At 72.0% G+C, this 56,829-nt stretch carries 49 protein-coding genes, 3 tRNA genes and 3 pseudogenes (2 of these 55 cut by a window edge); 30 read left to right on the plus strand and 25 right to left on the minus strand.

Going from position 1 to position 56,829, the window contains the following annotated elements:
• A protein-coding gene (locus tag QMK28_RS02225; RefSeq protein ID WP_326435231.1) for a fumarylacetoacetate hydrolase family protein crosses the window boundary here: on the plus strand, nucleotides 1-756 show its 3' portion. Its footprint begins 117 nt before the window's first position; 756 of the gene's 873 nt are visible here — the last part of the coding sequence; its start codon lies off the left edge, out of view; the stop codon is at nucleotides 754-756.
• A 365-nt stretch (nucleotides 757-1,121) separates the two neighbouring features.
• Here QMK28_RS02225 and QMK28_RS02230 read toward each other — a convergent pair whose 3' ends face one another.
• Entirely contained in the window at nucleotides 1,122-2,210 is a 1,089-nt protein-coding gene (locus QMK28_RS02230; RefSeq protein WP_326435232.1) for a Gfo/Idh/MocA family oxidoreductase, read from the minus strand.
• A 56-nt stretch (nucleotides 2,211-2,266) separates the two neighbouring features.
• Here QMK28_RS02230 and QMK28_RS02235 point away from each other — a divergent pair, with 56 nt between their 5' ends.
• The 14 genes from QMK28_RS02235 to QMK28_RS02300 all read left to right on the plus strand — a co-directional run bounded on the left by QMK28_RS02235 (nucleotide 2,267) and on the right by QMK28_RS02300 (nucleotide 17,348).
• Nucleotides 2,267-3,400: an ROK family transcriptional regulator gene (locus tag QMK28_RS02235; RefSeq protein ID WP_326435233.1), complete on the plus strand. Its 1,134-nt coding sequence runs from the start codon at nucleotides 2,267-2,269 to the stop codon at nucleotides 3,398-3,400.
• A 212-nt stretch (nucleotides 3,401-3,612) separates the two neighbouring features.
• A complete protein-coding gene (locus tag QMK28_RS02240; RefSeq protein ID WP_326435234.1) occupies nucleotides 3,613-4,533 on the plus strand; it encodes a hypothetical protein in 921 nt (306 codons plus the stop codon).
• Between the two features lie 103 nt (nucleotides 4,534-4,636).
• A complete protein-coding gene (locus tag QMK28_RS02245; RefSeq protein ID WP_326435235.1) occupies nucleotides 4,637-5,455 on the plus strand; it encodes a GntR family transcriptional regulator in 819 nt (272 codons plus the stop codon).
• 139 nt (nucleotides 5,456-5,594) lie between these two features.
• Complete coding sequence (locus QMK28_RS02250) at nucleotides 5,595-6,716, plus strand: TIGR03364 family FAD-dependent oxidoreductase (RefSeq protein WP_326435236.1); 1,122 nt, start codon at nucleotides 5,595-5,597, stop codon at nucleotides 6,714-6,716.
• A gap of 5 nt (nucleotides 6,717-6,721) precedes the next feature.
• A complete protein-coding gene (locus tag QMK28_RS02255; protein ID WP_326435237.1) occupies nucleotides 6,722-7,498 on the plus strand; it encodes a phosphonatase-like hydrolase in 777 nt (258 codons plus the stop codon).
• Nucleotides 7,495-8,802, plus strand: a complete 1,308-nt coding sequence (locus tag QMK28_RS02260) for an ABC transporter ATP-binding protein (protein WP_326435238.1) — start codon at nucleotides 7,495-7,497, stop codon at nucleotides 8,800-8,802. Before QMK28_RS02255 ends, QMK28_RS02260 begins: the two co-directional genes overlap by 4 nt.
• On the plus strand, nucleotides 8,795-9,784 hold the full coding sequence (locus QMK28_RS02265; RefSeq protein WP_326435239.1) for a 2-aminoethylphosphonate ABC transporter permease subunit: 990 nt from the start codon (nucleotides 8,795-8,797) through the stop codon (nucleotides 9,782-9,784). The genes QMK28_RS02260 and QMK28_RS02265 overlap by 8 nt, the downstream gene beginning before the upstream one ends.
• Nucleotides 9,771-10,568: an ABC transporter permease gene (locus QMK28_RS02270; protein WP_326435240.1), complete on the plus strand. Its 798-nt coding sequence runs from the start codon at nucleotides 9,771-9,773 to the stop codon at nucleotides 10,566-10,568. The genes QMK28_RS02265 and QMK28_RS02270 overlap by 14 nt, the downstream gene beginning before the upstream one ends.
• Nucleotides 10,569-10,617: 49 nt before the next feature.
• Nucleotides 10,618-11,676, plus strand: a complete 1,059-nt coding sequence (locus QMK28_RS02275; RefSeq protein WP_326435241.1) for a 2-aminoethylphosphonate ABC transporter substrate-binding protein — start codon at nucleotides 10,618-10,620, stop codon at nucleotides 11,674-11,676.
• Nucleotides 11,677-11,919: 243 nt separating this feature from the next.
• A complete protein-coding gene (locus QMK28_RS02280) occupies nucleotides 11,920-13,416 on the plus strand; it encodes an alkaline phosphatase family protein (RefSeq protein ID WP_326435242.1) in 1,497 nt (498 codons plus the stop codon).
• Nucleotides 13,417-13,513: 97 nt separating this feature from the next.
• Entirely contained in the window at nucleotides 13,514-14,293 is a 780-nt protein-coding gene (locus QMK28_RS02285) for an HAD-IIA family hydrolase (RefSeq protein WP_326435243.1), read from the plus strand.
• A gap of 203 nt (nucleotides 14,294-14,496) precedes the next feature.
• On the plus strand, nucleotides 14,497-15,168 hold the full coding sequence (locus QMK28_RS02290) for a hypothetical protein (RefSeq protein ID WP_326435244.1): 672 nt from the start codon (nucleotides 14,497-14,499) through the stop codon (nucleotides 15,166-15,168).
• 12 nt (nucleotides 15,169-15,180) lie between these two features.
• Nucleotides 15,181-15,897 (plus strand): class F sortase, encoded by a 717-nt coding sequence (locus tag QMK28_RS02295; RefSeq protein WP_326435245.1) that lies wholly within the window; start codon nucleotides 15,181-15,183, stop codon nucleotides 15,895-15,897.
• Between the two features lie 431 nt (nucleotides 15,898-16,328).
• Nucleotides 16,329-17,348: a glycoside hydrolase family 6 protein gene (locus QMK28_RS02300; RefSeq protein ID WP_326435246.1), complete on the plus strand. Its 1,020-nt coding sequence runs from the start codon at nucleotides 16,329-16,331 to the stop codon at nucleotides 17,346-17,348.
• 134 nt (nucleotides 17,349-17,482) lie between these two features.
• Here QMK28_RS02300 and QMK28_RS02305 read toward each other — a convergent pair whose 3' ends face one another.
• The 4 genes from QMK28_RS02305 to QMK28_RS02320 all read right to left on the minus strand — a co-directional run bounded on the left by QMK28_RS02305 (nucleotide 17,483) and on the right by QMK28_RS02320 (nucleotide 22,537).
• Nucleotides 17,483-19,417 (minus strand): galactose oxidase-like domain-containing protein, encoded by a 1,935-nt coding sequence (locus tag QMK28_RS02305; protein ID WP_326435247.1) that lies wholly within the window; start codon nucleotides 19,415-19,417, stop codon nucleotides 17,483-17,485.
• Entirely contained in the window at nucleotides 19,414-21,324 is a 1,911-nt protein-coding gene (locus QMK28_RS02310) for a glycosyltransferase family 2 protein (protein ID WP_326435248.1), read from the minus strand. Before QMK28_RS02310 ends, QMK28_RS02305 begins: the two co-directional genes overlap by 4 nt.
• A gap of 327 nt (nucleotides 21,325-21,651) precedes the next feature.
• Nucleotides 21,652-22,332 (minus strand): FadR/GntR family transcriptional regulator, encoded by a 681-nt coding sequence (locus tag QMK28_RS02315; protein ID WP_326435249.1) that lies wholly within the window; start codon nucleotides 22,330-22,332, stop codon nucleotides 21,652-21,654.
• Between the two features lie 131 nt (nucleotides 22,333-22,463).
• Nucleotides 22,464-22,537, minus strand: a tRNA-Lys gene (locus tag QMK28_RS02320).
• A 441-nt stretch (nucleotides 22,538-22,978) separates the two neighbouring features.
• Between QMK28_RS02320 and QMK28_RS02325 the strand changes: the two genes are divergently transcribed.
• The 6 genes from QMK28_RS02325 (at nucleotide 22,979) to QMK28_RS02350 (ending at nucleotide 30,171) form a co-directional block, all read left to right on the plus strand.
• A complete protein-coding gene (locus tag QMK28_RS02325) occupies nucleotides 22,979-24,394 on the plus strand; it encodes a peptidoglycan-binding protein (protein WP_326435250.1) in 1,416 nt (471 codons plus the stop codon).
• A gap of 11 nt (nucleotides 24,395-24,405) precedes the next feature.
• Complete coding sequence (locus QMK28_RS02330; RefSeq protein WP_326435251.1) at nucleotides 24,406-26,169, plus strand: SPFH domain-containing protein; 1,764 nt, start codon at nucleotides 24,406-24,408, stop codon at nucleotides 26,167-26,169.
• 54 nt (nucleotides 26,170-26,223) lie between these two features.
• Nucleotides 26,224-27,051, plus strand: a complete 828-nt coding sequence (locus tag QMK28_RS02335) for a nucleoside/nucleotide kinase family protein (RefSeq protein WP_326435252.1) — start codon at nucleotides 26,224-26,226, stop codon at nucleotides 27,049-27,051.
• Between the two features lie 71 nt (nucleotides 27,052-27,122).
• A complete protein-coding gene (locus tag QMK28_RS02340) occupies nucleotides 27,123-27,713 on the plus strand; it encodes a lytic polysaccharide monooxygenase auxiliary activity family 9 protein (protein ID WP_326435253.1) in 591 nt (196 codons plus the stop codon).
• A 259-nt stretch (nucleotides 27,714-27,972) separates the two neighbouring features.
• Nucleotides 27,973-29,583, plus strand: a complete 1,611-nt coding sequence (locus QMK28_RS02345) for a GMC family oxidoreductase (protein WP_326435254.1) — start codon at nucleotides 27,973-27,975, stop codon at nucleotides 29,581-29,583.
• Nucleotides 29,584-29,718: 135 nt separating this feature from the next.
• A complete protein-coding gene (locus tag QMK28_RS02350; protein WP_326435255.1) occupies nucleotides 29,719-30,171 on the plus strand; it encodes a nuclear transport factor 2 family protein in 453 nt (150 codons plus the stop codon).
• 88 nt (nucleotides 30,172-30,259) lie between these two features.
• On the opposite strand, the gene QMK28_RS02355 is transcribed toward QMK28_RS02350, so the two are convergent.
• Nucleotides 30,260-30,406 carry a hypothetical protein gene (locus QMK28_RS02355; protein ID WP_326435256.1) on the minus strand — a complete coding sequence of 49 codons (147 nt, stop codon included), beginning with the start codon at nucleotides 30,404-30,406 and terminating at the stop codon, nucleotides 30,260-30,262.
• Between the two features lie 804 nt (nucleotides 30,407-31,210).
• On the opposite strand from QMK28_RS02355, the gene QMK28_RS02360 reads away from it, so the two are divergent.
• Entirely contained in the window at nucleotides 31,211-31,351 is a 141-nt protein-coding gene (locus tag QMK28_RS02360; RefSeq protein ID WP_326435257.1) for a hypothetical protein, read from the plus strand.
• Nucleotides 31,351-31,857 (plus strand): annotated as a pseudogene (locus QMK28_RS02365) (AMP-binding enzyme); the annotation flags it as partial. The gene QMK28_RS02360 and the pseudogene QMK28_RS02365, both read left to right, overlap by 1 nt.
• A 22-nt stretch (nucleotides 31,858-31,879) precedes the next feature.
• Here the strand turns inward: QMK28_RS02365 and QMK28_RS02370 are convergent.
• Entirely contained in the window at nucleotides 31,880-32,080 is a 201-nt protein-coding gene (locus tag QMK28_RS02370; RefSeq protein ID WP_326435258.1) for a DUF397 domain-containing protein, read from the minus strand.
• A gap of 12 nt (nucleotides 32,081-32,092) precedes the next feature.
• The gene (locus QMK28_RS02375; protein ID WP_326435259.1) at nucleotides 32,093-32,947 is read right to left on the minus strand and encodes a helix-turn-helix domain-containing protein; all 855 of its coding nucleotides are present in this window, start codon (nucleotides 32,945-32,947) and stop codon (nucleotides 32,093-32,095) included.
• Nucleotides 32,948-33,179: 232 nt separating this feature from the next.
• On the opposite strand from QMK28_RS02375, the gene QMK28_RS02380 reads away from it, so the two are divergent.
• Complete coding sequence (locus QMK28_RS02380; RefSeq protein ID WP_326435260.1) at nucleotides 33,180-33,680, plus strand: ATP-binding protein; 501 nt, start codon at nucleotides 33,180-33,182, stop codon at nucleotides 33,678-33,680.
• Nucleotides 33,681-33,790: 110 nt separating this feature from the next.
• On the opposite strand, the gene QMK28_RS02385 is transcribed toward QMK28_RS02380, so the two are convergent.
• From QMK28_RS02385 to ehuB, 6 genes and pseudogenes are all read right to left on the minus strand, one after another.
• A tRNA-Lys gene (locus QMK28_RS02385) sits at nucleotides 33,791-33,864 on the minus strand.
• 107 nt (nucleotides 33,865-33,971) lie between these two features.
• A pseudogene (locus tag QMK28_RS02390) lies at nucleotides 33,972-34,163 on the minus strand (IclR family transcriptional regulator); the annotation flags it as partial.
• Nucleotides 34,164-34,290: 127 nt separating this feature from the next.
• A complete protein-coding gene (gene ehuA / locus QMK28_RS02395) occupies nucleotides 34,291-35,061 on the minus strand; it encodes an ectoine/hydroxyectoine ABC transporter ATP-binding protein EhuA (protein ID WP_443050507.1) in 771 nt (256 codons plus the stop codon).
• A 34-nt stretch (nucleotides 35,062-35,095) separates the two neighbouring features.
• Nucleotides 35,096-35,746 carry an ectoine/hydroxyectoine ABC transporter permease subunit EhuD gene (gene ehuD, locus QMK28_RS02400; RefSeq protein ID WP_326435262.1) on the minus strand — a complete coding sequence of 217 codons (651 nt, stop codon included), beginning with the start codon at nucleotides 35,744-35,746 and terminating at the stop codon, nucleotides 35,096-35,098.
• Nucleotides 35,746-36,492: an ectoine/hydroxyectoine ABC transporter permease subunit EhuC gene (gene ehuC, locus QMK28_RS02405; protein WP_326435263.1), complete on the minus strand. Its 747-nt coding sequence runs from the start codon at nucleotides 36,490-36,492 to the stop codon at nucleotides 35,746-35,748. Before ehuC ends, ehuD begins: the two co-directional genes overlap by 1 nt.
• Nucleotides 36,489-37,412, minus strand: coding sequence for an ectoine/hydroxyectoine ABC transporter substrate-binding protein EhuB (gene ehuB / locus QMK28_RS02410; RefSeq protein ID WP_443050499.1), 924 nt, complete (start codon nucleotides 37,410-37,412; stop codon nucleotides 36,489-36,491). The genes ehuC and ehuB overlap by 4 nt, the downstream gene beginning before the upstream one ends.
• Before the next feature lie 154 nt (nucleotides 37,413-37,566).
• On the opposite strand from ehuB, the gene QMK28_RS02415 reads away from it, so the two are divergent.
• Nucleotides 37,567-38,067, plus strand: a complete 501-nt coding sequence (locus tag QMK28_RS02415; RefSeq protein ID WP_326435265.1) for a DUF3830 family protein — start codon at nucleotides 37,567-37,569, stop codon at nucleotides 38,065-38,067.
• Here QMK28_RS02415 and QMK28_RS02420 read toward each other — a convergent pair.
• Both QMK28_RS02420 and QMK28_RS02425 read right to left on the minus strand, forming a co-directional pair.
• On the minus strand, nucleotides 38,048-39,514 hold the full coding sequence (locus tag QMK28_RS02420; protein WP_326435266.1) for an amidase: 1,467 nt from the start codon (nucleotides 39,512-39,514) through the stop codon (nucleotides 38,048-38,050). The genes QMK28_RS02415 and QMK28_RS02420 overlap by 20 nt on opposite strands.
• A 72-nt stretch (nucleotides 39,515-39,586) precedes the next feature.
• Entirely contained in the window at nucleotides 39,587-40,552 is a 966-nt protein-coding gene (locus QMK28_RS02425; RefSeq protein ID WP_326435287.1) for a D-2-hydroxyacid dehydrogenase, read from the minus strand.
• A 255-nt stretch (nucleotides 40,553-40,807) separates the two neighbouring features.
• On the opposite strand from QMK28_RS02425, the gene QMK28_RS02430 reads away from it, so the two are divergent.
• The 3 genes from QMK28_RS02430 to QMK28_RS02440 all read left to right on the plus strand — a co-directional run bounded on the left by QMK28_RS02430 (nucleotide 40,808) and on the right by QMK28_RS02440 (nucleotide 43,951).
• Complete coding sequence (locus tag QMK28_RS02430; RefSeq protein WP_326435267.1) at nucleotides 40,808-41,728, plus strand: maleate cis-trans isomerase family protein; 921 nt, start codon at nucleotides 40,808-40,810, stop codon at nucleotides 41,726-41,728.
• 135 nt (nucleotides 41,729-41,863) lie between these two features.
• Nucleotides 41,864-42,697, plus strand: a complete 834-nt coding sequence (locus tag QMK28_RS02435; RefSeq protein WP_443050500.1) for a maleate cis-trans isomerase family protein — start codon at nucleotides 41,864-41,866, stop codon at nucleotides 42,695-42,697.
• Nucleotides 42,698-42,820: 123 nt separating this feature from the next.
• A complete protein-coding gene (locus tag QMK28_RS02440) occupies nucleotides 42,821-43,951 on the plus strand; it encodes an LLM class flavin-dependent oxidoreductase (protein WP_443050508.1) in 1,131 nt (376 codons plus the stop codon).
• Between the two features lie 41 nt (nucleotides 43,952-43,992).
• Here QMK28_RS02440 and QMK28_RS02445 read toward each other — a convergent pair whose 3' ends face one another.
• A complete protein-coding gene (locus QMK28_RS02445) occupies nucleotides 43,993-45,924 on the minus strand; it encodes a putative bifunctional diguanylate cyclase/phosphodiesterase (RefSeq protein ID WP_326435270.1) in 1,932 nt (643 codons plus the stop codon).
• A gap of 368 nt (nucleotides 45,925-46,292) precedes the next feature.
• Here QMK28_RS02445 and QMK28_RS02450 point away from each other — a divergent pair, with 368 nt between their 5' ends.
• Nucleotides 46,293-47,471: a M6 family metalloprotease domain-containing protein gene (locus tag QMK28_RS02450; RefSeq protein ID WP_326435288.1), complete on the plus strand. Its 1,179-nt coding sequence runs from the start codon at nucleotides 46,293-46,295 to the stop codon at nucleotides 47,469-47,471.
• A 90-nt stretch (nucleotides 47,472-47,561) separates the two neighbouring features.
• Here the strand turns inward: QMK28_RS02450 and QMK28_RS02455 are convergent.
• From QMK28_RS02455 to QMK28_RS02485, 7 genes and pseudogenes are all read right to left on the minus strand, one after another.
• A tRNA-Lys gene (locus QMK28_RS02455) sits at nucleotides 47,562-47,635 on the minus strand.
• Nucleotides 47,636-47,730: 95 nt separating this feature from the next.
• Nucleotides 47,731-48,540: a bifunctional DNA primase/polymerase gene (locus QMK28_RS02460; protein ID WP_326435271.1), complete on the minus strand. Its 810-nt coding sequence runs from the start codon at nucleotides 48,538-48,540 to the stop codon at nucleotides 47,731-47,733.
• A 147-nt stretch (nucleotides 48,541-48,687) separates the two neighbouring features.
• Entirely contained in the window at nucleotides 48,688-49,056 is a 369-nt protein-coding gene (locus QMK28_RS02465; RefSeq protein WP_326435272.1) for a hypothetical protein, read from the minus strand.
• A gap of 281 nt (nucleotides 49,057-49,337) precedes the next feature.
• Nucleotides 49,338-50,621: an AAA domain-containing protein gene (locus QMK28_RS02470; RefSeq protein WP_326435289.1), complete on the minus strand. Its 1,284-nt coding sequence runs from the start codon at nucleotides 50,619-50,621 to the stop codon at nucleotides 49,338-49,340.
• 509 nt (nucleotides 50,622-51,130) lie between these two features.
• Nucleotides 51,131-52,831: pseudogene (locus QMK28_RS02475) on the minus strand (hypothetical protein); the annotation flags it as partial.
• Nucleotides 52,832-53,081: 250 nt separating this feature from the next.
• Nucleotides 53,082-54,485, minus strand: coding sequence for a hypothetical protein (locus QMK28_RS02480; RefSeq protein WP_443050501.1), 1,404 nt, complete (start codon nucleotides 54,483-54,485; stop codon nucleotides 53,082-53,084).
• A complete protein-coding gene (locus QMK28_RS02485; protein WP_326435274.1) occupies nucleotides 54,373-55,422 on the minus strand; it encodes a phosphatase PAP2 family protein in 1,050 nt (349 codons plus the stop codon). Before QMK28_RS02485 ends, QMK28_RS02480 begins: the two co-directional genes overlap by 113 nt.
• Nucleotides 55,423-55,697: 275 nt before the next feature.
• Between QMK28_RS02485 and QMK28_RS02490 the strand changes: the two genes are divergently transcribed.
• A complete protein-coding gene (locus QMK28_RS02490) occupies nucleotides 55,698-56,312 on the plus strand; it encodes a histidine phosphatase family protein (RefSeq protein ID WP_326435275.1) in 615 nt (204 codons plus the stop codon).
• A gap of 67 nt (nucleotides 56,313-56,379) precedes the next feature.
• Here the strand turns inward: QMK28_RS02490 and QMK28_RS02495 are convergent, their stop codons facing one another.
• On the minus strand, nucleotides 56,380-56,829 hold the 3' end of the coding sequence (locus QMK28_RS02495; RefSeq protein WP_326435276.1) for a hypothetical protein. 888 nt of this gene lie beyond the right edge of the window; the window shows 450 of its 1,338 coding nt (coding positions 889-1,338); its start codon lies off the right edge, out of view; its stop codon occupies nucleotides 56,380-56,382.

The raw sequence follows: 56,829 nt of genomic DNA on the forward strand, positions 1-56,829 counted from the left end.
GACGATGCCGCCATGGACCGGGTGCGGGCCGCCGTCGAGGGCGGAGACCTGCCGGTACTGGCGGCCGCCGACCCGGCCGGTGACGGCCTGCGGATCGGGCCGCCGTTGGCCCGTATCGGCAAGGTCGTGTGCATCGGGCTGAACTACCACGATCACGCGAGCGAGACCGGCGCCGCGATTCCGGCGGAGCCGATCATCTTCATGAAGGCGCCGGACACGGTCGTCGGGCCCGACGACACGGTGCTCGTGCCGCGCGGCAGTGTGAAGACCGACTGGGAGGTCGAGCTGGCCGTCGTCATCGGCGCCACGGCCCGCTACCTGGAGTCGGACGAGCAGGCTCTCGCCTCGGTCGCGGGCTACGCGGTCGCGCACGACGTCTCGGAGCGCGAGTTCCAGATCGAGCGCGGCGGCCAGTGGGACAAGGGCAAGAACTGCGAGACGTTCAACCCGCTCGGCCCATGGCTGGTCACCGCCGACGAGGTGCCCGATCCGCAGGCGCTCGGCCTGCGACTGTGGGTCAACGGCGTGGTGAAGCAGAACGGCAGCACCGCCGACCAGATCTTCCCGGTCGCCGAGGTGGTGCGCTACGTCAGCCAGTTCATGACGCTCTACCCGGGCGACGTCATCAACACCGGCACCCCGGCGGGGGTGGCCATGGGCCAACCCGAGCCGAAGCCGTATCTGCGCGCGGGCGATGTCGTGGAGCTGGAGATCGACGGCCTGGGCCGTCAGCGCCAGCAGCTCAAGGACGCCTGACAGGACGCCTGACAGGGCGCCTGACGGGGCGCCTGACGGGGCGGGGTGTGTGGGGGCGCGGGTCGCGCCCTGACAGCGGGGCCCGGATCGCCAAGCGGTCCAGGCTTTCGGCTGTTGGGGCGGCCAGGGTTTTCCGCCGTCTTGGTGCTTGGCTGTCAGGTGGCCGGCCCCCGCCGGACTGCCGGGCAGCGCCGGCCCCAGCCGGCCCGCCGCATCGGTGGCTCGCGGTCGGGCCGGGACGAACCGGGATCGACCGGCACCGCTCAGCCGGGACTGACCGGGACCGACCGGCACCGTTCAGCCGGGACGAGCCGGGACGAGCCGGGACGGACCGGCACCGCTGGCCCGCCCGGCCGTGCCTCCGCTCAGCCCAGGGAAACGCTGACCCCTTCGGCCGCCGAGCGTCGCGCCGCTTCCAGCACCCGTAGCGTCGCCGCCGCTTCGGTCGCGGTGACCGGCGGCGCGCCGCCGGTGCGCAAGGCCTCGGCGATGGCCGCGTAGTACGCGGGGTAGTCGCCCGGCAGGGTCGGCACCGGCTCGCCGCCGCCCGTCTGCGGGGACTCGCCCGCGCCCAGCCGGCCCCACGCGGAGCTGGGCTCGACGCCCCACTGCGAGCGGTCGTCGCTGGGCCGCAGCCCCTCGCGGAGCGCCGCTTCCTGCGGGTCCAGCCCGTACTTGACGTAGCCCGCGCGGCTGCCCAGCACCCGGAAGCGCGGGCCGAGCTGCGCGGTGGTCGCGCTGACCCACAGGTGGGAGCGGATGTCGCCCGCGTGGGTGAGCGCGATGAAGGTGTCGTCGTCGGCTTCGGCGCCGGGGCGGCGCACATCGGATTCCGCGTAGACCTGGAGGGCGGGCCCGAAGAGGGCGAGCGCCTGATCCACGACATGGCTGCCCAGGTCGTAGAGCAGCCCGCCGACGTCGGCCGGGTCGCCCGACTCGCGCCAGCCGCCCTTGGGCTGCGGACGCCACCGCTCGAAGCGCGACTCGAAGCGCTGGACGTCGCCGAGGGCGCCGTCCGCGATCAGCTTGCGCAGGGTGCGGAAGTCGTTGTCCCAGCGGCGGTTCTGGAAGGTGCTCAGCAGCAGGCCGCGATCGGCGGCGAGGGCCGAGAGCTCCTCGGCCTCGGCGGCGGTCGCGGCGAGCGGCTTGTCCACGACCACCGGCAGCCCGGCCTTGAGCGCGTCGGTCGCCAGCGCCACATGGGTGCGGTTGGGCGAGGCGATGACCACCAGGTCCAGGTCGCCGGCGCGGGCCAGCAGCTCGTCGGCCGTGGCGACCGTACGGACCTCGGGGTACTCGGCGCGGGCCTGCTGCTGTCGTTCGGGGTTGCCGGTGACGACGGTGTCGAGAACCAGACCGTCGGTGGCGGAGATCAGCGGGGCGTGGAAGACGGAGCCGGCCAGGCCGTAGCCGATGAGGCCGACGCGGAGGGCGGTGCCGGTGGAGTCGCTCATGCCCGCCACTTAAGCAACGCTGTTGCCAAACTGCAAGCGCCGACGAGAATGGGTCCGTGAACAGCACATTCTCCGGAGCCAATCTGTCCGCGCTGCGCAGCCACAACGCCGCGCTGGTGCTCGGCCTGCTCAGAGCGGCGGGCGAGTCCGGGGTCAGCCGACTCGAACTGGCCGCGCACACCGGCCTCACCCCGCAGGCCGTCAGCAAGATCACCAGCAGGCTGCGGGCGGAGGGGCTGGCCGCCGAGGCCGGGCAGCGCGCGTCGACCGGCGGCAAGCCGCGCACCGTGCTGCGGCTGGTCCGCGACGCGAACAGCGCGGTCGGGCTGCACCTCGACCGCGACGAACTGACGGTGGTGCTCGCCGATCTGACCGGCGAACCGGTGGCGGTGCGCAGCGCTCCGTTCGACTTCGGCGCGGACCCGGAGTGGGTCGTGCGGGAGGCCGCCGCGCAGGTCACGGCGCTGCTCGCGGAGACCGCCGCCGAGGGCGGGTACGGGCCGGTGCTCGGCGTCGGGGTGGCCTGCCCGGGGCCGCTCGATCACGGGAGCGGAGTGCTGCGGCGGGTGACCGGCCTCGTGCACTGGGACGGCTTCGCGCTGCGCTCGGCGCTCGCGGCTCGGCTCGGCGGCCTGCCCGTCCTGCTCGACAAGGACACCAACGCCGCCGCGCTCGGCCTCGCCCCGCGCGGCGCGCGCGACACCGCCGACTCCTTCGCGTATCTGCACCTCGGTACCGGACTGGGCGCCGGGCTGGTCCTCGGCGGCGTGCTGCATCGCGGGGCCCGTACGGGGGCGGGCGAATTCGGCCATCAGGTCGTCCGGTTGGACGGGCCGGTGTGCGGCTGCGGCAATCGCGGTTGCGTCGAGGCGCTGTGCCTGGCGGCGGTCGCGGCGGGCGACCCGGCGGAGGCGGCCCGGATGCTCGGCGTCGGCGCGGCCAACCTGGTCGGGCTGCTCGACATCGACCGGGTGGTGCTGGGCGGGCGGACCGTGCTGGCCGCCGACCGGCTGTTCGTACGGGGCGTCGAAGCCGTGCTGGCCGAGCGCGCGGCGCGCGGGGACGGCCGGACGGTGCCGGTGGCCGTGGCGGGCAGCGGCGCGCGGGCCGTCGCGGAAGGCGCGGCGCAGCTGATCCTGGCACCGCTCTTCGGGCGGCCGGACGGGTCCTTCCGCGACGAGCGGATGTGACGAACGGGTGTGACGAACGGATGTGAGGCCGCCGGGGGAGCAGCCGTGCGGGCGGCTGCCGGAGCGTAGGCCGTTCGGGCGGGATTTGTGATCAACATACGAACCGCCGGTGATGCTATGCCGGGCTTGGCGGCCCCGCATGCGATGTTCCGGAGCACTTGGGAGCACTCGGGATATCACAGCGAAGGGTCTTCATGCGTCTGTTCATGTCCATGTCCATGCCCGCAGGCGGGTCCGTGGCGGCGGCGACAGCGGCCATGATCCTGCTCGGTGCGGGAGCGGCGGTCATCGGCTGCCCGTCCCCGGCGTCGGCATCGGCGTCCGTTCCCTCGGCGGCGTCGACTGCCTTGGCCCACGAGCGCGGGCCCGGCCCGGTCTGCGGGGCCGCCTCCGGCAGCACGGACTTCCCGATCGGCTCCCGGATTCACGGCGGCCCCCGTACGTATCCGGCGGGCGGCGACTGGCGCGGCTGGTCCCTCGACCTGCGCAACACCACCGGTGCCGGCTGCCGCGCGATGCATCCCGTCACCCTGCTCATCGACGAGCACGGCCGGCTCCGACCGCGTGACATCCGGCTGGAGTTCTACGATCCGCAGGCCCGTTCCTGGCGAGCCGTCCCGTTCGAGACGACCGACCATCAGGAGAACGTGGGCGTCCTCGACGGTGACTTCAAGGGCTTCGAGGTCCCGCCGCGCGGCACCGTCACCGTGAAGCTGCGGATGCGCTTCGCACAGAGCGCGCCGCGCGGCCGGGTCACCGCCAAGGTCACCACCGTCCAGCGGCGCGAGGACGACGGCGACTGGGTGGGCCAGTCCGGGGACTACCGTTTCGCCGTCACCGATTCGAGCTCACCCTCACACTCCCCCTCCTCACACTCCTCCTCCTCGCACTCACCCTCCTCCTCGCACTCACCCTCCTCCTCGCACTCACCCTCCTCCTCGCACTCGCACTCACCCTCGGCCTCGGCCTCGGGCAGGGACGGCGGGGCAGCCGAGCCGCCGATGCTGGCTGCCACCGGCCGCGAGGCTCGCGAGGCTCTCGCCCGGCTCGGAGCGGCGGCTGGCGGCTCGCTGCTCGCCGGCGCCGCCCTGGTGATCGCGGGCCGCCGCCTCCGGAGCCTTCGCCGCCCGTAGCGCCTCCGGCTCCCGCGGCGTCTCCCTCGCCCGTAACGTTTCCGACGCCCCCGCGCCGGGTCGGCCGCAGCCCCGTCCGCCCGGCCCGTGCGAACATCCCTGCGTGGACTACCCGAACGACCAGGCCCCTGGCGCCCCGATCCGATCCGGCATCCCCGAGCACGGCCGGGTTCCCAAGTACTACGCGGTGAAGACCCAAGTCGCTTTGCTCATAGACGAGTTGGGTGAGGGCGGTCTGCTGCCGACCGAGCGCGACCTCGCGGTCCGCTACGAGGTCTCGCGCGAGACGGTACGGCAGGCGCTGCGCGATCTGCTGCTGGAGGGGCGGCTGCGCCGGATGGGGCGTGGCACGGTGGTCGCGGGGGCGAAGCTGGAACAGCCGCTGTCCCTCGCGAGTTACACCGAGGGCGTCCGCAGGCAGGGCCGCCGCCCCGGCCGTACGCTCATCAGCCTCGACCGCTTCCCCGCTCCCGAGGCGCTGGCCGCCGAGATCGGGCTGCGCCGGGGCGAGCCGGTATGGCACTTGGAGCGGGTGCTGCTCGCGGACGACGAACGGGTCGGCCTGGAGAGCACCTATGTCGCCGTGGAGCGGGTGCCGCGGCTGGACACCGATTTCGAGCCGGACTCGTCCTTCTACGGCTATCTTCTCGACCGGCTGGGCATCGGCTTCGGCGACGCGGACGAGCGCCTGGAGACGGTGCTCGCGACCCCGCGCGAGGCGCTGCTGATCGGCACCCCGCCGGCGCTGCCGATGCTGCTCATCCACCGGGTGTCGCGGGACTCGAAGGGCCGCCCGCTGGAGCGGGTGCGGTCGCTGTACCGGGGGGACCGGTTCAGCTTTACGGCCCACTTGGCCGGGACGCCCCGCACTGCCGCCGCCGGCTCCGCCGACACCGCTGAAAATGCTGACGACTCGGGCTGAAACGCTCTCCCGGAGACTCTTGAGCAACGGATATTGGTAACGAAAAGATAACGGGTCTAGTCCAGGCTTGGGGGCCTGTTCACCGTCGCGTTGCCCGGCGGATCCATTCGGGACACCCGGCCCAAGGACCGTTCCAGGCGTGAGAGTCATAGTCGTTGGAGCCGGCGTGGTGGGAACCATGCACGCCTGGCAAGCAGTGGAACGCGGCCACGAGGTCGTGCACATCGAGCGCGAAGCGGAAGCACGCGGCGCCTCGCTCCGGAACTTCGGCCTGGTCTGGGTCAGCGGTCGTGCGGGCGGTGAGGAACTGGAGACCGCGCTGCGCGCCCGGGAACTCTGGGAGGACATCGGCGCTCAGGTGCCCGACCTCGGCTTCCGGCCGAACGGGTCGCTGACCGTCGTCACCAATGAGGCCGAACTCGCCGTCGCCGAAGGCGCCCTGGCGCGCCCGGACGCCTCGGCTCGCGGCTACGAACTGCTCGGCGCCGCCGAGGCGCGCGAGGTCAACCCGGCCCTGCGCGGCGAACTGCTCGGCGCCCTGTGGTGCGAGCGGGACGCCGCCGTCGAGCCGCGCACCGCCCAGCGCGCGCTCAAGGCCAAGCTGCTGGAATCCGGCCGGTACACCTTCCTCAGCGGCCGTGAGGTCCGGGAGGTCGTGGGGGACAACGCGGTCCGCGACGACCACGGCGACCTGCACTCCGGCGACGCCGTCGTGCTCTGCACGGGCGCCTGGCTCGGGGGCCTGGTCCGCGAGCTGGCCCCCGAACTGCCGGTCCGCCGGGTCCGGCTGCAGATGATGCAGACCGAACCGCTCGGCGAGGAGCTGACCACCTCGGTCGCCGACCCGGACAGCTTCCGCTACTACCCGGCCTACGCGGGTGAGTCCCTCGACGCGCTGGCCGCCGGCCGGCCGCAGCCGCCGGTCGCCGCCGAGCACAAGATGCAACTCCTGATGGTCCAGCGCCGGGACGGCGGCCTGACCATCGGCGACACGCACGAGTACGAGCACCCCTTCAACTTCGACGTCGACGAGGACCCGTACGAGCACCTGGCCGGCGTCGTCGGCAAGCTGCTCGGCCGCCCGATGCCGAGGATCCGCCGCCGCTGGGCCGGGGTGTACGCGCAGTGCACCGACACCGCCCGCGTCGTGCACCGCCAGCAGGTCAGGGACCGGACCTGGCTGGTCACCGGGCCCGGTGGCCGTGGCATGACCTGTTCCCCGGCGATAGCCGAGACGACCGCCGACGAGTTGGGCTGGTAGCGAAGATGACCGACACCGCGATGAACCGGATCAAGCTGGTCGTACTCGACATGGCGGGCACCACGGTCGCCGACGGCGGCCTCGTCGAGCAGGCATTCGGCGCCGCCGCCCAGCGGCTCGGCGTCGAACCGGGCTCCGCCGACCACGCCGCGAAACTGGACTACGTACGCGCCACCATGGGCGAGTCCAAGATCTCCGTCTTCCGGCACCTGTTCGGCGACGAGGACGCGGCGCAGCGCGGCAACACCGCCTTCGAGGCCGCGTACGCCGAACTGGTCGACGCCGGGCGCTGCGCGCCGATCCCCGGCGCCCGCGAAGCGATCGAGCGGCTGCGCGGCGAGGGCCGCACCGTCGTCCTGAGCACCGGGTTCGCCCGTACGACGCAGGACGCGATCCTCGCGGCGCTCGGCTGGCGGGACCTGGTCGAGCTGACCCTGTGCCCCGCCGACGTCGGCGGGCGCGGACGCCCCTACCCGGACATGGTGCTCGGCGCGCTGCTGCGCACCGGCGCGGCGGACGGCGTCCAGGAGATCGCCGTGGCGGGCGACACCTCGTACGACATGCTGTCGGGCCGCAGGGCGGGCGCGGCGGTGGTGGCGGGCGTGCTCACCGGGGCGCACGACGCGGTCGCGCTCGGCGAGGCCGGCGCCACCCAGATTCTCGGCTCGATCGCCGGACTGCCGGATCTGCTCGGGCGGTTGGAGCGGCCGGGCGCGTCCGCTCCCGACTCCGCTCCCGCTCCCGCTCCGGCTCCGGCTACGGCTGCGGAGGCCGGGCGGTGACCGGGCGCGCCGCCGCCGTGGCCACCATGGCCTCGGGGGCTCCGGCAGCCCGGCCGGACACGGGCACAGACACAGGCACGGGCACGGGCACACAGGCCGCCGCTGCGGGCCGCGCCCCGGCCCCGGCGGCCGGCCCCGCGAGCGGCATCCGCTTCGACCGGGTCTCGGTCGCCTACGGCAAGAACGTCGTCCTCGACGGCCTCGACCTGACCGTCGAACCCGGCGAGGTGATGGCGCTGCTCGGTCCGTCCGGCTCCGGCAAGACCACCGCGCTGCGAGCGGTCGCCGGATTCGTGCAGCCGGTCTCCGGGCGGGTGCTGATCGGCGGCCGTGACATGACGGGGCTGCCGCCGCACCGGCGCGGCATCGGGATGGTCGTCCAGCAGTACGCGCTCTTCCCGCATATGCGGGTCGCGGACAACGTCGCGTTCGGCCTCAAGGCGCGGAAGGCGCCGCGCGGCGAGATCGCGGGGCGGGTCGCGGAGGCGCTGGAGATGACCGGCATGGCCGCGTACGCCCGGCGCTATCCGCGCGAGCTGTCCGGCGGGCAGCAGCAGCGCGTCGCCATCGCGCGGGCGCTCGCCACCCGGCCCGGCGTGCTGCTGCTCGACGAGCCGCTGTCCGCGCTCGACGCGCAGCTCCGCTCCGGCATGCTGGCCGAACTCGCCCGGCTGCACCGTGAGTTGCCGGATGTGTCCATTCTGTACGTCACCCACGACCAGGTGGAGGCGCTCACCCTCGCCGACCGGATCGCGGTCATGGACAAGGCGCGCCTCCAGGACTGCGGCACCCCGCAGGACCTCTACCGCCGCCCGAGCACCGAGTTCACCGCCTCGTTCGTCGGCAACGCGAACCTGCTGCCGGTGACCGTCGGGGACAACGGCGTCACGTTCGCCGGTACGGAGCTGTCGCTGGCGACCGGCGAGGCCGCGAAGGGGGCGAGCGCGACCCTGTGCGTACGCCCGCACCTGGTCGGCCTCGGCGAAGGCCCGAACACGCTGCGCGGCAGCGTCGCCGAAGTGCAGTGGCGCGGCTCCACGCACCGCCTGTTCGTCGACGTCGCGGGCCACCGCCTCAAGGCCGACCTGCGGGAACTGCGCGAGACGCCGGCGCTCGGCGACGAGGTGGCGCTGCACTTCGCGCCGGAGGACGCGGTGTTGCTGCCGGCGGGGGCGGGCGGGGATACGCCCCCGGCGCGCGCTCACTCCGACGCGCCCGCGTGCGCCGGGGGCGCGGAGACCGCCGCAGCCGCCGGGAGCACTGCGGCTGCGGTAGTGACCAAGGGGAGTGCGGCCCATGGGTAGCGCCCCCGGGCGCGCCCCCGCGCCGAGCGGCCCCGGAGCCGCCGTCACCGACCTCGCGGCGGCCCCCGCCGCGCCGGCAGCCGCCCCGGAGCCCCCGCGCCCCGCCGCCCCAGCCACCACCCGACGCACCCGCCCCACCCGATCCGTCCCCCGCTGGGTCTGGGCGCTGCCCCCCATCGCCGTGCTCGGGCTGTTCTTCCTCTATCCGCTCGCGCTCGTCGTGCAGCAGTCCGTGACACCCGACGAGGGCGGCACCTCGCTCGCGCCGTACTCCGAGGTCTTCGCCTCCGAGGCGTTCCGCGAGGCGCTGCTGACGACCGTATGGCTGGCGGTCGGCGCGACGGTCGGCTGCCTCGTGCTCGGGTTCGCGCTGGCGCTGGTCATCGCGTTCGTGCCGTTCCCCGGCGGGAAGGCCGTCGCCAAGTTCATCGATGTGTTCCTGTCCTTCCCGTCCTTCCTGATCACCCTCGCGCTGCTGTTCGTCTACGGCACGGTCGGGATGGCCAACGGCGTCTGGACGGACGCCACCGGGGCCGCGGAAGGGCCGTTCCACTTCCTCAGCACCCCGTGGGGCGTGCTGCTCGCCGAGATCACGTACTTCACCCCGTTCGTGATGCGGCCACTGCTCGCGGCCTTCTCACAGATCGACACCGCGCAGCTCGAAGTGGCGTCGTCGCTGGGGGCCAAACCCGCGCGGATCGTCCGGCGAGTGATCCTGCCGGAGGCGCTGCCCGCACTCGCGGCCGGCGGCAGCCTGGTGCTGGTCATGTGCCTCAACGAGTTCGGGATCGTGCTGTTCACCGGCGCCAAGGGCGTCACCACACTGCCGATGCTCGTCTACGGCAAGGCCATCCTCGAATCCGACTACCCGGCGGCCTGCGTCGTCGCGGTCGTCAACATCGCCATCTCGGTAGGGCTGTTCGGGCTCTACCGGCTCATCGTCGCCCGCACGACCTCGGGAGGCCGCCTTGCTGGTGCATAGCCGCAAGGGCCGCTGGGCGACCTGGGTCGTCTTCTTCGCCCTCTTCCTGCCGCTGTTCGCGCTGCCGCTGCTGGTGATCCTGGCCGCGTCCTTCGCGACGAACTGGAGCGGAGCGTTCCCCTCGGGGCCGACCGCCGGGCATTACAGTTCCGCTGTCCGGGGCGAGTCACTGCAAGCCCTGACCACCAGCCTGGTCACCGCCGTCACCGCGAGCGTCCTCGCGCTGGTCGTCGGCTCCTGGGCGGCGCTCGCGGCGGCAGCGCTGCGCAAGCGGGGCCGCCAGGTGCTCGACGCGCTGTTCATGCTGCCCGTCGCGGTGCCCTCGGTGGTCGTCGGGCTGGCCGTGCTGGTCGCGTTCAGCAAGCCGCCGATGCTGCTCAACGGCACCCGGTGGATCGTGATCGTCGCGCACACCGTGCTCATCACGGCGTTCGCCTACCAGTCGGTGTCGGCGGCGATCACCCGCCTCGACCCGATGTACGAGCAGGCGGCGGCCAGCCTCGGCGCCCGCCCCGCGTACGTCCTGTGGCGGGTCAGGCTGCCGCTGCTGCTCCCGTCGCTGAACGCGGCGGCCGGGCTCTGCTTCGCCCTGTCCATGGGCGAGCTGAGCGCCACGATGATGCTCTACCCGCCGGACTGGATGCCGCTGCCGGTGCAGATCTTCACGGCCACCGACCGGGGCTCGCTGTTCACCGGCTCCGCCGTCGCGGTCGTGCTGATGGGCACGACGCTGCTGGTCCTGCTCGGGGTGTCCCGCATCCGCACCAAGGCGTCCTACCGCTGAAGCCCGCCCGCCAGAACCTCCCGTCCTCTGCAAGGAGATACGACACGCCATGGCCAGCTACCTCAAGCCGATCGCCGCCGTCGCGGGCAGCCTCGTCCTCGCCGGTTCCCTCACCGCCTGCGGCGGCGAATCCGCCGCCAGTGACGAGAAGGTCGTCACCGTATACAGCGCCGACGGCCTCAAGGGCGAGAAGGGGGACGGCTGGTACGACCGGCTGTTCCAGGACTTCCAGAAGAAGACCGGCATCAAGGTGAAGTACGTCGAGGGCGGCTCCGGAGAGATGGTGCAGCGCGCCGTCCGCGAGAAGTCGAACACCCAGGCCGACGTCCTGGTCACGCTGCCGCCGTTCATCCAGCAGGCCGACGGCAAGGGCCTGTTGCAGTCGTACGAGCCCCAGGGCGCGGAGAAGGTCGCTGCGGCCGACAAGGACGCGGACGGCAAGTGGACCTCCGTGGTCAACAACTACTTCGGCTTCGTCTACAACAAGAAGGAGCTCAAGTCCGCGCCCACCACGTGGGACGAGCTGCTCGGCGGCAAGTACAAGGACAAGATCCAGTACTCCACGCCGGGCGTCGCGGGCGACGGCACCGCCGTCGTCATCAAGGCGATGCACGACTTCGGCGGCAAGGAGCCGGCGATGTCGTATCTGCAGAAGCTCCAGAACAACAACGTCGGCCCGTCCTCCTCGACCAGCAAGCTCGCGCCGAAGGTCGACAAGGGCGAGATCCTGGCCGCCAACGGCGATGTGCAGATGAACTTCGCGCAGTCCAAGTCCATGCCGAACCTGGGCCTCTGGTTCCCGGCGAAGGCGGGCGGCAGGCCGACCAGCTTCGCGCTGCCGTACGCCGCCGGCCTGGTCACCAAGGCCCCGCACAGCGCGAACGGCAGGAAGCTGCTCGACTTCATGCTCGGCGAGGCCGCGCAGCGCCAGGTCAGCGAGGTGGGCGGCGGCTTCTCGGCCCGTACGGATGTCAAGGCGACCGACGCCAACGCGACCGCGCTCGCCGCGCTGATGAAGGGCGTCGAGATCTTCGAGCCGGACTGGAAGGACATCGACGAGAACCTCGACATGTACGTCGACTCCTGGAAGACAGCGACCGGCAGCTGACAAGCCGCCGCCCGGCAGCCGGCGCCCCAACGGCCCAACCCCCTCCGCCCCGGCAGCCGTTACGTCGCCGCCCGGTCGGCGATCGTTCACCGCCGGGCCCTGGTAATCCGTGATCAGTAGCGGAAAGGTAACGGGTCTAGTCCCAACGCCCGTAATTTCAGGAGGCGTTGGGGCTGCCCGACCGACAGGTTTCCACCGACTCCCACGATGGAGAATGACGTGCCTTCAGGTGTAACCGCAGGTGTGACCACGGGCGTATCCAGACGCACGCTGCTCATCGGCGCCGCGACGGCGGTCCTCGCCGCAGGACCCCTCGTTTCCGTCGCCGCCGCGGCGGCGGCCAAGGTGCCCAAAGTGCTGGTCATAGGGCTCGACGGCGCGCTGCTGAACCGGATCAAGGACGCGGACGCCCCGCACCTCAAGGCGCTGATGGCCGGCGGCCTCACCGCGGCGAGCAGCCTCTACGCGAAGCCGATGGCCGAGACGTCCTCGGGGCCCGGCTGGTCCACGATCATCACGGGTGTGTGGCCCGACAAGCACGGCGTGCGGGACAATACGTTCGTCGGTGCTAATTACGCCCGCTACCCGGACTTCCTGACCCGCGTCGAGACGGCGAAGCCCGCGCTGTCGACGTACGCGGTCGCCTCCTGGGCGCCGATCCCCAACACCATCTTCTCCTCCAAGGTCGACACCCGCGTCGCGACCCCGGAGGCCGAGTACGACACCGGCACCACCGCGCGGGCCGTCGCGCGACTCAAGGACGCCGACCCGGACGCGGTCTTCGTCGCGCTCGACAACGTGGACCACGCGGGCCACAGCTCCGGCGCCGCCAGCCAGGCGTACCTGGACGCGATCCACGGCGTCGACGCGCAGACCGGAGCGATCGTCGCGGCGCTCAGGGCGCGGGCGAGCTACGGGCAGGAGGACTGGCTGATCATGGTCACCGCCGACCACGGCCACACCGACGCGGGCGGCCACGGCGGCTCCAGCTGGCAGGAGCGGCAGACCTTCGTCATCGCCGACGGGCCCGGCGTCAGCGCCGGTTCGACGCGCCACGACGTCAAGATCGTCGACATCGCGGCCAGCGCGCTCGCGCACCTCGGCGTCCCCGTCGACCCGGCCTGGGGCCTCGACGGCCGTCCGCTGAACGTCCCCTCGGCCGACGCCTTCGACACCCTGCGCGGCGCGCTCGGCACCCGCGTCGACGAGAGCGGCATCGGCTCGACGGTCCTCGGCTTCACCCGCACCCCGCCCGCCGGCTGGTCCGTCGACAACTCCCGGATGGGTACCGGCGGCGTCACCGAGTGGCGCGGCTGGTCCTTCACCACCGACGAGTTCTGGACGAAGACCGAGCGCGATCAGCAGCGCGAGTCCAACGTCCGCTCCCGCAACGTTTTCGCGGTGGCCGACGGCGACGAGTGGCATGACCGCAGCGTCACCGGAACCTTCGACTCCACGCTCATCAGCCCGGCCTACCCGGTGACCGGCGGCCGTCCGGCGACCCTCGCCTTCAGCACCCACTACCGCCAGGAGGCCCCGCAGAAGGGCGAGGTCCTGGTCTCGTACGACGGCGGCGCGCCCGTCTCGGTCAAGACCTACACGGCCGACGCCATCGCCAGGAGCGAAAGCCTCACCCTCCAGGTCCCGGCCGGGGCCGCCCAGGCGCGGGTCCGCTTCCGCTACACGGGCGGGAACAATTGGTACTGGGTGATCGACGGGGTGAAGATCACCGCCGGATAGCTAGGCTGGGGGCGTCGTCACCGCACGAAGGCGTGCGGCCGGCGTCCCCACGACCCGTGGCAAGTGGTATTCGGTGTGTACGGCAGGAGTCCCGCAAATGGCAGAGCGCAAGCCGATCGAATCGTGGCTCACCGACATGGACGGAGTCCTGATCCACGAGGGAATTCCGATCCCTGGCGCGGACGCCTTCATCAAGGGGCTGCGGGAATCGGGCAAGCCGTTTCTCGTTCTGACCAACAACTCGATGTACACGCCGCGCGACCTGCACGCCCGGCTGTCCCGGATGGGCCTGGAAGTGCCCGTCGCCAACATCTGGACCTCGGCGCTCGCCACCGCGAAGTTCCTGGACGACCAGCGGCCCGGCGGCACGGCGTATGTCATCGGCGAGGCCGGTCTGACCACCGCCCTGCACGACATCGGGTACATCCTCACCGACGCCGAGCCTGACTACGTCGTCCTCGGTGAGACGCGCACTTATAGCTTCGAGGCGCTCACCAAGGCCATCCGGCTGATCAACAACGGCGCGCGCTTCATCGCCACGAACCCCGACGAGACCGGCCCCTCGGCGGAGGGCGCGCTGCCCGCGACCGGTTCGGTCGCCGCGCTGATCACCAAGGCGACCGGCTCCGAGCCGTACTTCGTCGGCAAGCCGAACCCGCTGATGATGCGCGCGGGCCTGAACGCGATCGGCGCCCATTCCGAGACCTCCGCGATGATCGGCGACCGGATGGACACCGATGTGCTCGCCGGTCTGGAGGCCGGGATGGAGACCTTCCTGGTCCTCACCGGCCTGACCCGGCCCGAGGACGTCGACAAGCACCCCTTCCGGCCGTCCCGCGTCGTCGACTCGATCGCGGACCTCGTCGACCGGATCTGAACCGACCGGATCTGAGCCGACCGGATCTGAGCCGACCGGATCTGAGCCGACCGGATCTGAGCCGACCGGATCCGAGCCGGCAGGATCCGAACCGACCGGATCCGAACCGGCAGGATCTGCGCCCGAACGGAGCAGTCCCGGCCCGCAGCGGATGCGGGCCGGGACCTTTGGCATGAGCCTTCTGAGGTACCAGGAGGTTCACCATGGGTCCCGTACGCACCACACTCTTGGCCGCCGCGCTCGCGGTGGCCGCCTGCGCCGGTGTCGTGAATCCCGCGCACGCGGCGGAGGATCCCGTCACCGCCGCCACCGTGTACGTCAGCCCGGCCACCGTCGCGGCCGGCGGTGAGGTGGAGCTGCGGATCGAGAGCTGCGAGGGCACCGCCGGCCGGACCGGCGTCGTACGCTCCAAAGCCTTCGTGGCCGACGCCAGACTCGCCCCCGACGCCGACGGGCTGTTCGCCGAGGCGACCGTGCGCTCCGCCCTCAAACCCGGCAGCTACCCGGTCACCGCGGACTGCGACGGCGTCGAAGGGGTCGCCGGGGGCACCCTCGTGGTCGTCCGGCGGGCCGCGGCCCACCGTACGAAAACCGGGGCAGGCCGTACGGAAACCGGCGCGGCCCCCGCCGAAGCCGCGGCGGACGAGGCCGGCGCGGTGGCGGCCGGGGCGAGCCCCACCGCTCCGGTACGGGCGGGCGGCGGCGGCACCGCGTCCCAACGTCCGGGCGGCGCCGCCGTGTCCGAACGGACCGCCGGTGACGCCTCCCCGGGCACGGCCCGGACCGCTGGCCTGGTGATGGCGGGCGGCGCGGCGCTCGCGCTGCTCGGACTGGCCCTGCACCGCCGTCGCCGCTCCGGCGCGGCAGAGCGCTGACGGCGGACGAGGATGTCTGACAGCGGTTCCGCGTACCCCGCACGGTTCGCCACCGGGGTGACCTGGGCATTGCTGCTGCTCGGCTTCTGGCTCTGGGGCGTCGACCTGACCGACGGCAGCCGGCACGCGGCACCCGCCACCGGCGACGTGGCCGCGGCCGGCCGGCCCGTGCGGCACGCGCTGCCCGCCCCGCACGCCCCGCTCCGCGCCGTCGCGATCCCGCGGCGCGTCGACATCGACGCGATCGGCGTCCGCGCCCGCGTCCAGGCCCGCGGTCTGGACCGGGGCGGCGCGGTGGACCCGCCGCCCTTCGGCGTCCCCGGCGTCGCGGCCTGGTACCGGCAGGGCCCGCGGCCGGGCGCACCGGGCGCGGCGCTGCTCGTCGGCCATCTGGACACCCGTACGAAGCGGGCCGTCTTCCACCGGCTCGGCAGCGTCCAGCCGGGCGAGCTGGTGCGGATCTCCCGTTCGGACCACTCCACCGCGCAGTTCACCGTCGAGAGCGTCGAGGTCTTCACCGAGGACCGCTTCGACGCCCGGCGGGTGTACGGGGCCCGGCAGCCGGGGCGGGCCGAGCTGCGGCTCATCACCTGCGGCGGGAGCTACGACCGGGCGCGGCACGCGTACTCGGCGAACGTGGTCGTCTCGGCGTATCTGACCGGGGCGACGCCGGGTCGACGCCGGGCCGAGGAGGGGTCTTATCGTCTTCGGGCCGAAGCGGGATCTTGAGGGCTCGACGGGCTTCGTATACCGAGCCCGTCCGACGGCCCGCTCCCCCGAGGACCGCCGGACGGGCCGGTCCTCGACCGCGGGCGCCAGGACTTGCGGGAGGGGTCCTGGAAACCCGAGGGAGGTAGGAGGGACCGGAGCCGAATCACCGTGCATAGGGCCGGGGGCTGGGGCCTCGCCGCCACTGTAGAACTTCTGCGTTTCCCAGACCAGGGGTAGTTGACGCATTGTCTTGGAATCGGCGCTGAGGGTGACTCCCGCGGCGCCGCTGTAACAGCTTGCCGACAACGAGCCGGCCCGCTGGATCGGTATGTCAGGATTGAGCCCGACCGGTCTTGTCCCACGGGAGTCTGCCTTGTCCCACGGGAGTCCCACGGGAGTCCCACGGGAGTCCGCGGGAGGCACCCGGAAGTACAGCCAAGGGGGAGTGGATGTACGGCAGTCACACCGGCCGTAAACGCAAGGTCGTCTGCGCGGTATCGGCAGTGGCGGCGCTGCTCGCGCTGTCCGGCTGCTTCGCGTCGTCCGACGACGACCCGGACGCCAAGGCGCCCGCACAGCAGCCCAAGTCCAAGGCGCCGTACTGGGTCAACCCGGACGGCAACGCGGCCAAGCAGGCCGCCGAGTACCGCAAGGACAAGAAACCCGACGAGGCGGAACTGATCGACAGAATCGCGGCCCAGCCGGTCGCGGAGTGGATCGGCGTGGAGGACCCGCAGAAGCAGGCCCGCGGCTTCACCGAGGCCGCCGAGAAGGCGGACCGGGACGCCCTGCTGGTGCTCTACAACATCCCGCACCGCGACTGCGGCCAGTACTCCGGCGGCGGGGCCGCGGACGGTGACGCGTACCGCGGCTGGCTCGCCGAGACGGTCAACGGCATCGGCGACCGGAAGGCGACGGTGATCCTGGAGCCGGACGCGCTGACCCACATCGTGGACGAGTGCACGCCCGAGGAGTTCCACGAGGAGCGCTACGCCCTGCTCAAGGAGGGGGTGGACAAGCTCAAGGCGCTGCCGAACACGACGGTCTACCTGGACGCCGGCAACCCGAGCTGGGTCACCGATCCGGGCCGGATGGCCGAGCCGCTCAAGCGGGCGGGCATCGAGGCGGCCGACGGCTTCGTGCTCAACACCTCGAACTACCAGACCACCGCGTCGAACACGGCGTACGGCAAGCGGTTGTCCAAGATGGTCGGCGGCAAGCACTTCGTCATCGACACCAGCCGCAACGGGAAGGGCCCGCTGGCCGGCGCGAACCACGAGAAGACCTGGTGCAACCCGCCGGGCCGCGGCCTCGGCGAGCCGCCGACGACGAAGACCGCCGACCCGCTGGTCGACGCCTACCTCTGGATCAAGCGGCCGGGCGAGTCCGACGGCACCTGCAAGGGCGGCCCCGACGCCGGCAAGTGGTGGCCGAAGTACGCCCTGGAGCTGGCCCGCAACAGCAAGTAGCGCGGCGGGCCGCGAACGGCGCAGCGCCCCCGGTCCGTCCGTTCGGGACCGGGGGCGCTGCGCTGCCCGTAGGCGATTCGTACGGGGCGGTGCCCGTTACGGGGCGGTGCCCGTTACGGGGCGGTGCGGCCTCGCTACGGCACCTCGACCCAGACGCCCTTGGACGGCGTCCCCTGGTCGTCGGTGACGAAGAGCATGTACCAGCCGGCCGGGACCAGCGTGCGGTCCTTGGGCATCGCGACCGTGATGCCGTCCTTCGTCTTCTTGAAGTCCAGCGCCACCGACCGCTGGTCGACGTCGGTGACATGGGTGACGGCGCTCGGCCGCATCAGCCGCGCGGTCTTGATGCTGGAGGCGTGCTTCGTCGTGAACGTCGCCGAGCCGCCGCGCTTGATCCGGTCGGGCCCGGATTCGAGCTTCGGCCGCGAGTCGCGGTAGAGGTAGGGCGGGGTGTAGATCTCGATGCGCTTCTCGAAGACGCCGGGCTTGGTGTTGTCCTTGTCGGCGTAGAGCGAGTCGGAGCCGAAGATCATGACCCGGCCGTCCGGCAGCAGCAGGGTGCCGGAGTGGTAGTTGCGGCCCACCTCGGGGTCGGCGACCTTGCGGAACTTGTTCGTCTTCGCGTTGTAGAGCTGGGCCTTGAGGATGTTGCTGCCGCCGCGGCCCCGGTAGTCGCCGGAGCCGCCGGAGACGAAGACCGAGTCGTCGGGCAGGATCGAGCCGCCCGGATAGCGGGTGCCCTCGGACAGCGGCGCGCCGTCCTTGAACCGCGGGTCCTTCTCGGTGAGGTCGACCAGCCGGGTCTTCTCGCTCGACTTCTCCGACTCGCCGACCCCGCCGCCGCCGATGACCATGAACTTCTGGTCCTGCGCGGGCGGCAGCATGACCGACATCGAGGTCTCCAGGACCTTCGGGTCGCTCATGCCGGGAATCGGGTCGAAGCCATTGGTCTTGAGGTCCCAGAGGCCGGGCTTGCGGCCCTTGTCGGCAGGGCCGTATCCGGCGTTGGAGCCGGAGTAGAAGATCTTGCCGCCGCGGGTGAGGAAGAGCGCCGGGTACGTCGGGAAGAAGCGCCGGTCGGGCAGGTACGTCCAGGTCTTGGTCTTCGGGTCGTAGACCTCGTTCTTGCCGGGGACGACCTGGCCGATCTCGTCGAGGCCGGAGACCGAGAGGATCTTGCCGTCCTCCAGCGTGGTCAGCGTCGGGTACCAGCGGGCCTCGTTCATCGGGTCGACCTTGATGTACCGCTCGGCCACCGGGTCGAACTCGAAGGAGTCCTTGATGCCCTGGAAGTCCTTCTTGTCGAAGGACAGCTTCTGCGCCATGCCGTAGAAGTTGCGGGCGTCCGCGCCCTTCAGGCCCTGGACGCGGTAGTTGTCCTCGGTGCCGGTGGAGTATTGCTTGCCCGCCTTGCGGGCCTCCACGTAGACCCGGCCCAGGCCGGGGTCGTTGCGCAGGAACCGGCCGGTCTTCTTGTCGAAGACCTTCTTGGCGCGCGGCGCGACCACCGGGTCCTTGGACCGGAACGTCTTGCCGTTCTTCTTGCCGGTGAACAGGGTGCCGGCCGGGAAGGTCTTCGGCGCGTCGGGGTCCTCGTTGTGGATGATCATCAGGCCGCCGGCCTTGTCGATGTCGCCCTGGAGCTTCTCGTAGCGCTGGGTGCCGCCGGCCACCAGCAGCTTGCCGTCCGGCAGTTGGCTGTGCCCGGCGCAGAACAGGTCCTTGGGCGTGTCGATGTTCTTGTACGTGTCCTTCTGCGGGTCCCACAGGACCGTGCGGAAGGTCTTCGAGTCGAACATCTTGGCGTTGTTGCCCGAGCCCGCGACGAGCAGCACCTTGCCGGTGTGCAGCAGGGCGGCGTGGATCGTGTTGATCTGGTAGTCGCCGGGGATGCCGAGCTGGTCCCAGTGGCCGTTCTTCGCCTTGTACTCCGGGCGGTTGATCTTGTAGGCGTGGTATTTCTCGGTGCCGAAGCGGTAGAGCGCCGGTCCGTTCATCCCCGCCAGCACCAGCACCGCCGCCGCACCGATCGCGAGGCGGCGGGTGCGGCGGCTGGGTCGGTACTTCATGTGTTACGTCCCCCAAGAGCGGTCTGCATGGTGTGGTCGGAGCCGGCCCAGGCCGGCGTGGCCGGCTCCGGTGGCGCCGGGGCGGGCGGCTCCGCGCCGTCGCCGCCCGTCGAGCGCCGCTTCTTCTCCCGGCGGGTGGTCCACCACCAGGCGAGGATCGGCGAGGCGGTGATGACCAGGGCGAGCGTCGCCCAGACGATCATCGCGGGATGGCTGTGGCCGAAGTAGAACGAGGCGGCCAGCGATCCGCCGAAGACCAGCAGGAAGAACAGATGGACGCGGAACGTCCCGAAGAGGGTGTCCGGACTGGACGAGTCGCCCTTCGGCGTCACCACGAACGTGCTCTTGCGCCGCAGCACGGCGTCGAACAGCGAGCGGGCGTAGATCGGCGCGGACAGCGCGGACATCAGCATGCCGGCCAGCCCGCCGGAGCCCTCGGGCTCGTGCGGCGAGACGTTGTGCCGCCGGTTCCAGATGTACAGGCCGATCTGGAGCGCGGTGGCGTTGCCGTAGAGCATCATCCACATGGCCGGGTCGATCTGCACGCCGGAGGCGCCGAACCCGAGGAACAGTGTGCAGCTCAGGGCCGCGAGGATCCAGTTGAGCGCGCTGATCGGATAGAAGATCACCATCAGCGTGTAGTTGAACAGCTTGCCGATGGGCAGCGTGAAGATGCCCCGCCAGAACTGCTTGATGATCGTCTCGTAGGTGCCGCGGGACCAGCGCAGCTGCTGAGTGAAGAAGTCGGTCCAGGCGGTGGGCCCCTCGCCGACCGCCAGGACGTCCGGGGTGTATACGGACTGCCATTTGCGGCCGGTGGCGGGGTTGCTGTGCCGGTGCAGCTCGAAGCCGGTCGCCATGTCCTCGGTGATCGAGTCGTACAGGCCGCCGATGCCCTTGAGCGCCGTGATCCGTACGGCGTTGCTGGTGCCGACGAACATCGGGCCGCCGTAGCGGTTGCCGGCCCGTTGGATCAGCGCGTGGAAGAGGAACTGCTGGCTCTCGGCGGCCTTGGTGACGGCCGAGTCGTAGTTGCCGTAGACCTGCGGGCCGATGACGAAGGCGATGTCCGGGTCCCGGAAGAAGCCGAGCATCCGCTCCAGGTAGTTGGGCAGCGGGACGTGGTCGGTGTCGACGGAGGCGAAGTACTCGTAGTCGTCGCCGTGCGCGTCCAGCCAGGCGTTGTAGTTGCCGTGCTTGGTCTTGGCGCGGTGCGGGCCCTTGGGCTGGTTCCACTTCGCGACGCCCTTGCGGCTGAAGTGGTGCACCCCGAGCCGCGCGCACACCCGCTTGACCTCGGTGTCGTCGCCCTCGTCCAGCAGCCATACGTGCAGCAGGCCGCGGTGCCGGAGCTTGACGGCCGCCTCAAGGGTCTTGGTCACCATCTCGATCGGCTCTTTGCCGGGCACGAAGGAGGTGAGGAAGGCGACCTTGGTGCCGTTCTCGGGGACCACCGGGATCGGGTCCCGGGCGACGAGCGTCGCATGCGCGTTCGACAGCACGTTCATGGTGCGGAACAGCTCGATGAGCCCGATGGAGATCAGCATCACCGCGTCGAGGATCAGCAGCGCGTCCGAGGCGTTGTCGCGCCGGGTCCAGTGCGCGGGCTGCATCAGCCAGGCGAGCAGGCCGAGCGAGACCAGCGGGGCCGCGCCGAGCAGCAGGGCGGCCCGGACGCGGTGCGGCTCGTCGGCGAGCAGGCTGCGGTAGGCCACCTTGTACGGCTTGTCCGGATCGGGCTGCGTGAGCGGACCGGCGAGTCTGCTGTAGTGCTCGTAGTCGTAACGCGGCAGTGGTGTGCGCTGCCCCTTTCGCGGCCCGGTCCGGTGCTGGCCGGGTATGCGCAGGCGTGTCGTCGCGGAAGAGTCGTGTGCGGTCTGTCGTGCGCCGGTCGGCGTCGACGTCATGAGTCCATCCCCCCGCACGCAAGCTGGCTGCGTGTTCGTTGATCAGACGCCCGACCTACCGGTCCCCCACGACCGAACCAGGCGCGACAATGTCTTCCCGCCGTCCTGAAGACACAGGACGGCTGACTTCCGGTTGCATGATTCCACCCCTGAAATCCCGCGACCGGAGAACCCCCCAACTCCGCCCCTCACCCATCGCATTGGTACAGAGTGAGCCTTTGGCTTCAGCTCAGGGTCTCGGATGCTACCTCGTGATCGCAAGGGAGAAACAAGGTGTTTACCGGGCATAGCCAGGCAATGAGACCGAGCTGATGCCGGATACGGACATCAATGGACGTTCGAACTCCGCAAGCGCTTGCGGATATTCCCGAAATGGTCACGTATCGCCTGCTCCGCCCGGACCGCGTCGCCCGAGCGGACCGCCGCCAGGATCTCCCGGTGCTGCGAGCAGGTGATCTTCGGGTCCTGGTGGACGTCGGCCAGGTCGGTTCTGACCCGGTGGAAGGCGTCCCAGAACGCTTCGAGGACCTCGCTCAGCAGCGGATTGTCCAGCCCGCGGTAGAGCGCCGCGTGGAAGGCCCGGTCCGTCTCGGCCCGTACCGCGCCGGCCGCCGCCTCCTGGGTCATCCGCTCGACCAGCGCGTCCAGCTCGGCCGGATCGGCTTCCGGCGCCCGGCCGACCAGCCGGGAGATCAGCCCGGTCTCGACCGCCTCGCGCAGCTCCAGCAACTGGAGCAGGCTGTCCTCGCCGCGGTAGTGCCCGGCGACGGTGCGGAAGGTCAGGCCCTCGATCATCGGGGCCATCGACATCGGCCCGACGTAGGTCCCGAAGCCGTGCCGGATCTCGACGATGCCCATCGCCTGGAGCGCTTTGAGGGCCTCGCGCACGGAGTTGCGGCTGACACCGAGCAGTTCCATGAGTTCGGTCTCGGTGGGCAGTGAGGCGCCGGACGGCAGTCGCTGGTCGATGATCAGCTTCTTGATCCGCTCCTGGATGTCCCTCGCCATCCCGCGACTCTGCACCCGAACCTCCGATTTGGCCAGCGGTTCCCGTCTACGCCCCGGAGCCGGGCCGGCGGCCGGAGCCGGAAACGACTCCGGGCTTCCCCGTCGAGGACGGGGAAGCCCGGAGTGTCGTGTGCGCCGCCAGGGACTCGAACCCCGGACCCGCTGATTAAGAGTCAGCTGCTCTAACCAACTGAGCTAGCGGCGCTTGACTCGGAAAATCTTACCCGACACTTACAGGTGCTCCGGACCGGCCATGCGGGGGCGGCTGGGAGCCGGGTGTGACGCCCGCCACCCCGGGGCGGCCGAGGCCCGGAATTCCGTGGAATCACCGCCCTTCTCCGAGCCGTTTCCCCCGCCCGCGCCATTTCCCCCGACGGGGTCTTCGCGGGTTCCCGTGTCGGGCCTTCGTGATTCTCTCCCGGCTGCTTCACGGCGTCCGGGTCCGGCTGCGCCGAATGGCCGTTGGGGCGAAAGTGCCGGGAGGCCGAAAATTCGTGCGGGTCGCGACCGAAAACGCGCCACCGAATCGCTTATGTTGGGTGTGATCGTCATTTGATCCGTCAACCTGCTGTATCTCCGGTCAGTTGAGTAGCCGGTGACTGCGTGGTTGCGCGACGCGTCCGCAATCGGCCCGGAGGGGGCTTCCATGACGGTGCCCGCATTTGTCGATGTAGAACCCGCGATCGATTGCGACTGCGCGGGCTGCATTCATGAACGGCGCGCGATGCTGCGGGCGACGGCAGTGCAGCACGGCGGCCACCCCGGAGCGCGCGGCCTGCGCCGGGCCGTCCTGCTCGTCGCGGCTGCGGGCGCCGTGCTCAGCGGCGGCGCGGGCGCCGCTGTCGTCGCCTGTCATCCTTTCGGCAGCAGTCCCGGCAGCGGCCCCGGCAGCGGTCCCGGCAGCGTCTCCGCCAGTGGGAAGAGCGTGCTGATGAAGACTGCGGTGACCTCGGCGAACGGGCCGAGCGCGGTCGCATCCGGCACCGGGAAGGCCGCTGCGCGCGAGGCCGCGCCGCCGTCGCCCGGCACCCCGCAGGGGGCGGCCGGCGGGCTGTTCGGCGGGGCCGGGAGCGGCCGGAGCGTCACGCCGGCCGCGGACCGGCCCCGGCCCGCGAGCCGGGCCGAGATCATCAGCCGCGCGCAGCAGTGGGTGGACCAGCGGGTGCCGTACAGGGCGAGGGGCTACTGGTCGGACGGCTATCGGCAGGACTGCTCGGGCTTTGTCTCGATGGCCTGGGGCCTCGGCAGCAATCAGTGGACGGGCAGCCTCGCGCAGTTCGGCATCCCGATATACAGAAAAGAAGACCTGCTGCCGGGCGACATGCTGCTGTTCCACAATCCCAGGAATCCCGCGTCGGGTTCGCACGTCACCCTCTTCGGCGGCTGGGCGGATTCGGAGCGGACGCAATACATCGCGTACGAGCAGACCTGGCCGCACACGGTGAAGCACAGCACGCCTTACGCTTACTGGAACAACTCCGGCAGGTATGTCGCGTACCGCTACAACCATCTCGTGGGGGCTGAGAAAGCAGACGGATTTCCCGGTGCGGACGCCTTCGGGTTCGGGGCGGACAACCGTCACGTCACCCGGCTCCGCGAGATGCTCGTCCGGCGCGGAGGCGCGACGTTCTACACCTCGGGGCCGGGTCCGCGCTGGTCCGACGAGGACCGCAGGGCGACCGAGGCGTTCCAGGAGGCGCAGGGCTGGACGGGCCGGGACGCGGACGGCATTCCCGGGCCGACTACCTGGGACTACCTGGTGAACGGGAAGGGCAAGGACATCGGTGGCGGGAGCACTTCGGGCGGGGCCTCTTCCACGGCTTCCACGGCCTTTCCCGGCAGCCAGTACTTCCGGCCCGGACAGTCGAACGCGTATGTGACCCAGCTCGGCAGGCAGCTCGTGAAGAAGGGCTTCGGCACGCACTACACCTCCGGCCCCGGACCCACCTGGTCCGAGCCCGACCGACGCAATGTCGAGGCGTTCCAACGCGCTCAGGGTTGGCGAGATTCCTCCGCCGACGGCTACCCGGGCCCCGAGACGTGGCGGCGGCTCTTCCGATGACGGAGCAGAACATGGATTCGAAGGCGACAAGCGAACAGCAGGCCGCGGACGCGGCCGAGGAGCAGGGACGGGGGTACGGCGACAGCTTGAGCCAGGGCCGGGAGTCGGGCGACGCGTGGGCTCGCGCGGCAACGGGACACGCTCCGGACGCGGTCGGGCGCCCGGCCGAGAGCCCGACCGAGAGCTGGGACGCCGGGGGCTGGGCCGCCGAGGGGTGGGACGCCGAGGAGCGCGCCGCCGAGGACCGGGCGGCCGAGGAGTGGGCCGCCGAAGGCCGGGCCGGTGCGGCCTTCGACGTACCGGCGGGTGGGACCGGTGAGGCTGATGTGCCCGACGGGGCTACGGCGGGGGAGCGGGGCGCGGGTCTCCTGGCCGAGCCGGTGTCCGCGGGGCCGGGCGCGGGGGCGGCGGGCGCGGAGGCGGCGGCTGAGACCATCGGGTCCGCGTCCGAGGCCCCCTCCGCATCCGCCCCCGCATCCGAGGCCCCGTCCGTTTCCGAAGCCGCGCCGATGGCCGAAGGCGCACTCGTGCCCGCGGTCAAGGCCGTGACCCCGGCCGCAGCCTCCGGCCTGCGGGTCCGCGCCGTCTGGCACGGCGACGGCATCCCCATGGACATGCTCTTCCGCGAGGACGACACGACCGAGCAGCCGCGCGTCCTCGACCCGGACGCCACCGGTTCCGGCAGTGCCCCGGGCGCGACCACCGCCGCCATGGAGGGCATCGCCGCGGCCACCGCGCTCGCGGACACGGCGGCCCGTGCGGACGGCTCGGACCCGATGACCCGGACGAACGCCCCCAGCCGCACCCGGCACCGCGCGCTGGACGCACTCACCGCGCGCCAGACGCTCGCCGTCGACTCCGAGCTGACCGAGCGGCCCGGCCGCGTGCTGTCCGGCTGGCTGGCGCTGTTCGTCGGGCTGCTCGCGTCCGGCGGCTGCGCCGCACTGGTGTGGTGGACCGGCGTCGCCCCCGTACGCACGATGCGCGCCCTCCACCTCCCGGTCCGCGAGCGGCTGGGCTTCGACTCCCGCTACGCCGAGGCGGGCCTGTGGGCGGCGCTCGCCGTAGGCGCGGTGCTCGTGGTGCTCGCGTTCGGCGGCCTCTCCCGGGGCCGGGTGGGCAACGCCTGGGTGCTGACGCTGTGCGGCCGCTACCAGGGGAGCGTCCGGCGCACCGGGCTCGTCTGGATGAGCCCGGCACAGCTCCGCCGCCGGCTGGACGTACGGCTGCGGCACTGGCACAGCGATCCGATGCCGGCCGTCGACGCCAACGGCGTGGCGCTGGTCGTGGTGGTCGTGGTCGTCTGGCGGGTCCGGGACACCGCGCGCGCGATGCTCGGCGTCGAGGACCACGAGGAGTATCTGAGCGAGCAGGTCGAGGCCGCGCTGGCGCGGGTGCTCTCGCAGCTGCCGACCGACGCCTTCCACGCCGACGCGCCGACGCTGCGCGACGCGGAGGCCGTCGGCGACTCGATGACCAGGGTTCTGGCGGCCGAGTGCGAGCCGGTCGGCATCCAGGTCTTCTCCGCGCAGCCGACCCGGATCGAGTACGCGCCGGAGGTCGCGGCGGCGATGCGCCGCAGTCAGATCTCGGCGATCGACGCCAAGCAGCGGGACGGCGTGCTCAGCTCGGTGGTGGACGCGGTGCACGACACGGTCGCCCGGCTGACCGAGCGCGGGCTCGTCGAGCTGGACGACTACGAGCGCAAGGCCCTGGTCAAGGATCTGACCGTGGCCTTCTACACCTCGCGCGAGAGCGCGGTCGACAAGAGCTGACTCCCGGCCGCCCGGGGGCGGATGGTCCGGGCGGCAGCGGGTATGGCGGTGGCCATGGAGATCGACGGACTGACGGCGGACGGACCGGTGCGCGGCGGGCCGGTGCTCGGTGCGCCCGTGCTCGACCGACTGGTCGCGGACGCCTGGCGGCTGACCGAGCGGGGCGGCCCGTCGCGAACCGTACTGGGGCTGGCCGGGCCGCCCGGCGCGGGCAAGTCCACGCTGGCGACGGCCCTGGTCGCCGGCGTCGAACGGCGGTACGGGCCGGGCACCGCCGCGTACGTACCGCTCGACGGCTTCCACCTCTCCAACGCACAGCTGGAGCGGCTGGGGCTGACGTCCCGCAAGGGCTCCGCGCCGAGTTTCGACGTCTGGGGGTACGCGGCGCTGCTTCGCCGGATCGTGCAGCCGCGCGAGGGCGCTGGGGGCGGGGCGAGCGGTGAGTCGGATGGGTCCGGCGGGTCCGATGGGTCCGGCCGGTCCGGCGGGTCCGACGGGTCCGACGGGTCCGACGGGTCCGACGGGGACATCTACGTCCCGGACTACGACCGGACCCTGCACGAGCCGGTCGCCGCCCGGCACCGGGTGCCGCCGAGCGCCCGGCTGCTGGTCACCGAGGGCAACTACCTCGCCCTCGACGAGCCGGGCTGGGCCGATGCCCGCAGGCTGATGGCCGAGGTCTGGTACGTCGAGGCGTCCGACGAGGTACTGCAACAGCGCTTGATGCAGCGGCAGTTGGCGGGCGGTCGGAGCGCGGACGAGGCGCGGTCGTGGGTGGACGGTAATGATCTGCCCAATGGCGAGCTGGTGAAGGGATCGCGGGCCGGCTGCGCCCGAATTCTCGGTTCCATTGGTCTGGACATGACCAAGGGTCAGGTCTAGGCTCCGACTTGGTCTAGACCGCAGCGCCCTCCGTCCCCCAGAACATCCCCCACGTTCTTCAGGAGCGAAGCATGCGTAAGAAGATCAGCGCTGCCGTGCTCGGCCTCAGTCTCGCCGCCGTGTCGATGATGTCGACCGGCAGCGCCAGCAGTCACGGCTACACCGACCAGCCCCCCAGTCGTCAATCGCTGTGCGCCAAAGGGACCGTGACCAACTGCGGCCCCATCCAGTGGGAGCCGCAGAGCGTCGAGGGCCCGAAGGGCTTCCCGGCCGGCGGCCCGGCGGACGGCAAGATCTGTAGTGGCGGCAACAGCACCTTCGCGCAGCTCGACGACCCGCGCGGCGGCAGCTGGCCCGCCACCAAGCTCACCGGCGGCCAGGGCTACAGCTTCACCTGGCGGCTCACCGCCCGGCACTCGACGACCAACTTCAAGTACTACATCACCAAGTCCGGCTACAACCCCAGCAGGGCGCTCACCCGCGCCGACCTGGAGAGCCAGCCGTTCCTGACCGTCAACTACGGGGGCGCGCAGCCGCCCGCGACCGTGGTCCACCAGGGCACGGTGCCCACCCAGAAGGCCGGCAAGCACCTGATAGTCGGCGTCTGGACCATCAACGACACCGGCAACGCGTTCTACGCCTGCTCGGACGTGCAGTTCTAGCGCGCGCCGGCGCTTCCCGAGGTGCTTCCCCGCCGGTACCCGCCGGTCCGAGTCACCCGGTCGCCACGGACGCCCGGTCGCCACGGACACCCTGCCGTAGCGGCCGATAGGTCGGCTTCGCGTGCGCTCCTCGCACGCGGGGCCGACCTGCGCGGTGTGCGACCCCAATGAGCCATCGCTTCCTGGGAGTTCGAGCCGTGTCACCCCCGGTTCGGCGATCTCCGAGCGCGCGAGGGCGGTCCGCCAGCACACTGTCCCTGTGACCAGCCATGTGTACGACTATGTGATCGTGGGCGCGGGTTCGGCGGGCTGTGTGCTCGCCGCGCGGCTGTCCGAGGACCCGACCGTGCGCGTCGCGCTCGTGGAGGCGGGCGGCCGGGACCGCAAGCCGGAGGTGCGCATCCCGGCGGCCTTCCCGAAGCTCTTCAAGACGCCGTACGACTGGGACTTCACCACCACCGCGCAGCCCGGACTGGACGACCGCGAGCTGTACTGGCCGCGCGGCCGTACGCTCGGCGGCTCTTCCTCGCTCAACGCCATGATGTGGGTGCGCGGCCACCGCGACGACTACGACGGCTGGGCCGAGTCGGCCGGGCCCGAGTGGTCGTACGACGAGACGCTGCGCTACTTCCGCCGGGCGGAGCGCTGGACGGGCGAGCCGGCCTCGGGCGGCGTGCACGGCAGCCGCGGACCGCTGTGGATCGAGCCGCCGCGCGACCCGAACCCGGTCTCCGCGGCCTTCCTCGACGCCTGCGCCGAGACCGGCGTCGAGCGGCTGCCGGAGCTCAACGGCCCGGACCACAGCGGCTGCGCGCTCACTCCGCTCAACCAGCACCGGGGCCGCCGCTGGAGCGCCGCGGACGGCTACCTGCGGCCCGCCAGGCGGCGCGCGAACCTCAAGGTCATCACCGGCGCGCAGGTCCGCAAGGTCCTCTTCGACGCGAGCGGGACCCGGGCGACCGGCGTCGAGCTGGCCGACGGCCGGCTGAGCGCCCGCCGGGAGGTCGTGCTGAGCGCGGGCGCGATCGGCTCCCCGCAGCTGCTGATGCTCTCCGGCATCGGCGACCCGGACCAGCTGCGCGAGGTCGGCATCCAGCCGCGCGTCGAACTCCCGGCCGTCGGGCGGAACTTGCAGGACCACCTCGCCACCATGCTGCTGCGGCACTCCGTCGGGCCGATCAGCCTCACCGGCGCGGACACCCCCGCCAACCTGGCCCGCTATCTGCTCGCCCGGCGCGGGCCGCTCACCTCCAACGTCGGCGAGGCGGTCGCCTTCATCCGCAGCGAGGACGGCCTCGCCGCCCCCGACCTGGAACTCATCTGGGCCCCCGGCCCCTTCGTACGGCACGGCCTGACCCCGCCGACCGAACACGGCTTCACCCTCGGCGTCATCCTGCTCCAGCCCGAGAGCAGCGGTCGCATCACGCTGGCCGCCGCCGACGCCGCGCTGCCGCCGGTCATCGACGCGGGCTATCTCAGCGCCGCCGCCGACCTGCGCCGCCTCACCGCCGGGGTGCGCTTCGCCGAGAAGGTCTTCGACGCGGAGGCGCTGCGCCGGTACGTGGCCGGCCCGATGGCCCCCTGGCCGGGACCGGCGTCCGACGAGGTCGTCGCGCAGCACATCCGCGAACACTCCGAGACGCTCTACCACCCCGTCGGAACCTGCCGGATGGGCAGCGGGGACGACACGGTCGTCGACCCGGAGCTGCGGGTGCGGGGCGTACGGGGGCTGCGCGTGGTGGACGCCTCCGTCATGCCGCGCATCACCCGGGGGCACACGCACGCGCCGACCGTCATGATCGCCGAGCGGGCGGCGGAGCTGATCAGCGCGGAGCGGATCGGCGCGAAGATCGGCGCGGAGGCGAGGTAGCGGCCTCGCTGCTCGTGGCCCGCCCAGCCGCCCGGTCCGAGCGAATCTCCAGCGGACCTGGAGCGCGTACGGGCAGCGTGAGCCGGGCTCGTGCCGCCAGGCGCGGGCGGCAGGCCGTTACCGGAGGGAGTCGCCGTGTCTCAGGCGGTCCAGGCAGTCAGTCAGCAGGTCACCGGGGATCTCTACGCGGAGGTGCAGACCTTCTACGCACGCCAGATGCGGAAAGTGGACTCCCTGGACATCGAAGGGTTCGCGGACACCTTCACCGACGACGGATTCGTCGTGCACAGCACCGGCGAGCGGGCCCAGGGCCGGGAGGCCATGGTCGCGGGCATGCGAGCGAGCCTGCCGCGCTACCAGGACATCGCGGTCCGGCACTGGTTCGGGCATCTGCTGATCGAGCCCGACGGGGACGACAGGCTGCGCGTCTCGTACTACACGCTCGTCACTCAGACGAGCCGCGAGGGGAACGTGAGCTTCCAGCCGACCTTCACCGTGGACGACGTGCTGGTCCGCCGGGACGGCCGGCTGCTCACGCTCTCGCGTGTCATCCACCGCGACACCCCGGTGGCGCCGCCGGCCTCGTGAGCGAGCGCGGGGCGGGGCGGGGCGGGCTGGACGTTGCCCGCGCCCCCCGCGCCCCCGCCCCCCGCCCCGCCCCGCGCGGCTCGCCTCGTCAGTCGATGCTGCGCCAGATGTGCGTCTCGGCGACACCCTCGTCGTCGTCCCCGGCCAGCAGCAGAATCGGCGCCGTGCAGGGGGCGTCGTCGGTGCCGGGCCGTTCGTGTTCGTGTTCGTGTTCGACTACAGGGGTGCTCACCATGTCCTCCTCCGTGCCGGAGCGGCCTCGGCCGTCCGGCGGACCTCCGTGGAAATCGACCGTTTCCCGGGGAGAACCGGCCACGCCGACGCGTGGCCCGGACAGCGACTCGCACCGCCGCCCGGAGTGAGCCCGGTGCAGATCGCCCACCAGGCCTCCGGAGTCCGGTAGTTCACCGGACGGTCCGACTCGGTTTCCCGGGCCAATTCCAGCGAGGCGAGCCCGGCCTGTACGCCGACCGACGCCACCGCTGGACCCAGCGCAGGTAGGGATCAGTGTCGCCGAGCGCGTTGCGCCGCGCCACTGGGCCTTGCGGGGCGGCACCCGTACGGGTGCCACGTACATATATCCGCAGGGCGGCTGCGTGTGGCGTGCTCTACGGTGCGCGCTCCGCAGCCTGGTGCGGTCGGGGGTGTCCCCGCCGGACTCCCCGGCCGAGGCACGCTTGCCCATCCGACCCGGATCGGGGGCCGTTGGAGGCCGCGTGCCGGGCAGCTGCGCGGGCGTCCCGGATCGACGCGCCCCTCCCTCGTCCGGTCCGGGCTCGGTGCCGCTGGGGCTGTGCGGCTCCCTGGGGCGGTCTGCCCTCCTTGTCCGAGCCGGTGCCCCGGGCTGCACGATCCGGCACCGTTGGCCCGAGCCGGTAGCCCCTCCTCGGTAGCGGGCCCGATCCGGGCCTCCGGTGCCGGACCCGGGTGCCCGCAGACTCCGGGAGTGTCGATCGCGCCCCCGGAGAGCTGCGCCCCGACCGCCCCTCATCCCGACGCGCCCTCCCCACCTGACGCTCAGTCAATTATCGTGCACCCCATGGGACATCAGCTCACCACCGTCGCGGATCTCGTCACCGCCCAATGGGGCGACCACCGGCCCGGCCTGCTCTTCGAGGACCAGGCGCTCAGCCACCACCAGGCCGCCGCCGGGGCAGCGGCCCGCGCCGCGCTGCTGTGACCGGCGACCTCTTCTTCCGCGACACCGACGGCTTCTTCCACTTCGCAGGCCGCGCCGACGACCGGCTACGGGTGGACAGCGAGAACCTCGCCGCCGCCGTCATCGAGAACATCCTCGCCCGCTTCCCCGCCGCCGCCTCGGTCGCCGTCTACGCGATCCCCGACCCGGTCGCCGGCGACCAGGTGATGGCGGCGCTGGCGCTCGCAGCAGGCACGTCCTTCGGCCCGGACGTCTTCGCGGCCTTCCTCGCCGAGCAGCCGGACCTGGGCACCAAAATGGCCCCGCGCTTCCTGCGCATCGTCCCGAGAATGCCGGTGACCGCGACGAACAAGGTGCACCGCGTGAGCCTGCGCCGCGAGAACTTCACCTGTGCCGACCCGGTCTGGTGGACCCCACCGGACCCGGGCCGCCCCGGTCCCGCGTACCGCCCCCTGACCGCCCAGGACCGCACAGCTCTGCGCGAGCGCTTCCGCGCCCAGGGGCGCGAGGAGTTGCTGGAACGGTGAGCGGGGTGCGGCCGCTTCTGATTCACGACTGCGTGAGGTGGTCCAACCGGCCGTTCTTGATCGCGGCTATGAGTGTGCTGAGCGCGGTCGGGGTGGTGGCGAGGATGACGTCGGGGTCGTCGCTCTCCCGGAGGCGCAGGGCCTTGCCAGGATCGGCGGCGACGTAGAGGCAGGACGACCCTTCTTCGCTGTACGAGGACTTCTGCCAGGCGAGCGTGGGCAACGTGGTGACCTTTCAGAGTTCGCGGATGATCCGGTGCACGAGATCGCGGGACAGATCCGGTGGCAGGGTGACACTCTCCATGCGGTCCAGTACCAAGCGGTACTTCGCCAACCTGGAGGCATCGTCCGTGAGTTCGCTGCCCGTCGAGGTATCGATACCGACGGTGTCGAGCTGCGGCACCGACCCGCAGATGTAGTCGACTCCCTGGGCTGACGTCGGGAAGGACGTGCTTCCGAAGGGGATGACGGCGATGGTGATGTGCTCCCGCTCGCTGACAGCGATCAGGTGCTCCAGCTGACTGCGAGTCGTGGCCGGCCCTCCGAACTGCATGCGCAGGGCGGCTTCGTGGATGATCGCCGTGTACTGCGGCGGATTGTCCTGGTGGAGAACCGCTTGCCTCTTGATGCGGTGCGAGACCCGGTGCTCGATCTCATGTGCCGGCAGCGGTGGAACGGACTCCCCGAAGAGCGCGCGGGCATGCGCGGGTGTCTGCAGGAGCCCGGGGATATTGATCACCTGCGCCACGCGGAGCGCTGTGGCGTGATGTTCGAGCTCGGCGAGCTCCAGCAAGCCGGCTGGGAGCATCTCCCGGTACTCCTCCCACCAGCCCCGTTTCCGGTCGCCGGTCATCGCGGCCAGCGCGTCGACGAGCGCTTGGTCCGCGCACTCGTAGTGGCTGGCCAGAGTGCGTACACGGTCCGCGCTGACGCCGTAGCGGCCGGCTTCGATGTTGCTGACGCGCGACTGGGTGACGCCCAGACGTTTGGCCGCCTCGGTGGCGGACAGATCGGTGCGCTCCCGGAGCCTGCGCAGCTCGGTCCCAAGGCGGCGCCGCCGCACCGGCGGGGGAGGGGTGGACGGAGGCATCTTCGGCTTCTCCTTGCTCGCACACAGTGGCCCGGCGTCACTCCTTCGAGCGGAGTGTGTCGACAGCCATAGGTTTTCTAGAAAGCATTCTACAAATGCCGCTACGGTGTGAGCCAAGCCACTCGACCGGCCCGGCGCATAAGCCGGCAGCGCACCGCGTACGCGGCAATGCCACCGCTGGGCCCTCGCGCCGGCCGGGTGCTCCAACTCCACCATTCCGCAGGAGGATTCCATGGCAACCGTATCGCCGGGCTGGGGCTACGCCCTGCACCTTCCGCACGATCCCCGCGCCCCGCGCATCGCCCGGACGACCCTGCGGGCCGTACTCGGCAGTCACGGCATGGGAAGCCTGATCGACATCGCCGAGCTGCTGGCGGGGGAGCTGGTGACCAACGCCTACCAGCACACCGAGGGCCCGGCCGAACTGCGGCTGCGCGAGCTGGCCGGGCGGTTGCGGATCAGCGTCTGGGATACAGACCCGGTCATTCCGCCACTTTTCCATGGACGTGCGTGCAGCGGCGGACGCCCTGTTCCGCTGCCCGTGCATGTCGACGCCGACGCCAACGCGGAGAGCGGGCGCGGGCTGGAGCTGGTTCGGCTGTGCGCCGACGACTGGGGCGGCTATCGCCTGGGCGACGACATCTTCGGCGTCAACGGCAAGCTGCTGTGGTTCGAGCTCGCCCGGCCGCCCGCCGCCGCATCGCGCGCCGGGGGCTTCACGATCGCCGCGTGACCGGGCAGCTGCCGGAAACGGCTGCGCGGGGCCGCACCACACGTACCCCGGAAACGACTCCGGGCGTCCTCGGGAAACCGAGAACGCCCAGGTCACTGCATGATCAAACGTGCGCCGCCAGGGACTCGAACCCCGGACCCGCTGATTAAGAGTCAGCTGCTCTAACCAACTGAGCTAGCGGCGCGTGCCGACGAAAAAATACTACCTGCTGGAGGGGAGTGCTCCGGACCATGGGCGGCGGCCGGGGCATCCGGCCCGGCGCGACAGGGTGCCGCGCGCCCGCCCCGCCGGTCAGAGCGCGAGCGAGAGCATGACCGGGGCGGCCCCGCGGTTCAGCGCGAAGGCGGCCTCGTGCAGCCGGTGGGCCTGGTCGATCGGGAGCGAGAGGGCCAGGCAGCAGACCGTCGCGCCCGCCGTGATCGGGACGGCCGCGCAGACCGTGCCGACCGCGTACTCCTGGAGGTCCAGCACCGGCACCTGGGCTGTTGGTCAAATTGGCGGCGCGCTCCGAGCCGCTGGGGGCAGGAAGCGCGCCGCTGTCGTCCTTCGGTCCTGTACGGCGCCGCACAGGGCCGCGCCGCACAGGGCCGCGCCGCACAGGGCCGCGCCGCTACAGGACGGCGCTCAGGAACTCCCTCGTCCGCTCGTGCTCCGGCTCGGTGAAGATCTTCTCCGGCGAACCGGACTCGATGACCCGGCCCGCGTCGAACATCAGCACGTCGTCGGAGATGTCCCGCGCGAAATTCATCTCGTGGGTGACGCACAGCATCGTGATGTCCGTGGTGTGCGCGATGTCCCGCAGGACGTCCAGTACGCCGGCCACCAGCTCCGGGTCGAGCGCGGAGGTGACCTCGTCGAGCAGCAGCACCTGCGGCCGCATCGCCAGGGCGCGCGCGATGGCGACCCGCTGCTGCTGGCCGCCGGAGAGCTGCGTCGGGTACTTGTCGATGTGCTCGGTCAGCCCGACCAGCTCCATCAGATCGCGCGCCCGTTCCTCGGCCTCGTCCTTGCTCAGCCCGAGCACGTGCACCGGCGCTTCGGTGATGTTCCGCAGCACCTTCATGTTCGGGAAGAGGTTGAACTGCTGGAAGACCATGCCGATCTTCTTGCGGACCTCACGGGTGTGCTTCTCGCCCGCGGGGACGAGTTTGCCGCCTCTGTCCTCGTGCGTGAGCAGCTCGCCGCCGACCTTGATGGTGCCCTCGTCGGGCTTCAGCAGCGTCATCAGCAGCCGCAGGATCGTGGTCTTGCCCGATCCGGACGGCCCGATCAGGGTGACGTGCTTCCCGGACTGGACCTTGAAGTCGAGATGGTCGAGGACCGTGTTGCTGCCGAAGCGCTTGGTGACCCCGTCGAAGCGGATCAGCTCGCTGCCGTCCACTGTGGGGTTGACGATTTCCTGCGAAGTGCTGTTGTCAGCGGACAAGACGACGCTCCAGGGCTCGCGTGAGAAGAGAAGCCGGGTAGGCGATGAGGATGAAGGCGATGCCGACGATGGTGATGGGCTCGGTCATCACGAAGGTCTGGGCGCCGAATTGCCGGGCTTCGCCCAGCATCTCCAGTACGCCGATGGTGGCGATCATCGGGGAATCCTTGAGCATCGCGATGACGTAGTTGCCCAGCGCCGGGACGACCCGGCGGATCGCCTGCGGCAGGATCACCGCGCCCCAGGTGCGGCCGCGCGGCAGGCTGAGCGCGGTGGCCGCCTCCCACTGGCCGACCGGCACGCCCTCGATGCCGGCGCGGTAGACCTCCGCGGTGTACGTCGAGTAGTGCAGGCCGAGCGCGACGACGCCGGTGGTCAGCGCGGAGAAGGTGATGTCCCACTCGGGCAGTACGTAGTAGAAGAAGAACAGCTGAACCAGCAGGGGCGTGTTGCGGATGAACTCGGTGACGATGTTCACCGGCCAGCGCACGGCCTTCAGCGAGGACCGCTGGGCCATCGCCCAGACGAGCCCGAGTGTGAAGGCGATCAGTGAGCCGAGCACGACAGCCTGGAGCGTGACGAGCAGGCCGTCCCAGAACTTCGGCATGAAAGCGTCGACCGCGGACCAATCCCACGTCATCAGATACCCCCAGCGCTGTTGAGGTCACGCGAGATCTCGGTCTGCTGGCGGAGGTTGAGCTTGCGCAGCACTCCCACGCCTTTCTCGGGCGCCTGACCGATCGAGGCCTTCGCGTGCCGCTCCAGGACGCGCATACCGCGGGTCATGACGAAGGCGAGCACGAAGTACATCACCAGGATGATGGTGTAGACGGGCGCGCTCTGGCCGGTGGCGTTGCGGATCAGCGCGGCGCCGAAGGTGATGTCGCCCACGCCCATGATCGAGACCAGCGCGGTGCCCTTGAGCAGCTCGATCAGCAGGTTGTTGAAGGGCGGCAGCATCTCGGGCCAGGCTTGCGGAAGGATGACCTTCCGCATCTGCTGCGCGGGCGAGAAGCTGAGCGCGATGCCCGCCTCGCGCTGCGCCGGAGCCACCGCCTGGATGGCGCCGCGGACGACCTCCGAGCCGTACGCGCCGTAGGAGAGCCCCAGCGCGAGCACGGCGGCCCACAGGGGGACGAGCTGCCAGCCGAAGGCGACCGGCAGCACGAAGAACATCCAGAACATCAGCACCAGCGCGGACGTGCCGCGGAAGATCGCGACGTAGAAACCGGCGAGGAACCGGACGATGCGCAGCCGGTGCGTGCTGCACATGCCGATGCCGAAGGCGACGACGGCGCCGAGGGCGGCGCTGTAGACCGTGAGCTGCACGGTGACCCACAGGCCGTTGAGCAGGAGTTTCCACAAACCCCAGGAGATCTCACTCATGGATTGCACTTCTCCTCTGCGGTGATGTCCGTCATCTGGTCCTTCGTGAACCCGAAGGGCCGCATGAGGCGAAGCAGCTCACCGCTGTCCTTCATCTTGTGGAGCTCTTTGTTGAAGGCGTCACGGAGCTTGGTCTCGGCGGTGCGGAAGGCGAAACCGCCCACGTCGATGACCGGCTCGCCCTTCACCAGCGGGGTGACCTCGTCGGTCGCCTCGGCCCGCTTGGTCTCGGTCTCCTTGACGACGTTGCGGATGGTCACCGCGGTGCCCACGAAGACGTCGACGCGGCCCTGTTCGACGGCGAGCAGACCGGCGAGCTGGTCCGGCAGGGTCGTGATGTTCTTGACGCCGGCCTCCTCGGCGTAGGCGATCTCGGCGTAACCGACGCCGGTCGCCATCTTCGCGCCGCTCTTCGCGATGTCCTTGTAGGTGTGCAGCTTCTTCGGGTTCCCCCTGGCCACCAGGAAGGCGTCGAGCATCTGGTACTCGGGGTCCGCGAAGAGCACCTGCTTGCAGCGTTCCTCGTTGATGTACATCCCGGCCGCGACCACGTCGAACTGCTGCGAGTTCAGGCCCGAGATGAGTGAGCCGAACTCGGTCGGGAACGGCTGGACCTTCGGCACGCCCAGCCGCTCGAAGATGTGCCGGGCGATGGCCGGAGCCGAGCCGGTCATCTTGCCGTCCTTGCCGATGTAGCTGTACGGCTGCTCGCCCGCGAGCCCGAGCCGTACCGTGCCCTGCGCCCGCAGGCGCTCCAGTAGCTCTCCCCCGTCTCCGGTGTCCGCTGTGGACACCCGGCTACAGGCGCTCGTCGCGCCCATCGCCCCCACGGCGCCCAGCGCCGCCGCCCCTGCGAGCAGCGAACGGCGCCGGATTCCGCTTCCGGTACTTCTTGCGTTGTTCCCCTGTGGTGGAGCCATGGGCGCGCCACTACCCGACTCGGCCGAAATCATGCGGACCGTTTCCAGCCCTTGATCTAGGCGTTGCGGTGTTGACCGGTGTGCCCCTCTTGACCTCTCCTGGTTACAGGCTTACGCGCACGCGTAGACCTGAGAACCGCGGAGGAGTGCCTTGGTGACCGATCGTTTCATTGAAGTCTCGCTCGACAAGCGCGGCGTGACCTGCACCGCGAAGCTGCTCGACGAGCGCGCACCGATCACCTGCGACGCGGTGTGGAACGCCCTTCCGCTGAGCGGCGACGTCTACCACGCGAAGTACGCCCGCAACGAGATCTACACCCTGCTGTCGCCGTTCGCCCCGGCCGAACCGCCGATGGAGAATCCGACGGTCACCCCCATTCCGGGTGATCTGTGCTATTTCACCTTCTCCGACACCCAGTTGGGCACCAAGTCGTACGGCTATGAGGCGAAGGCCAAGTACCAGGGCCGCACCCAGGTCGTCGACCTCGCGCTGTTCTACGAACGCAACAACCTGCTCATCAACGGCGACGCGGGCTGGGTGCCCGGCATCGTCTGGGGCACGATCACCGACGGCCTGGACCGGATGGCCGACGCCTGCCAGGACCTGTGGCGCGCCGGGGCGCTCGGCGAGTCGCTCAGCTTCCGCCGGGCGTAGCCGCGGGCCGGGGCGCTGGCCGCGGCGCGGGCCGGGGCGCGGGAAGGTCCGCCGCCCCGCTCTCGTAGAGGGCGTGCGCGGCCCGCAGTACCAGCGCGTCCGCATGGCGTGCGGCCACCAGCTGCGCGCCGATCGGCAGCCCGTCGCGATCCAGCCCGCAAGGGACGCTCGCCGCGGGCTGCTGCGTGAGATTGAACGGATAGCTGAACGGCGTCCAGCCCGTCCACCGGGTGTACTTGGAGTCCTCGGGCACCTCAAGCCCCGCGCCGAAAGCGGTGATCGGCAGGGTCGGGGTCAGCAACAGGTCGTACGAGGCGTGGAAGGCGCCCATCGCCTGCCCCAGCGCCATCCGGACGTCCACCGCCGCGACGTAGTCCAGAGCGCTGTACCGCGCGCCCCGCTCGCAGATTTCCAACAGCCCCGGATCGAGCTGCGCCCGCTGCTCGGGGTCCAGGTGCTGGATGACCCGCGCCGCGCCGCTGAACCACAGCACATGGAACGCCTCTTCCGCCGCGGAGCCGCGCAGCAGCTCGCGCGCCGGCTCACTCTCCTCGACGTGCGCCCCCAACTCCGCCAATTGCTCAGCCGTCCGCCGCACCGCCGCCGCGACGTCCGGCGCGACCGGCACCCGGCCGCCCAGGTCGGGGCTGTACGCGATCCGCAGCCCGGCGACGCCGTCGCCCAGCCCCTCCCGGAAGCCGCCGTCCGGCACAGGGCCCAGCTGGGACCAGTCGCGGGCGTCCGGCGCGGTGATCACGTCCATCAGCAGCGCCGCGTCGGCCGCGTCGCGCGTCATCGGCCCCACATGGGCCAGCGTCCCGAAGGGGCTCGCGGGATAGAGCGGCACCCGCCCGTAGGTGGGCTTGAGCGCGAAGACGCCGCAGAACGAGGCGGGGATGCGGACCGAGCCGCCGCCGTCGGTGCCCAGGCTCAGCGGCCCCGCGCCGAGCGCGACCGCCGCCGCGCTGCCGCCGCTGGAGCCGCCCGCGGTGCGCGCCGGGTCGTACGGATTGCCGGTCACCCCGTGCCGCGGGCTGTCCGTGACGCCCTTCCAGCCGAACTCCGGGGTGGTCGTCTTGCCGAGGAAGACCGCGCCGTGCTCGCGCATCCTGGCCACCGAAGGAGCGTCCTCCTGCCAGCGCTGCGAGTCGGCCCGTACGGTCCGCGAGCCGCGCAGCGTCGGCCCGCCGCGCAGCGGCAGCAGGTCCTTGACCGTCACCGGGACGCCGTCGAGCAGCCCGGCCGGCTCGCCCCGGTGCCACCGGCGCTCGGCTTCGGCCGCCTGCTCCAGCGCGCTTTCGGCGTCCACCCGGACGAAGGCGTTGACGGCGGCCTGCGCGGTGTCGGCCCGGTCGAGGGCGGCGCGGGTCGCCTCGACGGGGGAGAAGGCGCCGGAGGCGTAGCCCTCGACGAGTCGGACGGCCGTCAGGTCGCTGAGCTCGGTCATGCAGCCCTCCACGGGGATCAAGGGGTCGGGAGGTCGGGAGGTCGGGAGGTCAGGGGTGGCCGGAACGGGCGGTCAGGCCAGGGGGACATAGCCCAGCTGTTTGTCGACGACATTGCGCAGCGGCTCGCCCGCGGCCCAGCGATCGAAATTGTCGAGGAACTGTTCGGCCAAGTCGTTTCGCCATCCCACTGTGTCGCCACTCATATGGGGTGAGACAAGCAGCCCGGGAATGTCCCACAGCTGATTGTCGGAGGCCAGCGGCTCGTTCTCGAAGACGTCCAGTGCCGCGCCGGCGATTTGCCGCACGACCAGGGCGTCGACGAGTTCGCGCTCGTTGACGAGAGCCCCGCGCCCGATGTTGATGAACCGGGCCGTGGTCTTCATGCGTTCAAATGTGCTTCTGTCGAACATGCCACGGGTCGCCTCGGTCAATGGCGCTGCGCAAATCACCCAGTCGGCTTCTTTCAGCAGACCGTTCACAGCCGTCGCACCGTGCACCCGGCCGAATTCCGGGTCGCCGTCACGTTCCGTGCGTCCGGCCAGCTCCACGGTGACACCCAGTGCCTTCAGGGTGCGGCCGATGGCCCGGCCGATCGGTCCGGAGCCGACGACCAGGGCGCGGGTTCCGGCCAGCCGCACCGTCTCCCGGTGCCGCCAGCGGCGCTGCCGCTGGAGCTCCCAGCTGCCGGGGAAATCCTTGGCCATGGCCAGTACGAGCCCGGCCACGTATTCGGCGATGGGCTGGTCGAACACCCCTCTGGCGTTGGTCAGCACGGTGTCCGAGGCGGTGAATTCCGGACAGAGCAGCCGGTCCACGCCCGCGCTCGCGGTGTGCACCCAGGCCGGCCGGGGCCCGTCGCCGGGCCAGGCGTCGCGTACCGCGTCGGAGGTGAAGTCCCACACCAACAGCACGTCGGCTTCGGGCAAAAGTTCGGCGAGGGATTTGGCGTCGCTGTGCAGCACGCGGGCCCGGCCGGAGAGCCGGTCGAGGCCGGGGAGAGGCTCGTCGTCGAGAACAAGGACGGTTGTATCGGACATAGGCAAGAAACCGTTTCGAAACGTAGATCCGCTTGAGTGGTCGAAAGGGCTCAGGAGCCAATGATGGGAAGGGATTGACCACGCTAGGGACCAGAAACTACCTTCGTCAACACAGGCATCTGTCCCGACGTCCCGGTTGGAGGATCCAGAGGCTCCGGTGTTCGCGTTGTCCACCGACAGTCCCGGGAAACTCAGCACCGGCTTTTCATCCTCCTCTGGCCATAGGCCAAGCCCTCCGTTCTACAGGGGCTCGCAATGGACGTCTCTTTTCTCGGTGGCCCACTGCCGCAGCGCGGCGTGGGGGTCGTAGCTCCCTTCGATTTCGCGCTGGACCGTGAACTCTGGCGCTGGGTACCCGACGATGTGTCCCTCCACCTGACCCGAACCCCTTTCGTGCCGGTCGAGGTGAGCCTCGACCTGGCCCGACTGATCAGCGAACACCAGACACTGCGCTCGGCGGTGCTGGCCCTGTGCGAGGTCGCGCCGGAGGTGGTGGCGTACGCCTGCACTTCCGGGAGCTTCGTCGACGGCCTGGCCGGAGAGCGCGCGATGTGCGCCGCGATGGCGCACTCGGGTGAAGTACCGGCGCTCACCACCTCGGGTGCGCTCCTCGAAGCGCTGCGCGAGATCGGCGCGCGCCGCATCGCCGTGGTCACCCCGTACACCAAGTCGGTGACGGACTCCCTGGAGGACTACCTCGGCGAAGCGGGCATCACGGTCACCGGGCGCGCCTACCTCGGACTGACCCGGCACATCTGGCGCGTCCCCTACCGCGACGTGGTGGACATGGCGCGGCAGGCGGTGGTCGGGGCGGCGGACGCGCTCTTCATCAGCTGTACGAACCTCCCCACCTACGACGTGATCCCGCAGCTCGAAGCGGAGCTGCGGATGCCGGTCCTGTCCGCCAACCAAGTGACGATGTGGGCCGCGCTGCGGTCCATCGGGGAGCAGGCGGTCGGCCCCTATCAGGCACTGCTCGACCCGGTAGCGCGGCACGGACCGGCGTCGATGTCGGGATCGGCGTCGTCGCCCGGCGGCTTCGTCCGGCCGCCGGAGCCCCCGCCCGAGGCGGCCTTCGCCGGGCCGCCGGGGCCGCCCGTGTCCGAGTCGGAGGCGGCCGACATGCTCGACCCGCCGCCGTACCTGGACGAACCGGGCGGCCCGTCCTTCGGGTGATCCCCTGGCCGGGCGCGCTCCGGGGGCGCTCCGGACGGGGTTCCGGGCGCGTTCCCGGACGCCGAGCAGCAAGCACCGAACACCCAGCAGTGAGGTGGCGGTCCGACGGCCGTCAGACGTGAGCAGGAGGTCGCAGTGGCGGACATGGCAGGCACAACCGGCGGAACAGCGGACAGCGCGGCCGGGGGCACACCCGGCGGCGCGGCCGCACCCGGTCCGGCTGATCCGGCGGACCCGGCGGTCGGGTTCCTCTACCCCGGCTACTCGGCGGAGGACGACTACCCCCGGCTCCAGGCCATGCTGGGCGGCGGGGTCCGCCTGCCGCTCGTCCACACCGACATCGGCGTGGACGCGCACCGCGTCGACGACCTGCTCGAAATGGGCTCGGCGGCCCGGCTCGCGGCCGGCGTCGAGGAGCTCAAGGCACGGGGCGCCACCGCCGTGGTCTGGGCCTGCACCAGCGCGAGTTTCGTCTTCGGCTGGGAGGGGGCGCGCAGCCAGGTCCGCGAGCTGTCGGCGACCGCCGGTCTGCCCGCCTCCAGCACGTCGTTCGCGTTCGCCCACGCGATCCAGGCGCTCGGTCTGGACCGGGTGGCCATCGCCGCGACCTATCCCGAGGACGTCGCGCAGCTGTTCACGGGCTTCCTCAAGTCCGCGGGCGCGGAAGTCGTGTCGATGCGCGGCAGCGGCATCATCACCGCCGCCGAGGTCGGCGCCTGGGGCCGCTCCGAGGTGCTCCAGCTGGCCCGCGGCGGCGACCACCCCGAGGCTCAGGCCGTGCTGCTGCCCGACACGGCCTTGCACACCGCCGCCTACCTCGCCGACCTGGAACGCGAGCTGGGCAAGCCGGTGCTGACCGCGAACCAGGTCACGGTCTGGGAGGGGCTGCGGCTGCTGGACCGTACGCTCGCGCGGCCCGACCTGGGGGCGCTCTTCGCGCACGGCGCGCCCCGGCTGCCCCTGGAGTAGCGGGGCGGAGTAGGGGGCGCGGTCGCGTACGGCGGGGCGCACGGGGCGCGGGATGCGCGGGGCGCATCCACAGGGCGCGTCAGGGTGCCGCGGAATAAACGGAGCGCGTCTCCGGTTGGTTTGCTGCGACAAGCAGAGCAATCAAGGAGGCGCGCCACCGTGGGCGACGAGCACGACACCATCCGAGGCAAGCGCACCGGAAGCGCGCCCGTACCGCTGTCCGTACTGGACCTGGCGACAGTCGGCACCGGGCTGACCGCGACCCAGGCCCTGCGGTCCACCACCGAGCTGGCGCGGCAGACCGAGCGCCGCGGCTTCCACCGTTTCTGGGTGGCCGAGCACCACTCCATGCCCGGCGTCGCCAGTTCCTCCCCGGCGGTCATCCTCGCCAACCTCGCCGCGCACACCTCGCGCATCCGGCTGGGCTCCGGCGGCGTGATGCTGCCCAACCACGCCCCCCTCGTCATCGCCGAGCAGTTCGGCACCCTGGAGGCGCTGGCCCCCGGCCGGATCGACCTCGGCCTCGGCCGGGCCCCCGGCACGGACGGGGCCACCGCCGCCGCCCTGCGCCGCAGTGGCCGCGCGCCCGAGGGCGCCGACGACTTCCCCGAGCAGCTCGCCGAACTCACCCGGTTCCTGGACGACGACTTCCCGGCCGGCCACCGCTACGCGCGCATCCACGCCGTGCCCGGACCGGTCCAGGCCACCGCCGACGGGGGAGTGCAGTCCCCCGACCGCCCCTCGATCTGGCTGCTCGGCTCCTCCGGCTTCAGCGCTCAGCTGGCCGGCGCGCTCGGTCTGCCGTTCTCCTTCGCGCACCACTTCTCCGCGGCCAACACGATCCCGGCCCTGGAGCTCTACCGCGAGTCCTTCCGGCCGTCCGCGGTCCTGGACCGGCCTTACGCCTCGATCGGCGTCTCGGCCTTCGCGGCGGACGACGAGAAGCAGGCCCGCCGCCAGGTGCTCACCGGCGCCTTGACGATGCTCCGGCTGCGCACCGGCCGCCCCGGACTGGTGCCGAGCCCCGACGAGGCCGCCGCCTACGACTTCAGCCCGATGGAGCAGGAGTTCGTCGACGGCTGGCTGGCCAATGTCGTACACGGCACGGCGGACGCGGTGCGCGAGGGCCTCGACGGCCTGGTCAAGCGGACCGGCGCCGACGAGCTGATGATCACGGCCAACGCGCACGGCGGCGAGGCCCGGCTGCGCTCGTACGAGCTGATCGCGGACGCTTACGGGATGCCGACGGGCTGACGGCGTAGGCCCTCCGGTCGGCGGCGAGCCGACCGGGGCGCTCACGCGCTGCCGACCGCACCCTTCGGGGCGGGCCGGGCCGTGTCCTTCGGGCTGGGCCGGGCCGTGTCCTTCGGGGCGGGCTGGAGCAGCCCGGAGATGCGGTCCGGCGGCACCGGCCGGGAGTAGAACCAGCCCTGGCCGGTGTCGCAGCCGATCCGCCGCAGCCGCTCCGCCTGCTCGGCGCTCTCCACGCACTCCGCGGTGACCGAGAGCTCGAGCTGGTGGGCGAGCCGCACCAGCGCCTCGACGATCATCCCGTCGGCCGGGTTCGGGTGCTCGGCGGCGTGGAAGCCGCGGACGAACGAGCCGTCGAGCTTGAGGGTGGAGACCGGCAGCCGGCTCAGATAGGCGAGGTTGGAGTAGCCGGTCCCGAAGTCGTCGATGGCGATGGTGACGCCCATGTCGCTGAGCGCCTGCAACGCCTGGAGCGGCCTCCCCGCCGAGCCCATCACCGCGGACTCGGTCAGCTCCAGCTGGAGCAGCTCGGGCGGCAGCCCGGTCTCGGCCAGGATCGCGGCGACGTCCGCGACCAGATCCGAGTCCCAGACCTGGCGTACGGCCACGTTGACGCTCACGAACACCGGGGCCTCCGGCCGCGCGAGCTGCCAGCGGCGGGCCTGCCGGCAGGCGGTCGCGAGCACCCAGCGGCCGAGTTCCACGATCGCGCCGTTCTCCTCGGCCAGTCCGATGAACCGATTCGGCGCGAGCGTGCCGAACTGCGGATGACGCCAGCGCACCAGCGCCTCCACGCCCCGTAGGCCGCCGTCGTCCATGCCGACCAGTGGCTGGTACTCCAGGGTGAACTCGCCGCGTTCCACGGCCGGCCGCAGCGTGCTGGTCAGGGCCTGACGGGTCATCCGGTGCGCGTTGCGCTCCGGGTCGAAGAGCGTCCAGCGCGCCTTGCCGTCCTCCTTGGCCCAGTACAGCGTGGTGTCGGCGGCCTGCATCAGACCGGTGACGGTGGCCTGGGCGGCGGCCCGCTCCACCACGCCGATGCTCGCCGAGACGGTGAGCCGGTGCCCGGCGAGGTCGAACGGCCGTTGCAGCGCCTCCAGTACGGACCCGGCCAGCTCGGCCAGCTGCTCGGTGCCGGTGGAGTCCTCGACCAGCAGCGCGAACTCGTCGCCGCCGAGCCGCGCCACCAGGTGGCCGCCGCCCCGGCCGTGTTCGGCGCAGCCCACCAGGCGCTGGGCGACGGCGCTGAGCAGTTGGTCGCCGACGCGGTGGCCGAGCGTGTCGTTGACCGCTTTGAAGCCGTCGAGGTCGAGGTAGCAGATCCCGATCCGGCCGCTGCCCGTGCGCCGGCGTCCGGCTGCTCTGCCGTCCGTCCGGCCCGCGTCCGTCCGCCCGCCGCTCGCCCGCCCGCCCGCCGCCCGCTCCCGCGCGACCCGGTTGTCGGCGGCGGATTCGAGGGCGGCGTTCAGCCGCTCGAAGAACAGGGTGCGGTTGGGCAGCCGGGTGACCGGGTCGTGCATCTGGAGATGGCGCAGCCGCGCCTGGAGGTCGTGCCGGTCGCTGACATCGGTGACGGACAGCAGCACCCGGTCCGAGTGCGGGACCGGCGCGACGGTGACCTCGGCCCAGATCGAGTGGCCGTCGGCGTGCTTGAGGCGGCGGGTGCAGCGGAGCCGGTCGAGTCGGCCGCCGAGCACCTCGCGGTACGCGGTCCAGGTACGCGGGTCGTCGCCGAGGCCGATGACGTCCGCCGCGGGCCTGCTGGTCAGGGCGTCCGGGTCGGCGCCGACGAGGGTGCCGAGGGCCTGGTTGGCGCCGACCACCGCGCCGTGCCGGTCGACCAGGGCCATCGCGAGCTGCGCGGCGTTGAACGCGGCGCGGTAATCACGCCACCGGGCCTCGCGCCGGCGACGTTCCGTGACCGCCGACAGCGTGGTGCCTGCGGCGCTGCCCAGTTCCTCGGGGGATTCGCTCATCGCTCGCTCCCGGGTGGCACTCGTCTCGCGGCCGCCTGACGGAGGTATCCGCGCTGGAAATGCTGGAAATGTGCCGATCATAGAGGTTGGCGCGACGGCTGATCCAGCGCCACAGCCGCGTCGGGCCCGCCGCGTCGGGTGGCTGATCGTTTCTGCATAGCTCTGGCAAGCCGGTGATTGATTGTGACGTTCTGTGGTCCGGCGTGGCGCTTCGGCCCTCACTCGACCGGGTGAATGGAAAGGGGCATAGGGCGCTAAAACAGAACAGAGTGTGTCAGGTGTCCCGTAATCGAACCGGCGAGACCGCTGCGCCGAGTCCCCCGACACCCGAGAGGGTGGACGGGACACGCCTGCGCCGGGCCGCCGCGATGCTGACCTCGCTCAGCGCCCTGATCGCCACCTCGGTCGTCGCGGGCCCGCTCGCTTCCGCCGCCTCCGTCGACCCCTGCGCCCTGCGGCGCACGGAGGCGCACCACTCGGAGGGCCTGGACAGCTGGAACCCCGCTTATCCGCGCCCGGCCCGGGTCCTCGACTCGCTGATGCTCTTCCTGTCGTTCCCCGACTCGCTTCCGGCGACCACCCCCGACGAGCTGGCCGCCGACTACTACCCGGACACCACGGCCTTCTTCGACCGGGCCTCGTACGGCAGGTTCCGGCTCCGCGAGCACCCGCGGCGGCAGTGGACCTCGATGCCGGCCGCCTCCACCTCGTACGGAATACAGCGCGACTGGGACGCCGGGCTGCGGGGCAGGTATCTGCGGGACGCGGTGGCCGCCGCCGACCCCTCGGTCGACTTCAGCCGCTACGACATCGTCTATCTCATCGCCGACCCGAACGCGCCCGGAGTCGACTCCGACGCGACCAAGGTCGTCAATTTCGACCGGCCGATCCGGGTCGACGACACCGACCTGCGCCGTATCGTCACGGTCTTCGAGCAGCATCCGCCGGACCGCAATGTGCTCGCCCACGAGACCGGCCACGTCTTCGACCTGCCCGATCTGTACCACCGGCCCGAGGACGGCAAGGGCGACTGGGACACCCACGTCGGGGACTGGGACCTCATGGGAAGCCAGTTCGCGATGGCCCCCGACCCGTTCGGCTGGCACAAGTGGAAGGTCGGCTGGCTCGGCGGGCAGCAGATCGACTGCGTGCGCACGCCGGGCATCGGCCTGCACACCATCGCCCCGCTCGCCGCGCCCCCGGCTCCCGGGGCGCCGCCCACCAAGCTCGTGGTGGTCCGCACCGGCCGGGGCAGCGTGATCGCGATCGAGGCGCGGGGAGCCGTCGGCAACGACGTCGGCACGTGCAGCGAGGGCGTGCTGATCTACCGGGTACGCAGCGACGCCGCGTCCGGCGCGGGCCCGGTCGAGGTGCTCGACGGGCATCCGGACAGCGGGGCCTGCTGGGGCTCGTCGGTCTATCCGCCGCTCGCGGACGCACCGCTCGGCATCGGCGAGAGCCTCGAATCCGCCGAGGACGGGCTGCGGGTTACCGTCAACGGGCGGACGGCGGACGGCGCGTGGTCGGTGAAGGTCGTCAAGGAGTAGCCGTCGAGGGGTGGCCGTGCGGGCGGCGCTGCGGAGTCCCCCGTCAACGACGAAAGCCCCGCACCGGAGTGCGGGGCCTTCGTCTGTCTGTGCGCCGCCAGGGACTCGAACCCCGGACCCGCTGATTAAGAGTCAGCTGCTCTAACCAACTGAGCTAGCGGCGCTTGCTGACGTGGAAAACCTTAGCATCCTGATCGGTAAGCGGGAAAATCGATATGTCGCGGCGATACGTCTCAGCGAAATGGCCCAGCGATATGTCTCAGATGGGGGCGAGGGTGTGAGCCGGCGGGCGGACGGGCGCGGGGGCGTCGGTCGCGACGGCGTCGGTCGCGACGGCGTCGGCGGGGGCGGCGGGGGCAGCCGGGTCCGCGTCGAGCGCCTGCGCGGGCTCGGCCTCGCACGCCGTGCGGGCGGCCCGTACGCAGGCCCAGAGCATCACCTCGGAGCCGGGCAGCCAGGGGTGGCGGACGTCCGGCGCGACCAGCCAGCGCGCTGCCGTCGCGGTCTCGTCGCCGGGGTCGCCGGGGGCGTCGGGGTCCTCCGCGCGGGCCGGCTGCGGGGCCGGCGGCGGCAGCTCCGAGCGCGGGGTCGGCCGCACCGGGTAGAGCGCCGGAACGGTCACCGCGTCGCCCGTGCCGTGGCACAGCAGCGGCGGAACCGCGGAGCCCCACTCCTCCCAGTCGAGCAGGGCGGGCAGCCGCTGCGCGGTGCCGGGGGCGGTGAACAGCAGCAGCCGGCCGCGGTAGGCGGCGACGGGGCCCGAGCCGGGGCCGTCGGACCATAACCGGTCCACCATCCGGCGGCCGAACAACGCGGGCGCGTTGACCACGTCGAACGCCGTGCCGCAGGGCAGCACGCTCGGCGCGGTCGGCCGGGACGACCAGAGCGCGTGCATCCTCCCCGGGTGCGAACTGGCGGAGGCGAGCCAGTCGGCTCCGGCCAGGGTGACGTACGAGGCGGTGAGCGGTGCGTCGAGGCGGGGGGCGCGATCCGGGCTGTCGCAGAGGGCGAAGATGTCGCGGGGGTCCGGGGGCCCGGTGTGCCGCTGGTGCCGTTGCCAGTCGTTCATGACATCAAGGTCTACCGGTGGCAGCAGTTCCGTTTCTGCTGATTACCGGAAATCGGGACAGGATGGGGCGTGACGGGGTATGTTGCGCTCCCGCATATGCCAACGGCCCATGATCATCGATCATGGGCCGGGCGGTTTCGGCCGGGGTCAGTCCCCGGTCACACCACCGTTGCGCAGCAGGTCACGGCCGAACTCGACCATGCGGTGGGCGTAGTCCTCGGTCCATTCCGCGTGCTCCGCGATGGTCGCGGCCGACAGTCGGTCGAAGCGCTTGGGGTCCGCGAGCTGGGCCGCCGCCATCGCCTGGAACTCCGTCGCACGGTCCGCCGCCGCCCGGAAGGCCAGCGTCAGCTCGGTGGAACGGGCCAGCAGTTCGCGCGGGTCGTCCATCGACTCCAGGTCGAAGAAGTGCTCGGCGTCCGCGACGGAATCCGGGGGTTCGAAGAGCAGTGGCACGGGCCGCATCCGCCGCTTCGCCTCGCCCGGTTGTTGGTGAGCCGGCCTCGGCTCTGACATAGAGCTACCTCCCGCGCATGTCACGCTGCTGCTCGTTGTTGCTGTTCTCTGGGTCGCTGTTCTCTGGCGTGCCGCTGTTCTGTGCCGCTGATCGACGTCTCCGGCGCTGTTGGCCGTGCCGGTACGCCGAGTACTGCGTTTGCCGCCATCCATTGTCGCGTGCGTGGCAAGTGCGCCTCCGCCTCGGCGGATGACCATGGCTGGGGGCGCGGTCGCAGGCGCGCCCGTGGGCTCGGCTGACGGGCTCGGCATCGGGTGCGGTATCGGGCTCGGCGGCCAGGTCAGGGCCGCCACGGCACCATGTGTTCGGACAGGTGGGCCAGCACCGCGTGATTGGCCTCCCAGCCGTCCGGGAACTTCACCGTGACCCCGAGCTGCACCGGCTCCGTCGACGGATGCTCGTCCAGCAGCTCCGCGACACCCGCCCGGCACACCACGACGCACGCGTGCCGGTGCCGGGACGCCAGCACGCACAGCCGCCCCGTCTCCAGGTGGAAGGCGGTCGCGTCGGGCCGGCCGGAGAGCGGGTGCAGGACGACCGTGACATCGAACTCCCGGCCCTGGAGCCGGTTCGCGGTGTCCACCGCGACCCCCGACACCCCCAGCGCGGCCAGCGCGGCGCGCACCGCCGCCGCCTGGTCGCGGTGCGCGGTGCCCACCGCGATCCGGTCGGCGGTCAGCGGCGCCGGGTCCGGCGAGCGCTCGCTCGTCGCGGCGCCGCCCCGGTCCAGCAGCCGGCGCACCACCCGGGCCACCGCCCCCACCGCCTCCGGGTCGGTCCTGGGCGTATGGCGGGCGGGCAGCTCCAGCAGGCCCCAGCCGGAGGCGGCAGCCTCGTCCAGCACCCGGTCGGCGGCCGAGCCGTCCGACGGCACCCCGAAGGACAGCAGCCGGTCGCCGGGGCCGGTACCGCTGCGGAAGGGGGTGTACGGATAGAAGGCGTCGGAGACCAGCGGCGCGGCCGAGGCGGGCAGCCGCCAGGACACCGGCAGCCGGTGCTGGGGCAGCTCCGGGTTGTGCGCCAGCAGGGTGCTGACCGCGCTCGCCGACGGGTCGTACGACAGCCCCGCCCACTGGTCCGCGCCCACCACGCTGAACGGGTCGAGCTGACCGGGATCGCCGACGAACAGCGCCCGCTCGAACAATCCCGCGACGGCGAGCAGCGCGTCCGACCGCATCTGGTACGCCTCGTCCACGATCGCGTGCCGCCACGGCTCGACGTTCTTGGTGTGGGCCCATTTGGCGGCGGTCGAGATGACGATGTCCAGCCCGGCCAGCTCGGCCGCCTTCGCCGACTTGCGGACCGACGGGTGCCGGTCCAGCGCCGGGTCGTACGGGTTCGGGTCGTTGCTGTGCAGCCGCCCCACCGGAAGGTCGGGGTCCGCGCTCGCGAGCCGCTCGACCAGGTCGTCCACCTGCGCGTTCGTCTGCGCGATGACCATCAGCGGCCGGCCCGCGGCGGCCAGCTCGCGCGCGGCCCGCACGACGAGCGTCGACTTGCCCGCGCCGGGCGGGGAGTCGACGACGATGCCGCGGTGGGCGGTGTGCAGGGTGTCGTGCAGGATCGCGTCGGTGGCCCGCTTGGCGGCCTCGGCGGGGTCCGGGGCGGGGACGTGGGAGAGGGCGTGGGCGGAACGGGGAGAGCTGGGAGCACCGGGGTCGCCGGGGCGCGAGCGGTCGATGCGCGGGTGGTCGGAGCCCGGTCGGTCGGACTCCGGTCGGTCGGAGCCCGGTCGGTCGGAGCCTGGTCGGTCGGAGCCTGGTCGGTCGGAGCCCGGTCGGTCGGAGCCTGGTCGGTCGGAGGGGTCCGGCGCGGAGCCGGGTGGCCGGTCTGCGGGGCGGGGGCCGGTCACAGGAAGTCCTCCGCGGTCAGGGGGTCGGGAGCGTCGGCGGTACGGGTGGTGGCGGTACGGGTGGTGGCGGTACGGGTGGTGGCGGCGCGGACAGGTGCGCCGGGGGTACGAGACGGGCTGGGCGTACCGGGTGCGCCGCGTGCGCCGGGTGCAGCGGCGGGGCCGGTGGGACTTGGCGCAATGACGGGGCCGCTGGCACCGGGTGCCTCGCTGGAGCCGTGGAGATCGGCGGGGCGGCCGGGGTCGGTGGGGCCTTCGCCGGCGGCGGCGGGCGGGCCGCCGTGGGTCCACGGCGTCTGCTCGGGGTCGGGCAGCTGGGGCCCGCCGCGCGGCGCGTGTTCGAAAACGGTCCAGCACACCCGGTCGCCCTTCTCCGGAACCGAACCGGGCTCGGGGACCTTCCCCCGGCCCATCCCGCCCGTCAACCGGAGCACGAGAGCGTCCGGTCCCTCCGGGCCGGAGGGACCGGAGGGCTCCGCCGGTGCCGCTGAATCGGACAGCCCGGACAGCCCCGACAGCTCGGCCGATGCCAGCCGCGCCACGAATTCGGCCGTCTGCGTCTTGCCGTCGGCCGTGACGCGGTACACCTTCGTACGCTCGGCCAGCAGCGGCCGGTCGTCCGTGAGGACCGTGACGAGCGGCCGGGGGCGGGGCGCCTTCGCCTCGCTGTAGGCCATCTCCACCTCGACGACCTCGCCCGCGAACGCCTCGCCGGCCAGCCGCCGGGCCGCCATCACCAGCGGGTCGTCCAGCGCCTCCTGCGCGTCGAGCTGCGCCTGCGCGGTCTCGCGGGAGGCGAGCTTCTGCGCGGCGGTGACGGCGTCGTCCCGCTTGGGCTGCGGGGGCTCGCCGGCCCGTACGCGGTCGCGGTGCCCGGTGTACGACCAGCGGTCGCGTTTCCAGCGGTCGTCGGTGTGCGCGCCGGGCGGCAGCGCGCGCAGCAGGTCGACGCCCTGCCACAAGGCGTCCCAGGTGGGCAGCAGTTGGGAGGCCACGAGTTCGCGCAGTTCGGCCTCGGCGTCGCGCAGAGTGACGGCGGAGGCCGTACCGGCTGCCGCTCGCGAGGCCGTACCGGAATCCGCTCCGGTGTCCGCTCCGGCCGCCGCCCGGGTGGCCCGAGCCGCGTCGTACCGGGCCATCGCCGGGGCCAGCAGCTTGTTGTCGAACGCGGGGTCGGTGGCCGGACCGGCGGGCGGGTGCAGCAACTGCCCGTCCCGGTCACGGGCCAGCTCCGCGCGCAGCGCCGCCTCGGCGGCGGAGACGCCCTGCGGAGGGTCTATCCAGGCGAGCAGCGCGCCCAGGTGCTGGTCCTCCAGATTGCTCTGGCCGGTCGCCCAGTGACGGCCCAGAAGCTCGGTCGCCGACAGCAGCAGCGAGGACCCGGGCACCCGGGACCGCTCGCCGAAGTGCGTCAGCCAGCGGCCGAGCAGCGGTACGTGCGGCGGCGCGGGGTACGGGGTGTCCGGGTCCTGCTCGGCGGTCCGGCGGAAGCGCATCGAGCGGCCCAGCAGCCGTACGAACTCCACGCCCGCCGCGCTCGGCACCAGCAACTGCGGTGCGTCCGCGCACAGTTCGACCTCGACCGGGATCTTCTTCCCGGTCTCCGGGTCGGTCTCCTTGCGCTCCTCCAGCTCGACGTCGTCGCCGTACGAGTCGAGGTACGGCAGCATCGCCTCGGCCAGCTCGGCGAGGAAGGCGAACCGCAGATCGCGGTCGCGCGGCTGTGCCACGACGAGCAGCCGGGGCGACTTCCGCTCGGTCCCGACCAGCGCGCCGAGCGGCGCTCCGGCCTCGCCCGCGGTCGTCAGCGGCACGAACGCGAGCGGCCGGTCGGACAGATGCCGGTGCCGGACGGTGGCAGTGGGCTGCGCGCGCCCCGCCGCCACAGCTTCCATCCGCGCGAGCGTCGTCATCAGGGACATGGGACCTCCGGACGGGCGCGGTGAGACGGGCGCGCGAGGTGAGACGGACGGGCGCGGTGAGAGCGCGCGGCGAGCGGGCGCGCGCTGGAACGGTTCGCGGCGCGAGGGTACGGAGCGGGGCCCGCGGAAGCGGGGCCCGAGGTGGAGGGGATCGGCCGGCGGCAGGGCGGCTCGCGGTGGGGCGGTCCGTAGCGGGACGGCCTGCGGCGGGCCTGTTCGCGGCGCGACCGGGGCGGGCTCTGGGCGGCGCTCATGGCATGCCGCCTGCTGCCGGGCCGCCTGCCGCCGCCCCGGCGGCGAGTGCCCCGGCGGCGAGCGCCTCGGCCCGGAGCGCGGCGGCCCGCCGCAGCGCGGCGACGGTGGGGTCGGTGGCGTCGACGGGCCCGGTCGGGGAATCCGGGCCGGCCTGAGCGGGGTCGAGCGCGGGCGGCGCGACTGCCGCCCCCGACCCCGCCGCAGGCTCGGACGCCCGCGCAGCCGCGCCGGAACCCGCCCGTACCAGCGCGGCGGCCAGCACACCCTCGACCGTCGTCAACCCGCCGAGCTCCCCCCGCACTCCCCGGCCGAGCGCCTCCACCGCGCCGGCCTCGCGGGCCCGCCGCCGGCAGTGGAAGGCCAGTTCGCACGCGGCCAGGCACTCCGGGGCGTACGCGGCCGGGACCGACTCGACGGCCGCGGTCAGCTCCTCGACCGGGCGGGTCGGGGTCTGTTCGTCGTCCGCCGGTCGCAGATCGAAGGTGGTGCCCTCGGGCAGCGCGGCGGCGATCTCCTCCAGCCGGGTCAGCCGGACGAGCTGACGGCGGGTCACCGAGAGCTGCTTGCGGACGTCGACGGCCTCGGCGGCCGGCAGGTTGGAGAAGTCCTTCGGGCAGACCAGCAGGACTTGGCGGCGCACCCGGCCGCCGCCGGGGAGCGGCCCGGGGGAGGGGCTGGACATCCGCTCGGCCACCGCCTCCAGCGCCAGTACGTACACCGCGGCCTGCCGGGCCGCCGCGCCGACCTTGGCGGAGTCGGCCGAGCCGTCGAGCATCGGGAAGGACTTGATCTCGACGACGGTCCAGCTCCCGTCCGGGTGGACCACGACCGCGTCCGGTTCGAGATAGGCGGGGGAGCCGGCCACGTCGAGAGCCACCATCGGGTGGTCGAGCAGCGACCAGCCGCCCTCCGCCTCGCCGGCGCAGGCCTCTTCGAGCGCGAGGGCGGTACGGGCCGCGCGGCCCTGGGGGCCGGCCGCCGCGAGGTCGGGGACCCGGACCGCGTCCGGCTCCGGCGCGGGGGCGCCGCCGCCCAGCCGTTCATGCAGCAGCCGCAGCAGGTCCGCGCCGCCGTCGGCCTTGACCCGGGCCTCGAAGACATTGCCGCGGACGAAGGCGAACTGCGACTGGCCGAAGGGCGCGGGACTGCCCAACGCCTGCGCCAGCGCGCCCTTGTCCACCCCCGCGCCGTCCAGCAGCGCGCGGCGGCGGCAGCCGGGGTTGGCGGCCAGCGCGGCGAGCGCGCGGGCGTCCAGGGGGCGCGGCGCGACGGCCGGGCCGCGCAGCTCAGCGAGTCGCTGTCGCAGCCTCGTCGGCGGCGGCGCCGACGTCCGTGCCGGTGGCTCCGGCGTCGGCGCCGGGGCCCCTGCCGTGGTTCGGCTGTCGAGGGATTCGTTCACCTGCGGAAGTCTCGCACTCAGCACTGACATTCATGGCCGCACCGCTGGTTCCGGGCGTGGAGGCGGCCACTGCGGCCACCGCTGCCGGTTCCGCTTCCGCCCCGCCGGGCCCGGCCTCCGCGCCGGGAAGCCGCCCCGCGAGCCGTTCGCGCCATGGCTCGGGCAGCAGAGCGCCGAGCCGTCCGAGCGCCCGCCCCGCGAGCCGCAGCGTGGGCCGGACCAGCAGCAGCCCGATCCCCATGACGGCGGCCCCCGCGACCGCGTCCAGGAAGTAGTGGTTGGCGGTGCCCATCACGACCACGGTGATCAACAGCGGATAGGCGACCGCCACCGACTTCGTCAGCCGCGACTTGCCGAGCTGCCACAGCACGACCCCGCACCACAGCGCCCACCCGACGTGCAGACTCGGCATCGCCGCGTACTGGTTGGTGAGCCCGCCCATCCCGCGCGGGGCGCTCGCCTCGCCGCCCCACCAGCCGTACGAGCCGTACTGCGCCATCGTGTCGACGAAGCCGTAGCCCGCCGCCAGCAGCCGGGGCGGGCAGGTGGGCAGCAGGATGAAGCCGATCAGACCGATGAAGGTGGATATCATCAACCAGCCGCGCATCACGCGGTAGTGGGCCGGGCGTCGCTTCCACAGCCAGATCAGGACGGCGGGCGTCACGAGGTAGTGCAGCGCCGCGTAGGCGAAGTCGGCGGGTATCCCCACCGAGGGGTGTTCGGTGAACAGCCTGTTGAGCGGGCTCTCCGCGTTGATCCGCAGCAGCTTTTCGAGGTGGAGTATCCCGAGGCCGTGGTCGACCGCGGTGGACACGTCCCCGCGGGCCAGCAGCCGGCCGACCGAGTACACGCCGTACACCACGGCTATCAGCGGCAGCTCGGTCCACCAGCGCAGCCGTCGGCTCAATACTCCGGTGCGGGGCGCGGTGAGGGACATCCGGACGCTCTCCATGGGTTCAGGCAGCCAACAGGCGCGCATTCGACTGTACGGTGTATGCGAAATCGGACGGACAGCGCCCCGGGATGCCCCGCGACATCACGTTCGCCCGTATTCGTTCCTCCCGTCGCCATGGGTGCGAGCGGAAAGACGCCACGGTGGGCCCCCGGGTTGCCCGGTGATCGCATGGGTGATGATGGAGCGGACAGATCGGGTCAATACCGCTAACCCGTAAAATCTCGAAGCGTCATCGACGCGTTGGCGAGAGGTCCCTCATGGCACCGCGCATTCTGCTGGCCCGGCACGGGCAGACGGAGTGGTCCCTGTCCGGCAGGCACACCGGCCGCACGGACATCCCGCTGCTGGAGGAAGGACGGCGCGGCGCGAAGCTGCTCGGCGAGCGGCTGCACCGCGCCCCCTGGTGGGACGGGCTGCCGGGCGTCGAGGTGCGCACCAGCCCGCTGTCCCGCGCGAAGGAGACCTGCGAGCTGGCCGGTTTCGCCGACCGGGCACAGGACTGGGACGCGCTCATGGAGTGGGACTACGGCGCCTACGAGGGCCTGCCCACCCCGGAGATCAAGGAACAGCGGCCCGACTGGTTCATCTGGCGCGACGGCGTTCTCGACGGCGAGTCGATGGCCGAGGTCTCGGCGCGGGCGGACGACATCGTGGAGTGGGCCATGTCGGCCGACCGCGACGTCCTGATCTTCGCGCACGGCCACATCCTGCGGGTGCTCGGCGCCCGCTGGCTCGGCTTCCCGGCGGCCTTCGCGGCCCGCATCAAGCTCGACCCGGCCTCACTGTCCATTCTGGGCTGGGCCTACGACGCGCCGGCGCTGGAGCGCTGGAACGACACCGGTCACCTCGAAGTCGAGTCCGTCCCGCGCTGACCGGGAGTCCCGCGCCGAGCGCCGGTGGGCTGTGAGCCGCTGTGGGATTTCGTGGGCTTCCGTGGGGTCAGGCCGACTGTCCGGCGCGCGCGTGGCGGTCCAGGAACGCGCCGACACTCGCCAGCCCGCGATGGGGCCGCAGCGCGAGCGCCGTCTCGTCGAGCATGCCGCGGACGCGGACCGAGCGGACCCGGCCCAGCAGGGCGAGCGCTCGTTGGGCCGCCTCCGCCGCCTCCTCCGGCGCCCCTGAGCGGGCCAGGTCGCCCGCCAGCTCGGTGGTGAAGAGCGTGATGTTGCGTACGAAGTGGGGGTCTTGGAGCGTGACCGCCCGGCGCGCGTGCCGCGCCGCGCGCCCCCAGTCGCCCAGGGCCGACCAGCACTGCGCCTCCAGCCCCTCCAGCTCCGCCTCGCCGTAGAAGGACATCCACTCCGGGTCGTCGCCGGACGCGCCCCGGCCGAACAACGACTGGGCCCGGTGCAGGGTCTCCTCGCAGCCCGCCCGGTCGCCGAGCCCGGC

The sequence above is a fragment of the Streptomyces sp. H27-D2 genome (assembly GCF_035828615.1).
GTDB lineage: Bacteria > Actinomycetota > Actinomycetes > Streptomycetales > Streptomycetaceae > Streptomyces.

Coding starts and splice junctions, on each gene's coding strand:
- QMK28_RS02325 (WP_326435250.1), top strand. CDS start 22,979: ATGACGGTGCCCGCATTTGTCGATGTAGAACCCGCGATCGATTGCGAC.
- QMK28_RS02380 (WP_326435260.1), top strand. CDS start 33,180: ATGGCAACCGTATCGCCGGGCTGGGGCTACGCCCTGCACCTTCCGCAC.
- QMK28_RS02255 (WP_326435237.1), top strand. CDS start 6,722: ATGACCGACACCGCGATGAACCGGATCAAGCTGGTCGTACTCGACATG.
- ehuD (WP_326435262.1), bottom strand. CDS start 35,746: ATGACGTGGGATTGGTCCGCGGTCGACGCTTTCATGCCGAAGTTCTGG.
- QMK28_RS02305 (WP_326435247.1), bottom strand. CDS start 19,417: ATGAAGTACCGACCCAGCCGCCGCACCCGCCGCCTCGCGATCGGTGCG.
- QMK28_RS02490 (WP_326435275.1), top strand. CDS start 55,698: ATGGCACCGCGCATTCTGCTGGCCCGGCACGGGCAGACGGAGTGGTCC.
- QMK28_RS02315 (WP_326435249.1), bottom strand. CDS start 22,332: ATGGCGAGGGACATCCAGGAGCGGATCAAGAAGCTGATCATCGACCAG.
- QMK28_RS02265 (WP_326435239.1), top strand. CDS start 8,795: ATGGGTAGCGCCCCCGGGCGCGCCCCCGCGCCGAGCGGCCCCGGAGCC.
- QMK28_RS02430 (WP_326435267.1), top strand. CDS start 40,808: ATGGACGTCTCTTTTCTCGGTGGCCCACTGCCGCAGCGCGGCGTGGGG.
- QMK28_RS02240 (WP_326435234.1), top strand. CDS start 3,613: ATGTCCATGCCCGCAGGCGGGTCCGTGGCGGCGGCGACAGCGGCCATG.
- QMK28_RS02330 (WP_326435251.1), top strand. CDS start 24,406: ATGGATTCGAAGGCGACAAGCGAACAGCAGGCCGCGGACGCGGCCGAG.
- QMK28_RS02295 (WP_326435245.1), top strand. CDS start 15,181: ATGTCTGACAGCGGTTCCGCGTACCCCGCACGGTTCGCCACCGGGGTG.
- QMK28_RS02285 (WP_326435243.1), top strand. CDS start 13,514: ATGGCAGAGCGCAAGCCGATCGAATCGTGGCTCACCGACATGGACGGA.
- QMK28_RS02420 (WP_326435266.1), bottom strand. CDS start 39,514: ATGACCGAGCTCAGCGACCTGACGGCCGTCCGACTCGTCGAGGGCTAC.
- ehuC (WP_326435263.1), bottom strand. CDS start 36,492: ATGAGTGAGATCTCCTGGGGTTTGTGGAAACTCCTGCTCAACGGCCTG.
- QMK28_RS02290 (WP_326435244.1), top strand. CDS start 14,497: ATGGGTCCCGTACGCACCACACTCTTGGCCGCCGCGCTCGCGGTGGCC.
- QMK28_RS02360 (WP_326435257.1), top strand. CDS start 31,211: ATGGGACATCAGCTCACCACCGTCGCGGATCTCGTCACCGCCCAATGG.
- QMK28_RS02425 (WP_326435287.1), bottom strand. CDS start 40,552: ATGTCCGATACAACCGTCCTTGTTCTCGACGACGAGCCTCTCCCCGGC.
- QMK28_RS02450 (WP_326435288.1), top strand. CDS start 46,293: ATGCTGACCTCGCTCAGCGCCCTGATCGCCACCTCGGTCGTCGCGGGC.
- QMK28_RS02445 (WP_326435270.1), bottom strand. CDS start 45,924: ATGAGCGAATCCCCCGAGGAACTGGGCAGCGCCGCAGGCACCACGCTG.
- QMK28_RS02375 (WP_326435259.1), bottom strand. CDS start 32,947: ATGCCTCCGTCCACCCCTCCCCCGCCGGTGCGGCGGCGCCGCCTTGGG.
- QMK28_RS02340 (WP_326435253.1), top strand. CDS start 27,123: ATGCGTAAGAAGATCAGCGCTGCCGTGCTCGGCCTCAGTCTCGCCGCC.
- QMK28_RS02335 (WP_326435252.1), top strand. CDS start 26,224: ATGGAGATCGACGGACTGACGGCGGACGGACCGGTGCGCGGCGGGCCG.
- QMK28_RS02300 (WP_326435246.1), top strand. CDS start 16,329: ATGTACGGCAGTCACACCGGCCGTAAACGCAAGGTCGTCTGCGCGGTA.
- QMK28_RS02355 (WP_326435256.1), bottom strand. CDS start 30,406: ATGGTGAGCACCCCTGTAGTCGAACACGAACACGAACACGAACGGCCC.
- QMK28_RS02465 (WP_326435272.1), bottom strand. CDS start 49,056: ATGTCAGAGCCGAGGCCGGCTCACCAACAACCGGGCGAGGCGAAGCGG.
- ehuB (WP_443050499.1), bottom strand. CDS start 37,412: ATGGCTCCACCACAGGGGAACAACGCAAGAAGTACCGGAAGCGGAATC.
- QMK28_RS02485 (WP_326435274.1), bottom strand. CDS start 55,422: ATGTCCCTCACCGCGCCCCGCACCGGAGTATTGAGCCGACGGCTGCGC.
- QMK28_RS02310 (WP_326435248.1), bottom strand. CDS start 21,324: ATGACGTCGACGCCGACCGGCGCACGACAGACCGCACACGACTCTTCC.
- QMK28_RS02275 (WP_326435241.1), top strand. CDS start 10,618: ATGGCCAGCTACCTCAAGCCGATCGCCGCCGTCGCGGGCAGCCTCGTC.
- QMK28_RS02230 (WP_326435232.1), bottom strand. CDS start 2,210: ATGAGCGACTCCACCGGCACCGCCCTCCGCGTCGGCCTCATCGGCTAC.
- QMK28_RS02460 (WP_326435271.1), bottom strand. CDS start 48,540: ATGAACGACTGGCAACGGCACCAGCGGCACACCGGGCCCCCGGACCCC.